Below are 56,569 nucleotides of genomic sequence, written 5' to 3'. Positions count from 1 at the left end.
TGGTGTTCGGCGCCGCTGTGCAGGTCATTGCTCAGTTCCGCCAGGGTTCGACTGCTGCCGGCGACCTGTTCGGCGTTGCGACGAATGGTCCCCACCAGGTCCACCAGGTAGGCGCGCAAGCGGTTCAGCGAGGCTTCGATGTCATGCAGTTCGCGATTGGTGTTACCCAGTTGGATGTCCCGGCTGAAGTCGCCTTCCGCCCAGGTCGACAAGGCTGGTGCGAGGTTGGTCAGGGTCCGGGCCAGGCGTCGTTGCAGGGTGTCGATCAGCAGGGCGATCAACAGGATCAAGCCGATCATTACCCCTTGTATCAATCGCACCTCACTCTGGATCTCCCCATGTTGGGCGCGTACCACCGGCTCCAGCCCGGCGATGGCTTGTTGCACGGCGGCGATTTTCAGGTGCGTCGCGGCACTGAGTTCGGCGCGTTTGTGGATTTGCTCGCGGGTGCGCGAAAGTTCCGCAGGGTAGCGGCCGAGCAGGCTGTTGAGCTCACGCTTGATCCCCACGCCGGCGTCTTCGGCGGCGGCTTTCTCGGTGTTCTCCAGACCCATCATCGCGGCGAAATCATCGGTATTCGATTCACTGCTGGCCGCCACGCCCAATAACGGCAGGGCATCCAGCTGTTCGGCCTGTGCGCGGATGTCGGTGATTTCGCGCTCGACATCGGCGGCCAGTTCGCTGCGGCCGCTGCTGACCAATTTGTCCCGGGCCAGTGACAGTTTGCCCAGGTGCTGGGAGGCGCTGAGCAGCGGAGTCAGGTAGCTCGCGTTGCCACTGGCGTACTGGCTGAGTTGATCAAGGCTGGCCCCCAGCTCGCGTTCGGCTTGCAGGAGCAGGGCCTGTGGGTCAGCGGCGAGCTTGCCGGCGGCCAGCAGATCGGTTTTGCTGAATTCATCCAGGTTCGTCAGGCTCGGCTGCAAGGTTTCAGCCAGGGCCGGTGGAAACTCGCCGAGTTCCTTGTGCAGTTTGTCGATGGCCTGGCTGGCGCTGCTCAAGCGCAGCGCATCGCCACTGGCGAGGTAATCCTCGATGTTGCGCGCCACGTCACTCTGGAATTGCTGGGACAAGCCCAGGTAGCGCTCCATTAATAGATAGGGGCGTTCGAGGGCTTTTTGCGACCACCAGAGTGTGGCGCCAAGCGCTACGCAGACGGCAACTAAAAGAAGGGTATTGAGATTGGTTAGCAGTTTCAGGCGCATCAAGGACTACCAACGGCAGAATGGTAAGTGCCTGAAGTTATTGCGTTTCTGTTACAGGGTTATGACTGTCTCGGTCTGTTCCGATGAAAAGGTGGCACTTTGCTTTGATGTCCGGGAGGCCTGCACCCGGTTGCGCCCCGCGCCTTTGGCACGGTACAGCGCCTCGTCCGCCTGGCTGGCCATCAACAGGCTGTCGGAGTGTTCGCCGAGGTCCACCACGCCGGCGCTGAACGTGCACCAAAGGTCCTGTGGTTGCGCGGGATAATGAATCTCGGCAAAACGCTTGCGGATGTCATCGAGCACTTTGACGGCAGCTTCAAGGTCGGTATCGGGCATGACAATGGCGAACTCTTCGCCACCGTAACGGCCAATGAAGTCGGTCTTGCGCAAGCGCTGTTTGAGGAACAGCGCGAGGCTCTTGATCACCCGATCGCCCATGGGATGGCCGTGGCTGTCGTTGACGCGTTTGAAGTGGTCGATGTCGAGCATCGCAAAGCTCAGCGGCTTGCCCTCGCGGCGAGCGCGAAAGCAGCAGTCTTCGAGCAATTGCAGGATGTGCGTGTGGTTGTACAGGCCGGTGAGGCTGTCGCGCACCATCCGCGCCTTGAGGTTGCGTGCCCGTGCCGCCCGGTTACGCACGGTGGTGATCAGGTGCCGGGGCTTGATGGGTTTGGTCAGGAAGTCGTCGCCGCCCTCGCTCATGGCATCGAGTTGCTTGTCCAGGTCGTCCTCGGCCGACAGGTAAATGATCGGTACGCTGACATAGCGGTCGTTATGGCGGATCACCTTGGCCAGTTCCGTACCGGTGCAGGCCGGCATGTACATGTCGAGGATGATCAGGTCCGGTTGAAAGTCCGCCAGTTCGGCCATGGCCTGGATCGGCTCGATCAGTGTCCGGGTGATGATCCCTGCGCTGTTGAGCAGGCGCTCGGTGTGCAAGGCTTGGGCGCGCGAGTCGTCGATGATCAGCACTTTATAGGGCTCGTACTGGGCGACGCAGGTCAGTACTTCAATTTTTTCCAGCAGGCTCGACGCTTCAAGGGTGCCGGTGAGGAACTCCTGGCCGCCGGCGCGCACAGCGGCGAGGCGGGTCGGGGTGTCGGTTTCATGCAGGCTGAAAAACAGCAGCGGCAAACGCTGGTCGAGACCTTCCTGGGCTTCGGCCGCCAATTTCAGGCCGACGCCAGGGCCGCTGAAGTCAACGTCCATGACGATGGCGGCTGGTAGGCGCTCGACCATTGATGAGCGGAATGCCGGCACGCTCTCCAGGGACTGGGCACTGAGCCCGAAAAACTCCAGCTGCTTGGCCAGTCGCTCGGCACGGTCATGATCCTGCAGCATCACATAGACGGGTTTGCGCAAGGGCGGCAGGAACGTTTGGTCCAGCTGATCACCATGGCGCAGGCCGGTGCGCGACAGGCGTTGCATCAGTCGATTGAGGTCGCTGATCAGGCTGCTGCTGAGGCGACCGCGATTGGCGTCGACAGCCTCCAGCGACAAGCCGATGTGACGCGCCAGTTGCGAATGCTCCGGTTGTTCGAAGCGTTCAGCGAAGCGTAACAGTCGCAGGTTGGCCTCGCTCAGTTCCGCCAGCTCCTGGGTCGACCATTCATTGCGTTGCAGGCGTTGCCATATCTCAAGAATCTGACGTGCTTGATGAATTACCCGCTGGGCAAAGTGATGCTTGAGGCGCTCGCGGCTGGGGTCTTCTGGCTCGGTCATATCCTGACTACTGGTTAGGGGGTACGCTGAGGACGACTGGTGGCTCTATGCTAGCATCTCTTTTCCATTACATGAGTGTTGTACGTTAATAATCTGTGACACCCACCCATTCAGTTTCCGACCAATCAGTCGTCAATTGCCCGCCGGTTCTTGCGAAGGTCCCTGCAATGCGGGGGCTGGCGAGCCTCGAGTCCGATCCTGAGGTCCTTGGGGGGGCCAGCACGCAGGGCTGCAATGATCGATAGTTCGTTGCTGGAAGCCGGACAAATTTCCAGTCTTGGCGAGCTAGGGGATTCCCTTAGTCGTAGTGAGATAAATTTCGCTGTAAAGCCAACGGCGGGTGCCGGGAAAAGGCACGTTGTTGTATGGTTGTGGTCGAATCGATGAACTCAAGTAATTGAAAGGATATCGCCATGCTGGACTGGAAGAACCGTGCCGGTAGCGCGCCTGAACGTGCCGCTGAACCGAAGTCGGCCACCCGCAGTTATTTGGGCGGCCTGGTGTTCAGCCGGGCGCTGGCCACGTTGATTGGCATCTACCTGCTGGTGACGATTGCTCTGGGTTGGTACTGGAGCGCGGAACCTGCCCTGTTTCCGGTGCAGCAGAATGCGCAGTTGGCCGCTGAAAGAGACGGCAAGCAGATGGTGGTCGGCTACACCACGGTGGAAACCCTCAAGAGTGTCGCCGGGACCCTGCTGAACAAACCAGGCGGCTATATTTCCAACGACCGCCTGCCGCCAGGCCTGTGGATGGACAACATGCCAAGCTGGGAATACGGCGTGCTGGTGCAGGTGCGCGATCTGAGCCGGGCGCTGCGCAAAGACTTTGCCCGTTCGCAATCGCAGTCCACCGAAGACGCCGACTTGGCCAAGGCCGAGCCGCGCTTCAACTTCGACAATAAAAGCTGGGTGCTGCCATCCAGTGAGTCTGAGTTCCAGGAAGGCATCAACTCCCTGACTCGCTATCAGACTCGCCTGTCCGATCCGAACCAGAAGAGCGCACTGTTCTATGCCCGTGCCGATAACCTGAACAACTGGCTGGGTGATGTCGGTACCCGCCTGGGTTCGCTGTCGCAACGCCTGTCGGCCAGTGTTGGCCGGGTCAAGCTCAACACTGCGCTGAAGACCGAAGTGGTGGCCCCTGGGCAGGTGCCGCAGGTTGATGAAGAGATCGTCGAAACCCCGTGGCTGCAGATCGACAACGTGTTCTACGAAGCCCGCGGCCAGGCCTGGGCTTTGTCGCATTTGCTGCGTGCCATTGAAGTGGACTTCGCCGATGTGCTGGCCAAGAAGAATGCCACGGTCAGCGTGCGCCAGATCATTCGGGAACTGGAAGCGTCGCAGGAAGCGGTCTGGAGCCCGATGATCCTCAATGGCAGCGGTTTCGGCGTGCTGGCCAACCACTCGCTGGTGATGGCCAACTACATCTCGCGGGCCAACGCGGCGGTCATCGATTTGCGTCAATTGCTGAATCAGGGCTGAGCCATGGCCGATAGCTCCATCGATAACCTGCGCGAAGCCGCCCATCGGGCGGCCTCGGATGCCGAAGAGATCGCCTGGGTCGACGAGCAGGACAATCTGCTCGGCGCCCTGGTCCGGTCCGACTTGCGCGAGCGCGGGCTTATCGGGCGCGGTACCTACATCATGTTGTTCAACTCCGCCGGTGAACTTTGCGTGCACCGGCGCACCCTGAGCAAGGCGATTTATCCCGGTTATTGGGACGTGGCGGCGGGCGGCATGGTACTCGCCAGTGAAACCTATGCCGAGTCGGCCGCCCGGGAACTGGAAGAGGAGCTGGGGGTGAGCGGGGTGGAGTTGACCGTTCATGACCATTTTTTCTTCGAGGACACTGGCAATCGCCTCTGGTGTTCGGCATTTTCGGCAGTGTGGGACGGCCCGCTGATCCTGCAGCCGGAAGAGGTGCTGGAAGCGTGCTTCATGCCCATCGAGCAGGTGCTACGGGATATCGAGCAAAAGCCTTACTGCCCGGACTCTTTGGCGGCGTTGAAACGCTATCTCCGTGCCCGTGGCGAAGACGTCGCAAAAGAGGCATAAATTGGCGCCGATTGGCTCTTAGCAATCGGCGTTTTTGCCGTTACACTGCGCGACCTTTTCAAACTGAACCGGTATTGCTGTTTGTAGGAGCTGCCGCAGGCTGCGATCTTTTGACGTTGCTTTTAATTCAACATCAAAAGATCGCAGCCTCGTTGCACTCGTCAGCTCCTACAAGGAAGCTTACCGTTTCAGTAGCGCTGCCCCTGCCTGAGTGGGGCTTCGCGGTCGATGGCACCTGCCCAGGTTGCCGCGACCAGTCTTTGTCCTCCCAAGAGGATTGCCGGTGGCCAAAAAAGCCGCATCCTTCGCCGCCCTTGGTGGCTTGGTATTTTCCACCGACGCAGGTCGTCATTGCCCGGAATGCAGTAAACCGGTAGACGCCTGCATCTGCAAACAGACCGTTATCCCGGCCGGCGACGGCATTGCTCGCGTGCGCCGCGAAAGCAAGGGCCGTGGCGGCAAGACGGTGACCACCATCACCGGCGTGCCCTTGGCCGAAGACGCACTCAAGGAACTGGCGACCACGTTGAAAAAACGCTGTGGTACCGGTGGAGCGTTGAAAGACGGGATCATTGAAATCCAGGGCGATCATGTCGAGCTACTCTTGGCAGAGCTGATCAAGCACGGATTCAAGGCAAAGAAGTCCGGCGGCTAGCAGCCTCTGTGAAAACCACCCGCGGCTTGATCCAGACCTGCCTGACTGCAGGCCTGGCGTCGTCACCATGGTTTTCACAGAGCCTGTTCATGACCGGTTTCTAAACTCACTGCGGTCGGCGAGGTCTATCCCTTCGTTGACGAACCGTCATTTTCATTCTTTAGACTGCGCCGGCCTGACACCAGGCGACGCACTATGACTTCTTTATAGGGGACTTCAATGTCCGTAAGACGCACACGCAAAGACGATGGCAGCCAATGGACAGTTGCGGACAGCCGCAGTGTTTACGGGATTCGCCATTGGGGGGCCGGGTATTTCGCGATCAATGACGCCGGTCGCGTCGAAGTTCGTCCCAACGGTCCGAGCAGTTCACCAATCGATCTGTTCGAGCAAGTCGACCAGTTGCGCAAGAGCGGCTTGTCCTTGCCATTGCTGGTTCGGTTCCCGGACATCCTGCAAGACCGCGTGCGTCAGCTCACCGGTGCGTTCGACGCCAACATCGAGCGCCTGGAATACCAGAGCAAGTACACCGCGCTGTACCCTATCAAGGTCAACCAGCAGGAAGCGGTGATCGAGAACATCATCGCCACCCAGAACGTCTCCATCGGCCTGGAAGCCGGCTCCAAGCCTGAGCTGTTGGCAGTGCTGGCGCTGGCGCCGAAGGGTGGCACCATCGTTTGCAACGGCTACAAGGACCGCGAGTTCATCCGTCTGGCGCTGATGGGCCAGAAGCTCGGCCACAACGTGTTCATCGTGATCGAGAAAGAATCCGAAGTCGGCCTGGTGATCGAAGAAGCCGCCTCGCTCAAGGTCAAGCCACAGGTTGGCCTGCGCGTGCGCCTGTCGTCCCTGGCCTCGTCCAAGTGGGCAGACACTGGTGGCGAGAAATCCAAGTTCGGCCTGTCGGCGGCGCAATTGCTGTCGGTGGTCGAGCGTTTCCGCGCCGCGGGCCTGGACCAGGGCATCCGCCTGCTGCATTTCCACATGGGCTCGCAGATCGCCAACCTGGCCGACTACCAACATGGTTTCAAGGAAGCGATTCGTTACTACGGCGAATTGCGTAACCTCGGCCTGCCGGTGGATCACATCGACGTGGGTGGTGGCCTGGGCGTGGACTACGACGGTACGCACTCGCGTAACGCCAGCTCGATCAACTACGACATGGACGATTACGCCGGTGTCGTGGTCGGCATGCTCAAGGAATTCTGCGATGCGCAGAGCCTGCCGCACCCGAACATTTTCTCCGAAAGCGGCCGTTCCCTGACTGCCCACCATGCCATGCTGGTGATCCAGGTGACGGACGTCGAGAAGCACAACGACGACGTGCCACAGATCGAGAACAAGGAAGCACTGCCGGAAACCGTGCAGTGGCTGGTGGACCTGCTGGGCCCGACCGACATCGAGATGGTCACCGAAACCTACTGGCGCGCCACGCACTACATGAGCGATGTCGCCGCCCAGTACGCCGACGGCAAGCTGACCCTGGCCGAAAAAGCCCTGGCCGAGCAGTGCTACTTCGCCGTGTGCCGTCGCCTGCACAACTCGTTGAAGGCGCGTCAGCGTTCCCACCGTCAGGTGCTCGACGAGCTCAACGACAAGCTGGCCGACAAGTACATCTGCAACTTCTCGGTGTTCCAGAGCCTGCCGGACACCTGGGCCATCGACCAGGTACTGCCGATCATCCCGCTGCATCGCCTGGACGAAGAGCCACTGCGTCGCGCCGTACTGCAGGACCTGACCTGCGACTCCGACGGCAAGATCAACCAGTACGTCGACGAGCAGAGCATCGAAACCAGCTTGCCGGTGCATGCCCTGAACGAAGGCGAGGACTACCTGCTGGGTGTGTTCCTGGTCGGCGCCTACCAGGAAATCCTCGGCGACATGCACAACCTGTTCGGTGACACCGACTCGGTGAACATCTACCAGAACGCTGACGGCAGCGTGTACCACGCCGGTATCGAGACCCACGACACCATCGAAGACATGCTGCGCTACGTGCACTTGTCGCCAGAAGAACTGATGACCCACTACCGCGACAAGTGCGCCAGTGCCCGCATCAGTGCCAGCGAGCGCACCCAGTTCCTCGATGCCTTGCGTCTGGGCCTGACCCGTTCCTCTTACCTGTCTTCCTGAGGTAAGTACTGCGCTCATCGGGTTGTCTGAAAATTTACCTTTTGCTTAGGAAATTTCAGATAACCCGGTGGGGCATTTCTCTTTTTTCCTGCGAAAAAGATCGCGTATCGGCCGTCCAAGGGATTTCGTCCTCTTTTCGCGTAGGTCTTTTCCTAAGTTGTACTTCGCCTCTCTACTCGGCCATCTCTCTCGGCGAGAATCCCCGGCTGTCCCTCCTGTAGAGAAATGCCCATGGTCGATCCAGCCAACGAATCATCATTTCGTCTGGACGTAGCAGGTCTGTCCAATGCCTTCGAGGTTCTGTCCTTTGCCGGTAGAGAATCCATCAGCGAGCCTTTCGTGTTCGACGTGGACCTGCTGATCGAAGACCCGACGCTCGATCTCGCCGGCTTGCTGTACCGTTCGGCCTCCTTGCTATTCGGGCCGGAGGGAAACGTCATCCATGGGCAGCTGCACGAACTGGTCCAGCGTGAACATGGTTTGGGGGTCAGGCTCTGTCAGGTTCGGCTGGGGCCGAAACTCGCCTGTCTGGCCCGGCGCTACAGCCAGCGCATTTTCAGCGGTCGCTCAGTGCCGCAGATACTTGATCAGGTGCTCAGGGAGCACGGCATTGTCGATCAGGATCGACGCCTCGAATTGGCTGGCGATTACCCGTCCCGTGATTTCTGTACGCAGTACCGGGAATCGGACCTGCAGTTTCTTCAGCGCCTGTGCGCTCAGGAGCGGTTGCACTATCACTTCGAACACCGGGCGGATGGACATTGCGTGGTGATCGGCGAGGGGCCAGGGAATTTTCAGGTCGCTGAGGCGGCGGTCTTCCGTGCGATGGGCGGGCAACCGGCAGTTCGTCGTTTCGAGGTCATGCGCTGTACCGATGGCGCGGCGCAGCGCGTGGAGTGTGGTTCTGACCTGACGACGCTGCGCAGCGGCCAGCTCATGCCGCTGTCCGGGCACCCGGTTCCCGAATGGAATCAACCATGGTTGGTGACCCATATCGAGCATCAAGGCGAACAGGCGGCGAGCCAGACCTATAGCAATACGCTGCGGGCGGAGCAGTGGGTGTTGCCCCTTGAAACGCCACAGGTGGCGCTGAAGCCCAGGATGCACAGCCTGCAACGGGCATGGGTGGTCGATGTCGATGAGCCGCAACCTGATCCATCCAGGCCTGTGGCGGTGCAGTTTGACTGGGTTTACCAGGGGGAGGGCGCGGCATCCAGCCACTGCTGGCTGCCATTGGCTGCGCCACTGAACGTTGCGGCCAGCCCACGGTTGGCTGAAGGCACGGAGGTGGTGGTGAGCTTCACCGAAGGTGATCCGGATCGACCGTTGATCACCGGGTTTCTGCACGGCCCCGCCAGTGTCGAAGTAAACGAGGTGCAGGATCCTGCCACATCTGTTCTCGAAGATTGCCCGCTCGATGGTGTGCAACAGTGGTTGTGTTCGGGCGAGCCCCTGATGTTGCTGTGCCTGTTGCCCGGTGGTGGCAGTTTCAATCATTGCGCCCAGGCGCTCTGCATCTGTCGCACGGCGCCGCGCCTTGGCCAGAGCGGTGCGGCATGAGCGCGGTACAGGCAACCGTTGCGAACCCGCAATGGTTGTTACTGGACATGCCGGGCGCACCGCAGGTGGGCGTGACCCTGCAGGAAACTTTTGCTCAGGCCGGTAGGTTCTGGTTGTTCGAAGACACCGAGTGGCAGGCTCTGCAGGAGCAGGGGCCGGTACTCATCGATCTGCAGAGCTGCCCGGCCCTGGCCGATCTGTACCGCGTCGATGGGCAGCGCTGGCCTGGGTTGCTGATGTTCAGCGAGGCGACGGCGTCGACATTGCTGGCGCATCTGCGGCGCATGCTCAGCGTCTCGTTCAACCTGCATCACCGCGCCTTGTTGAGTTACTTCAACCCGAACACCGCCAGTTATTTTTTTGATGCCTGCGATGCCGAGGAACTCAGTCGCTGGTTAGGGCCTATCAGTAAATTGCGCTGGTTCGGCGGAACCTGGGCAGACCGCGCGCTCGGCTGTCAGGGCTGGCAGCAGTTGCTCAACCCGGGGCTTGATGTGCGCCCTCTGGAGGTCGATGAGGATCTGAGCCCACGGCAGCGGGAAAAACTGCAGACGTGCCTGCTGGAACACCATGCCTGGCGCTGGAATCGGTCCACGGGCGCTGATTTCACGCGTCTGTGGGACCATCTGGAAGAGGGGCTGGCATTGGGCTTCAGCGAGCGCCCGGTGCTCGACGACTGGATATGGCTGCGCCTGCAATACCCCGACGCCTGGCTGGTGCAACCATTATCGGGCGGTACCCAACAGGAGCGCCTCGATAGTGTCCGCAAGCTATGGCAGGACGGCTCAACCTGAGCCGATGCTGTAGATGCCACTGGCTCAGTGAGCGCGGGCGAACCAGCCATCGTTCTGGCGCAGGCGCCAGGCAATCAAGCCGAGCGTCAGGCTGCGCAGCAACATGAACAGCAGAAAGGTTATCCACAAGCCATGGTTGCCATAACCCTGCAGCGCCCAGGCGAACGGCAGCAGCAGTACCACTGTCAGCAGCATGCCGTTGCGCATTTCCCTGGCACGGGTGGCGCCGATGAATAACCCATCGAGCAGGTAGCTCCAGACGGCGATCAGCGGTAGCACTGCAAGATAGGGCAGGTACAGGAAAGCAGTGTCGCGCACGCTGGTTATGTCGGTTTGCATCTGGATGAACAGGTGTCCGGCAAACAGGAACAAGCCGGCAAAGCCCAGGCTCGCCAACAAGGACCAACCGCAGGCCACCACCAGGGAGCGGCGCAGGGCATTGCGGTCGCGCGCGCCGATGGCGTGTCCGCACAGGGCTTCCACGGCATGTGCCAGTCCGTCGAGTGCGTGGGCGGTCAGCAGCAAGCCGTTGAGCAGCAGGGCGTTGGCGGCAACGGTCGCATCGCCCAGCCGGGCGCCTTGCACGGTGATCAGGAAAAACACCGACTGTAGCGCCAGGCTGCGGATGAAAATGTCTCGGTTGACCGCCAACAGCGGTCGCCAACTCTGCCAGAGTGCCAGGGTGGCCCAGACGATATGGCCGGGATAAGCGCGCAGGGCCTGGCGCGTCATCATCAGGCCGATCAGCGCGCCGGTCCATTCGGCGATCACCGAAGCCCGGGCCGCGCCCACCACCCCCCATTCCAGGCCAAGGACAAACCACAGGTTAAGGGCAATGTTGACCAGATTGGTGCTCAACAGGATCGCCAGTGGCGCGCGGGCGTTCTGCGTGCCGAGAAACCAGCCGACCAGCGCATAGCTGGCCAGTGCCGCCGGCAGGCCGAACAAGCGAGTGTGGAAAAACTCGCGGGTCATCTGGTCCAGTTCCGCCGACGGTTGCATGAAGTGCAACGCAACCCCGCTCAACGGCACGCCCAGGGCACCCAGCACCACCGCCAGCCCCATGGCCAGCAGCAGGCCCTGCAACAGAATCTGCCGCAGCGCCGCGCCATCCCCGCGCCCTGCGGCCTGGGCGGCAAACCCGGTGGAGCCCATGCGCAGAAAACCCATCGCCCAAGCGAGGAAGGTATAGAGGCTGGCCCCGACCGCCACGGCCCCGAGTTGATGGGCGTGAGGCAGATGGCCAATGACGGTGCTGTCGACCAGCGCCACCAGCGGTACGGAAATGTTCGAGAGAATCATCGGCGCAGCCAGCGCCCAGACCCGACGATGGGTTGGGCGGTCGCGCCAGTCGGCGATCAGGTTGGACATGCAGGCTCCTTGGGGAGCAGGCATTGTAGCGACACATTTGGAATCTGCCGCGATCCATTGCAGGGGCGAGCCTGCTCGCGAAGGCGGTCTTTGAACTACATCAATGTCGAATGTCGCGCCATCTTCGCGAGCAGGCTCGCTCCCACAGGGGGGGTGGGGTCAGTGCATGATCCAGCTGAGCAACCACAACCCCAGCATCAACCAGATGATCCCCATGATAAACGCGGCGTTCATGAACGCGCGAATGGCCGACCATAACAACACCAACCCGACGACCAGGGTGATGATACTGATGATCGACGTGTCCATGCCCAGTGCCTCGGACAAGCCTTCGACAAAATGGCTGCTCGCGCGACTCACCAGTTGGAACAGACCGCTGAGGCCATCAACGATGAAGCGGATGATTGAGCCGAGGACCTGGCCAAGCCATTCGAAAAAACCTTCTACCTGCATGAAATGAACGTCCTGTCTGTAGGAGCTGCGGAGCGACGGTTCGACTTGCCGCGAATTTTCACAGGCGCCACGAATCACGCCATCGAATGATTATGGTGCAAAGACCGACAATGCTGCCAGGCACTTGCCTTCCCCCGTCATCCCCCCGAAGCTATACGTCTTCAGGAGAGCCCGATGAACCTTGTTGAACTGACCGAACGCCTGCACGCTATCCGTGATCGCAATGACTGGCGGCAATTTCACAGCCCGAAAAACCTGGCCATGGCCGCGAGTGTCGAAATGTCCGAGCTGGTGGAGATTTTCCAGTGGCTGAGCGAAGACCAGTCACGGCAGCTGCCGGCTGACAAGCTGGCCCATGCCGGGCAGGAAATCGGCGATATCGTGCTCTACCTGTTGTTGCTGTGCAGCGAACTGGGGCTGGACATGAATGACGTTGTACGCAGCAAGCTGGCGGACAGCGAGCGGAGGTTCGGCTGATGAGCGACCGTCATTTCGATCAACTGGCGACGCGTTTCGCCGAAAAAATCTACGGCGGCGCCAAAGGCGCGATTCGCCTGGCGGTGCTGCAGGCCGATCTGGCCGAAGCCCTGCCGGATCGGCCACTGCGGGTCCTGGATATTGGCGCGGGTCTCGGCCACATGTCGTTGTGGCTGGCCCAGCGTGGTCATCAGGTGACCCTGGCCGAGCCCGCCGAACCGATGCTCGAGGGCGCCCGCCAGCGCTTTGCCGATGCGGAACAGAATGCGACCTTTATCCAGGCGCCCTGGCAGGAACTGCCCGGTCAGCTCACCGAACGCTACGACCTGGTGTTGTGTCATGCCGTGCTTGAATGGCTGGCCGAACCGCACGCCATCCTGCCGGTACTGCACCAGTTGACCAAGGCCGATGGTTGGCTATCCCTGGCCTTCTACAACCGCGACGCACTGATCTATCGCAACTTGCTCAAGGGCCATTTCCGCAAGATGCGCAAGAATGACATGGCCGGCGAGAAGCAGAGCCTGACTCCGCAACAGCCTCTGGACCCACGAGAGTTGGCAGCGCAACTTGAGGGGCTGTGGCAGGTCGAAAGCCAGAGTGGCGTTCGGGTTTTTCACGATTACATGCCGGTGGAGTTCCAGGCCCGCGCCGAGCTGTCGGACCTGCTCGAAATGGAGCTGGCCCATCGGCGCCATCCAGCCTTTGCCGGGCTAGGGCGTTACTTGCACTGGATCTGTCGGCCGGTCTGATCGGAGTTCGAAATGAAAAGTCGTGCAGGGTTGCTGTTGATCTGTCTGGGCCTGGCGGCCTGCCAGGGCAGCAATCCGTACGTGGCAAGTTCCAGGCCTTTGCCGCCAGCGCCACCTCAGGCGGCCAGTACCTTTGATCGCAGCGCCTACCCGGCGCCACCGCGAGACTACGGGCGTTATCGCAGCTGGGCCTGGCTCAACGGGCAAATGCCGCCGGGCACCGCGTGGGCGGACTCGGCGCAGGTCGCCGATGCCGTCAGCAGTGCGCTGGATCAACGCGGCCTGCGGCCCCTGCGTGACAACCGGCCGGCGGATCTGTTCGTCAGCGCAGACCTGCGTTTGGAAACACGCTTGCGTCAGGTCCAGGACGATTACGGCTACTACGGCGGTTACGGCGGCTATAACCGCTATGGTTATGGCCCGGGTTACGGTATGTACGGCAGCATTCCGATTGTGCGCACTTATGAGGAACAGGTCGTGGTGGTTCACGTTGACCTGTACGACGCGCAAAACGGTGAACCGGTTTGGAGTTCGAGCGCTGAAACCAGCAACCGGGGCAGCGAGGGCGAGCGTGTCGATGCCATACGGGAGGCTGTAGAAAAGGCAATGTCGGCGTATCCTCCTAGTTAGCTTCCTGTAGTCCAGAAGCATTTCGCAGGTTCATGTCTTCTACCGGAGAATCGCCATGTTCCGCCGTCTCGCTTTACTGGCAGTGGCCGTGCTGCTCAGTGCCTGCGCCGCCAACCAGGTCAATCATGACTTCGATGCCAGCCGCGATTTTGCCGCGTATCACAGCTGGAGCTGGAAAGAACCGGCGCTGCAATACCGTCCCGATGACCCCAGGATCAAGAGCGACCTGACCGAACAGCGTGTGCGCGATTCGGTGGCCGATCAGCTCGAGCAACGTGGCCTGCGTCAGGCGGGCGCCGGCGCCAGGGGGGATGTGAATGTGCAGGCTTACCTGATAGTCGAGGATCGCCAGCAACAGGTGACGACCAACTACGGCGGCGGTTGGGGTTACCCTTGGTACGGCTACTATGGCGCACCGATGTACAACGAAACCCGCCTGGTGTCCTACAAGGTCGCGACGATCCAGATCGACCTGCTCGACGGCAAGGACGGCAAGCTGGTCTGGCGCGGCAGTGACGAACAGATGCTCAGCCGCACGCCGAATCCGACAGACCGCAGTAATGCGATACACGAAACGGTCACGAGGATTCTGGCCAACTACCCACCCCGCCGGTGAAAACACCCAATTAACACCCCCTACAGGCGGTGGCGAGTTGCCAGCAGTCACGCCATCCCTTGTCTACACTGCCTTACACCCACGGAGGTTACGTTCGGCCGTGCGCCGGCAAAGGAGTGCGCGATGTCGCCCCGCATGCAGTTTCGCGGCCCTGCCCGACAAACAGGGGCCATTGGCTTGATGGCGGCCGTTACCTTGGCGCTGGCCTTGGCGTTCATGTTGCTGGTGATCGACAGCGGCCGGCTCTACCTGGAAAAGCGCAACCTGCAGCGCATCGCCGACATGGCCGCGCTTGAAGCCGCCACGCGGGGTGGGGATTGTTCCACGGGTGCAACCGCGACCAGCTATGCCACCGCCAGTGCCCAGCGCAATGGCTTCACTGTGCCCAGCGACGGGCGTGCACTGGCGGTTAGCTGCGGTGCGCTGACCCTGGATGCCAACAGCCTGCGGATATTTTCCGTCGACCCTGGCAAAAGTGAAGCGATCCAGGTCATCGCCAGCCACGTCGTGCCGCAAAGTTTTGCGGGCGGCATTGGTGCTCTGTTTGGCGGTGCCCCTGCTGGCTCGACCCTGAACCTGAAGGCCACAGCGGTCGCCGCGCTCCCGCCGCCGCTGGCAGCACTGACCATCCGCAGCACTGTGCTGACATTCGATACCAGCAAGGCAGCCATTACCAGTTTGCTGTTCGGTGGCTTGCTGGGAGGCAACGTGACGATCAATGCCGCAGGCTGGAATGGCTTGGTCAACAGCAACATCAGCCTGCTCAGCTACCTCAATCGCCTGAAAGTCGACCTCGGCCTGACCGCCGTAGGCTACGACCAGGTGCTGTCCAACAGCATCACCGTCAGCCAGTTGATCCAGGCCGCCATCAATGTCCTGGACCCCAATGGCACTCTGGCAGCGAGTGCCACGATCGTCAGCCTGAAGGCGCTGAAACTGGCTGCCGGTGCGACCAGCGTGGTGCTGGGCGACTTGCTGCACGTCGAAAGTGGCAGTGACATCTCGGCCCTGGCAGTGAACCTCAAGGCTTTCGACCTGATTGAAGGCGTCGTGCAGTTGGCCAACAAGCAGAACGGCCTGGTGGCGACCCTGCCGATCAACCTCGCGGGCCTGGCGCAGATCACTGCGCGGGTGCAGGTGATGCAGCCGCCGCAATTGTCGGCCGTGGGCAATCCGAAAAAGGCGGCCCAGGCACCTTTGGGGCCTGACCGCATTTATGTTCGGACGGCCCAGGTCAAGACGTTGTTGTCCATTGACCTGCCGGTACTGGACGCCATCACGCCATTGGTCAATGCCGTACTTGACCTTGCTACGTCGCTAACCGACTTTCTGGAAGACTTGCTGGGCCTGCAACTGCACAAGTTGCTGACGTGCGGCTTGGGTGCACCGTGTGACACGACGGAAGTCAAGCTTCTGTCACCGCCGATACGGCTCGATGTCGCCCTGGAAGCAGGCGGTGCCTGGAGTTATGTCACGGCTTACAGCTGCATGAGCTCGACGAATAAAAGCCTGACCACCAGCACCACGACCAAGCTGATCGGGCTGAAAATCGGACAGATCACCCCGGAGGATGTGTTTGGTTCCGCCACGGTCCCGCCGACCAATATCGTCAACCCGCTACAAGTCATTTATGTCGGCGTGCAAACCTGCAACCGGCTGCTGTTTTTACCGGCGGTCTGCTACAACCCTCGGCCGAGCGGTGGCATCGGCATCCACGTCAATACCGCGGTAGCGCAGAACGCCAACATACCCCACGTGTATTCCGCACCAGCTGCCGCCAACCTGCCGGAAATCAACCAGCCACCGTTTTTCTACGCTTACACCACCAACAACATCGTCAACAGCCTGAGCACCACCGTCAGCGACCTCGGCGTGAACATGTACGGGTTGTCCGGCAGCATCATCGGTGGCCTGGGCAGCCTCTTGAACGACGTCACCACCGCGCTAGTCAATGCGATCAACACCGTGCTCAGCCCGTTGCTGGATACCCTGATCAACACGCTGCTGGCGAGCCTGGGCATCGACTTGAACAAGGTCGAAGTCGGCGCCAACCTCAGCTGTCACGCCGGCCGCGCGTCGCTGGTGATCTGAGCATCGGGCACGATCGGCAGCTCGATGCAAAACCGCGCGCCCTCGGCCGAGTTTCTGACGCTGAGTGTTCCCCCCATGTTCTGCACGATGCCGTAGCTCACAGACAACCCCAGCCCAGTGCCGACGCCCACCGGCTTGGTGGTGAAGAACGGTTCGAAGATGCGTTCCAGCAAGCGCGGATCGATGCCGCCGCCGTTGTCTTCAACCCACAGCCGCACCGCGTGTTCATCGCGTTCTGTATACACCGCTATCCACGGCTTGAATTGACCGTCGGCCTCACGCTTGCCGAGCAGTGCATCCCGGGCGTTGACCATCAAGTTGATCAACACTTGTTCCAGCTGATCGACATACCCGCGTACCTGGACCGCAAAAGCGCACTCGCTGACCCGCAGTTCCACCCCTTTGCCGCGCATCCCCTCGGCCAATAGCGACAAGGTGCCGTCGATAGCCTGGGCCGGGTTGAACGGCTGCTGTTCGATATCCGAGCGGCGGCCGAACACGCGCATGTGATCCACCACCCGCGCTGCGCGCTGGACCTGAGCGTCGATGCGGTTGAGCTTGTCGGTCAGGTAATCGATCTGTAGGTCGCCATTGCCCAGGCGCTTGAGCACATTGATGATCGCCATGCGCATCACGTTCAGCGGCTGGTTGATTTCATGGGCCAGGCCGGTGGCCATCTCGCCCAATGTGGCCATTTTCGCGCTTTGGGTCAGCTGTTGCTGGGCGCGCCGGACTTCGGTGTTGTCGCGACCCACGGCCTGCACTTCCAGCAAGCGGCCTTGCTCGTCGAACACTCCGCGATCCGACCAGACCCACCAGGCGTGTTCCCGGCCGGGTAATTGCAGATTGATTTCCGCCGTGCTCACCGGGAATTCCGGGCTCAATTGGCTCAGGCGCTGGAGGAAGGACTCGCGCTGCTGCGCCGACATCCAGCTGCCCAGGTTAACCCCCGGCAAACCCTCGGGCGAACATTCCAGGTAGGTCGCCAGCGGCCGGTTGCCGAAGGTCAGGGTCAGGTCCGGACGGTAACGGCAGATCATGGCCGGCGAGTCCTCCACCAGCATCCGGTAACGCTCCTCGCTCTGCTTGACGTGTTCGGCCGCCAGCGTCGCATCGGTGACGTCCAGCCACAGGCCGACGGCTTCCACCGGCAAACCCAGGTCATCGCGCAGCAACCTGGCTTCGTCGAGCAGCCAGTGGTAATTGCCGCGACTGTCGCGCAGCCGATAACGTGCACGTACCGAGCCTTCGCGCAACAGCAGGCGGGTGCGTTCGAAATAACGCTCGCGATCCTCGGGGTGAACGCGATCGACCAACGCCGCTCCGGTACAGTCAGCGAGCGTCCAGCCCAGCAAGGGTTGCAGGCTGTCGCTGAAAAAGGTCGGTTGCAGCGCACCTTCGACATAGCGCTGCACATAAATCACCGCAGGTGAACTGGCGATCAGATTGTCCAGCCGGGCATGCGCGGCAGCGGCGAGTTGCTCCTGGTTCTTGATGTCGCTGATGTCGAGCATGAATCCTACCAGGCGCCGTTGGTTGCCGACGCCCAGGGCCTGGCCTTGCAAGCGATACCAGGTCGGTGGAGTGTCGCCGTCGGCACGGTGCAGGCGCACGCACAACAGCAGGGGTGCGCCGTCGAGTCGCAAGTCCTGCAGGCGGCTGTGCAATTCTTCACGATCGGCAGGGTGCACTTGGGCGAGCCAGTCCTGCAGCGGCAGACGTTCCTGGTCAAGATGCAGGGCGCGGGCCAGGGAGGGGGCCAATTGCACCTCGCTGTCGTTGAACATTTCCCACCAGCCGGTGCCGAGCAACGCCTGCAACGACTCCAGGCGCTCCAGCTGCAGGTGATGGCGATGTTCGCGCAAGCGCGCAAGCAAGGGGCCGGCGAGGGCGGCGGCAAACTGCAGCCAGTCGCGCTCGCTGACGTCCGGGGCCTGTTGATGGGCCGTGTAACAGCCACAGAGCAACCAGGCGACCACGCCTTGAGCGTCGTGATAGGGCACGGCGAAACCCTCGGTGTTGCCAAAGGTGCCTTGCAGGCGCGGGTGCTCGGCCAGGTTCAGGTGATGCGGCGTGGAGCCGTCCAGACTGTCGAGGCCGGTGCCCAGGCGCTGGCCGTTGTGCCACAGGCTGGGCGTGTCAAAGCCGGCATAGTGCTGGTGAATCTGCCAGCCCTCCTGCTCATCGAGCAGCGCCAGGGCGATACAGGGGATGTGAAAGCGTTGGGCCAGCGATTGCAGTTGGTCCACCAGCACGTCGGGCAAGCGCATCAGGCTGCACAGGCGCAACTGTTCACCGATTTGCGCCGCGAGCAACTGGCACTGCTCGCGCAGGCGCGCTTGTCGGCGTTCAAGCAGCAAGTCGCCGATGTCCAGCAACTGCAGCAACCAAGTGTCGGCCATTGGCTGGACCCAGCCACGCAGGTGCAGGGGCGAGCCGCTGAGGCTGTAGAAGTCCAGGTCCAGAAGCTGACCCCGCCAATCGGCGGGAGGGCCCTCGATGGCGAGGCTGCAATGGGGCAAGAGAAAATCCAGCAGATGTGCAAGCTGTGCCGCCGGGGCTTGCTGGGCCAGCAGATGCCGCAGTGGGCCGCTCAGGTGCAACACCCGACCCTGGGCGTCGAGCTGTATCTGCAGGCCGACACTGAGTACGCTTGGGGGCTCCACGATTTCCTGGTGTGCCGGCGGGTGGCGATTGAGCAGGCGCCCGAAGAGTTTATCCCCGGCACTCAAAATTGCAGGCTCGAACTGGCGGTGAGCGTCGCCGGCAAATTCGGTATGGGGCCAATCCCCGGCAGGTTCAGAAACGGAATCACCGCGTTTAACTTTTGCGAGGGATAGTGGATGGCCACCTTCAACACGCCGCCCGTATAAGTAGTGGTCGTGTCGGTGGCGACATCGAAATTCAGCCCGGCGGGAATCCAGGCCAACTGCCGGGTCAGTTCCAGCTTGACGACGTTTTTCAGCGCAGCCTCATAGCCGGGCGTGTTCGGGTCCAGGGCCACGCTACGGCGCACGGCTTCGGCGGTCGACTGGTTGAACGACTGCATCAGCAACAGCGGCAGGCTATACGTGACAATCGCGTAGAACACGGCAAAAAAGATCACGAACACCAAGGCAAATTCAATCGCTACGGCACCTTTTTGCTTACGTGGGAGGTTGCTTTTCATGAGTGCGACTACCCTGAAATCACGAGGTAATGTCAGCATAGAATCATTCCGCCATAACGGACGTTTTTTACCGGATGCAGAGCTTTGTCCTACTGATCTGGCTGACGCTATGCGCAGCGCAAGATGCCCGGCAACGGCACATCGCCAACCGCCTGACCCTGGGCGTGGGGGCGCTGGCGCTGGCGTATCTGCTATGGAGCGGAACCACCTGGATCGGCGCCCCAGCCACGCAGGGTGGCTGGGCTGCGTTGCTGGCCATGGCCTTCACCTTGCCCGGCTATGCGATGCGTCGCCTCGGTGGTGGGGACGTCAAGCTCATGACCGCCCTGGGGCTGGCGACCGATGGTCGGCACGTGCTGGGCGTGTTTATCGGTGCCGGCCTGGCCAGTGTGTGTTGGATACTGCTGGCGCCAAGAGTCTGGCTTCATATCAGTCAAGGGCTTAGAAGTCGCCTGTGTTATCTGGAGCCCGGTCTGTCAAGGAAACAGCCCTTTGCCCCTTTCTTGTTGGTGGGGCTGGTGCTGACATTCGCCTGGCTCGGCATGTGATCCGTTTTGTACAGCGGCGAAAGAGCGACTACTTTCATACAGGGGTTTCAGTAATAGGACGGTCAGTCCTTGGCCTTGCAGGGAGTTGCACGTGAACAAGCGTACTTCGGCAATAAAAGTCCTCGTGGTCGACGATCAGTCCTTGATCGTCACAGAACTTTGCGAATTTCTTGAGAGCAACGGCTACCGCTGCGTTCCCTGCGAATCCGGCCATCAGGCGATCGAACGTTTCCAACAAGACATGGACATTGGCCTGGTCCTCTGCGATTTGCACATGCCTGGCCTGGACGGCATTCAAATGGTCCAGGAACTGCAACGCCTGAGTGGTAAACACCGGGCCTTCGAAGCCATCATGCTCACCGGGCAGGCGGACAAGCAGGATGTGATCAAGGCATTGCGCGCCGGCGTTGCCGATTACTACCAGAAGCCGATTGACCTGGGTGAATTGCTCGAAGGCGTACAGCGCCAGGAAGTGGCACTGCAGGAGCGGCATAAGACGCTGCAGTTGGGGCATCTGAACCAGAAGCTGCAATACCTGTCCGAGTCGCTTGATGATCTGTACCAGGACCTGGACCGGGTTCGGCGTACACCGAATGCCTCGGGAGGGGATGCCAGCGATACCGAGCGAACCGAGATCCCGGCCATCTTCAATCAGCTGTCGCCACGCCAACTGGAGGTGGCGCGGTTGGTGGGCAAGGGGAAAACCAATTATCAGATTGCCTGCGAGTTGGGCATTACCGAGAACACGGTGAAGTTGTACGTGTCGCAGGTGCTGCGGTTGACGCATATGCATAACCGCACGCAATTGGCGTTGGCGATGACGCCGAATCATTCAGGGCTGCGGCATCGGGCGTCGACGAGCTGATCTGCGCTTTAGGCTGGTGTACATATCCAGCCCGCCAGCCGACCTGCATCTGGCGGACGTACTGGGTCCACCTGTGGGAGCGAGCCTGCTCGCGAAGACGGCCTGCCAGCCAATCCGATTCTAGCGGATGTACTGGATCCCCTGTGGGAGCGGGCTTGCCCGCGAAAAACCTGAGGGCACCGCGGGGCGTCTGGTTTCCCGCGTCATCGTTATCGACCATCGTCGGAACACCGCCCGGAGCATGCTCGCTCCTACAGGGTTATCCGACACGGTTAGTGCCTTGTTCAAATAGAGAAACGGCCTACACCATTCTTAGAATCGTCCTATTTCCAGCTTCCTTCCAATTCGCCAAAGCTTTCACCCCACAGGACCCGGGTGAACGCCAAACCCTTCCTGACCGCTCCCCCCGCAGACCAGGAAGGACTGACCATGAGCACCCAACCGCGCATTTTCTTCAACCACAGCCGCCATAAACTCTGGGTCCGCAACCTCGAGACCCGCCTCGATGTCCTTGCCTTTCGCGGCGAAGAACGCCTCAGCCAACCCTTCACCTACGAGATAGAGTTCACCAGCGCCGAGCTCGATCTCGAAGCTGAACAGCTGCTGCGCAAGGACGCCTCTTTCAGCTTGCACGCCGCGCCATTGAACGTCGCGCCGATGCCCTGGAAAGTGCCCGAGGTCAAACCGTTGCGCACGCTGCACGGCGTGATCACCGGCCTCAAGCGCCTGTCCGCCTCCCGTGACGAAGCCCGCTACGAACTCACCCTGCAACCGCGTTTGGCCTTGCTTGAACGCGGCCGGCAATACCGCATCTACCAGGATAAGTCAGTACCGGAAATCGTCGAAAGTATCCTGCGCAGCCGTCACGACCTCCGAGGCCAGGACTTCCTGTTCCGCCTGGTGCGTGAATACCCCCGGCGTGAACAGGTGATGCAGTACGGCGAAAGCGACCTGGCCTTCATCAGCCGCCTGCTGGCCGAAGTGGGCATCTGGTACCGCGTCACCAGCGACCAACGCCTGCACATCGACGTCGTGGAGTTCTGCGACGGCCAGCGCGGCTACCAGTTCGACGTCGAGCTGCCGCGCTTCCCGCCCGCCGGGCTCAGCAGCGATGCGGACCGCGTGTGGGACCTGCAAACCCATCACCAGGTGGTGGAAAAACACGTCAACGTCCGCGCCTATCACCCCCTGGACGCCAGGGCCCACCTCGACGCCGACGTCGACCAGACCCGCGGGGCGAAAATCACCTACGGCGAGGCCTACCACTACGCCGAGCCCTACCGCGTACTCGGCGGCGCCTACGATCTGCACGAAGACCTGGCAACCGAAAGCGGCTACTTCTACGCACGTCTGCGCCACGAGCGCTACCTCAACGACCAGACCCGCCTGAGCGGCATCAGCAGCAGCGCCACCCTCGCACCGGGCCAGGTGCTGACCATCACTGGCGGCGGAGCACCGCAGGCCTTTACCCCGCGGTGCGCGATCATCGCCGTGCGTACCCGTGCCGCCCGCGATGCCAGCTTCGAGTGCCGCTTTGAAGCCATGCCCTATTCGGAAACCCTGTGCTTTCGCCCGCCACTGCTGCCCAAACCACAAATCGCCGGCACCGTCCCGGCCCGGGTCACCAGCGGCGAAACCCACGACAAATACGCAGAAATCGATCTGCGAGGTCGCTACAAGGTCAACTTCCTGTTCGACCGCGACCCGTGGAAGCTCGGCGAAGAAAGCATGTGGCTGCGCCAGGCGCGCGCCTACGCCGGCGACACCTTTGGGCTGCACCTGCCGCTGATCTGCGGCACCGAAGTGGCCATCGCCTTCGAACAGGGCGACCCGGACCGTCCCTACATCGCCCACGCCCTGCACGACAGCGAACACCCGGACCACGTGACCCTGCGCAGGCGCGACCACACCCGCAACGTGCTGCGTACACCGGCGAACAACAAGCTGCGCATGGAAGACCTGCGCGGGGAGGAGCACGTCAAGCTCAGCACCGAGTATGGCGGCAAGAGCCAGCTGAACCTGGGGCATTTGGTAGATGCCACGAAGAAAAAACGCGGGGAAGGGTTTGAGCTAAGGACGGATGATTGGGGGAGTATTCGTGGAGGCAAAGGGTTGTTCATCAGCGCCGACGGACAGCCCAAGGCGCAAGGCTCGGTCCTCGACATGAGCCCGGCAGTGGAACGCTTGCAACAAGCCGGCGAACAACTGCAAAAACTCTCGCAAGATGCCCAAGCGGCGAACGCCGATCCCGCCGATGTGCAGGCCCAAATGTCGCTATTGCGTGAACAGATCGACGCGCTCAAGGCGCAGGTGATCCTGCTCAGCGCGCCCCAAGGCATTGCCCTCACCAGCGGCCAGCACCTGCAACTGGCGGCGCAGGAGAACATGATGCTCAACGCTGGCGGCGACGCCAACTTCAGTGTGGTCAAGCGCCTGTTCATGGGTGTGGGTCAGGGTTTGAGCCTGTTCGTGCGCAAGCTGGGGATCAAGCTGATCGCCAATCAGGGCGCCGTAAAAATTCAGGCACAGAACGACACCCTGGAACTGATAGCGCGGCATGGCCTGAACATCACCAGCACCGAAGACGAAGTCCATATCACCGCGAAAAAGAAAATCACCCTGAACGGAGGAGGCAGCTACTACACCCTCGATGCGAACGGCATCGAATCGGGAACATTGGGCGATCACAACGTCAAGGCGGCGTACGTCGAGTACAGCGGCCCGGCCAGCATGACCGCCGTGCATCCGGATTACCCGCAAAGCCTGTCCAGACAAAGGCTGAGATTCAATGTAGGACAAGCCCCCAATGCCATCCGCGAGGGCTGGGCGGGCATGCCCTATACCCTCTACGCCGACGGTGCCGTGCTCCAGCGAGGCGTGCTGGACAAGACCGGGCAACTGTCGATCGATCATCAGGTCGTGACCCGCAGCTACCGGTTAGTCATGGCCAACGGCGTGACCCATCACATCCCAGTGCCTGGCGAATACCGCAATGCCGATCAGGCCCATATGGCCAATCGCGGCTTGCACAACCACACCGCGCAGGCCGATTCAGAGATGAGCCAACCCAGCTCGCACACCGATCATCGCGCGCTGTACGACGCGGCGCTACATGCAATCAACGATCAGACAGGGAAGACGTCATGAGCCGCTATGAGTTCGTCTCACCGGTTGCATTCCAGCACAGCCAAGAGGTGACCTGCACCCCGCCCTGGTATGTACAGGACACCGAATATCCGCCCGCCATGGCGACCTATGAACCGTTGATCAATGGTGAAGACACCTTCAAGGCGGTTTACGAGGCTATTTTCAACGCCACGAAAACGGTCGACATCATCTGCTGGGGCTTCCAGCCGTCGATGTATTTCATTCGCGATCGAGATCGAGATCCCAAGGCGCCGAGCATCGGTGAGCTACTCAAGGCCAAGGCGCAAGCGGACGTCAAGGTGCGGATACTGGGTTGGGAGGCGCCTTTCAATGCTGCCGGCCTGTCGGGTGAAGCCAACTTGCCCGGCAAAGGCACGTTCCCCGTCAACGACCGGGCCTTGCAGAGCTCCACCCAGGCGCAATACGACTATGACCGTCAATGGTTTGCCGAATTTGCGGTCCAGGGTGACCAGGCGGTGGAACGTGGTGGACTCAAGCGGCCAGTGTTTGTCAGTCGTGGTTTCGATGTTAACGAACGAGCGGAAATCGCCCATCAAGTGCGACGCGCGAGTCTCGATCCGCAGGTCAGTGGGGCTACGCGCTTCTTCCTGAAAGCGACCCCCACGCATCATCAAAAAACCGTGCTGGTCGACTTCGAACTGCCGGATTGTGCCGTCGGTTTCGTCATGGGCCACAACATGCTCGATGAGTACTGGGACACCAATGCCCATTCGGCGCTGAACCGTTCCGAGGAGCGCAAACCACTCCCCCATCAAGGCCCGCGCGGCATGACCCCGCGTCAGGACATTTCCAGCCGCGTCAGTGGGCCGATCCTGGAAGCCCTGCACAACAATTTCGCCAAGGCCTGGCGCAAGGAAACCGGCGAGGACCTGATTGCCTCACGGCAGTCCATGCAGGTCGGACCGCAACTGCAATGTATCCCGGACGCCACCCGACAAATCGCGCAGATCCTCCGCACCCAGGCCCAGGAGGGCAAGCGCGACATCGAGCAGCTCTACCTGCAAGCCGTCAACAACGCGACCCAGTTCATCTACATCGAAAACCAGTACTTTCGCTGGCCCCCTCTGGCCGAGCTGATCAAGGCCGTGGCAGCGGGCCAGACCAAAGCCGGGCGCGACCCCGGCATACACGGTCCGTTGCACTTGTTCGTGATCACCAATGCCAGCGAAGACAGCGTTGGGTCTGGCGCGGTTAACACCCAGCGCATGCTCCAGAGCCTCGGCCGGGGTGAGCTCATTCCCGCAGTCACCAAACTACAGCGCATCGAAGCGGTGAAACAAAACGCACCGCCCCGGCCGACCTTCGAACCTCACGACCGCGTCGGGCAGCAGGAACTGGCCAGGTGGGAGGCTGAGCTTGAACGGCAAACCCGGGCGATCAAGGACAGCACGGTTCAACAGGAGGAACGTCCCGGCCTGAAGGTGCACCTGTGCTCGCTGGTCGCCCCCGACTCGCCCGCGGGCCAGCGGTGGATGCCGGTGTACGTCCACTCCAAGTTGATGATCATCGACGATGTGTTCACCACCCAGGGCTCGGCCAATATCAACACCCGCAGCATGCAGGTCGACAGTGAACTGAACATTGCCCATGAGTGGGCGAGTGTGACGCGGGGGTTGAGGCGAAGGCTGTGGGAGATGCATACGGGGGGGATGGGGGTGCAGGATGATCCGGGGGCGGCGTTCAAGGCTTGGCAGGACATCATCGAGAAAAACAGAAAGAGCCAGGAAGATAAGAGAGACGGTGTGCCTTATGCGCCCCTCGTCGAGTTTTATTATGACAAGGCCACGCTGAAGGACATCGACTGATGCGTCTCGCTCTTTTGTTGTCATGCCTGCTGCTGACTGCTTGCGACAGCCGCAGCACTTTTACCTATATGAAGAAGGACCCTCAGGTGAAATCACTTAACGAGATCAAGGCCGATCTGGCGTTTAGCTGTGTGCACGAGCAATTCCCCACGCCCTCCGCCGAGTCCGATGTGCTGTTCCAGTACGCGCGCTGGCTGCAAAAAAACAATCAGCTCAAAGAAGACAAAAGCGTCGATGTGGAAATCGAAAGGCTGTACCGCATTGCCGCCGAAAACGGTCATTACAAGGCCAACATTAACCTGCAGAACGGTGCCATGCGCGGCCATTTCCAGCTTCGGGGGGACGAGCATTTGCGTTTGAGCGAACGATTGATCAGCGAGGGCGTAGCGACGGGTTATTACTTCGTCGGGATCTTCCTGCAACAAGGTTCGGCGGGGCTGAAGCAGGACTCGGAAATGGCCCTGCGCTATTTTCGCAAGGCCGCTGATAACGGGAGTGCTCAAGCCCAGGGGTATGTAGGCCAGAAACTGGCACCCAGCGATATGGCGCCGGATATCGCCCGTCAAATGCGTCGATGCGCCGCTGAGCAGGGGCAAGGTAATGCTGCTTCCATGCTATCGATCTACCTTCGGGATGAAGGGAGATACGCGGATGCAATCGAAGTTCTGCAGATGGGTGTGGCTGCAGGTTACTCGAACGCAGCCGGTCGTCTGGTAGAAGCATTTCGTAATCCTCATCCCTCCAATGAACTTTACTACCTTGGCCAAGAGGAAGACCTGGAACGCGCCGAACGCTACGAAAAAATCTGGCGAATACTCGCCAACTATTCCTACGCTAACCCCAAAGTCCCCGAAATCAACGAAATCCTCCCCCTGCCTCCGGCCAAGTTGCCCGCCTGGGACGGCAAGCTGCAATGGCTCGAAGAACGCCTGGCCAATGTCCCGCCAGAAAAGCCCAGCACTGCTCTGATCAACCAACTGTCCAAGGCCAAACTCCTGGACCCGGCCACCGGTCGTGGTCTTCCGGGATCCCCTGCATTCAGCCAGGCTCACTTATCTGCGCCGTACTGCTATAGCGGGCAAGTCTGCCCGGTGAGTGGGTACTGGAAGATTGGCTGGCTTCCTCGCCTCCATTCAGTAAAGGACGGGAGCGAAACCCGGTACTTCAAGCAGGGCGAGATCTTGCCGATGCAACTGGTCGAGCGTTACCACCTGCGCACCTGGCCCTTCTCCGACAAGATCACGCGATCTGAGCAAGCGGTTGAATGGCGCCTGCTCTGATAAAAAATCAATTTCGTAAATTTATGCCATTGGCTGGCGACGCGCCGTGCATCGGCGAGTTACCGAAGGCCAAGGTGAAACCGGGCATACATGGACCCTTGCATTTGTTCGTGATCACCAATGCCAGCGAAGACAGCGTTGGGTCTGGCGCGGTTAACACCCAGCGCATACAGCGCATCGAAGCGGTGAAACAAAACGCACCGCCCCGGCCGACCTTCGAACCTCACGACCGCGTCGGGCAGCAGGAACTGGCCAGGTGGGAGGCCGAGCTTGAACGGCAAACCCGGGCAATCAAGGACAGCACGGTTCAACAGGAGGAACGTCCCAGCCTGAAGGTGCACCTGTGCTCGCTGGTCGCCCCCGACTCGCCCGCGGGCCAACGGTGGATGCCGGTGTACGTCCACTCCAAGTTGATGATCATCGACGATGTGTTCACCACCCAGGGCTCGGCCAATATCAACACCCGCAGCATGCAGGTCGACAGTGAACTGAACATTGCCCATGAGTGGGCGAGTGTGACGCGGGGGTTGAGGCGAAGGCTGTGGGAGATGCATACGGGGGGGATGGGGGCGCAGGATGATCCGGGGTTAGCGTTCAAGGAGTGGCAAGACATCATGAAAGAAAACAAAGATCGCCAGAAGGAAAAGGGTATGGGTACACCGTACGCCTCCCTCGTCGAGTTTTATTACGACAAAGCCACGCTGAAGGACATCGACTGATGCGTCTCGCTCTTTTGTTGGCATGCCTGCTGCTGACTGCCTGCGACAGCCGCAGCACCTTTACCTATATGAAGAAGGATCCTCATGTGAATCCCCTTAATGAAATCCAGGCCAACCTGGCCTTTACCTGCGTGCATGAGCAATTCCCGGCGACCTCCGCGGAGGCCGACGTGCTGTTCCAGTACGCGCGCTGGCTGCAAAAAAACAATCAGCTCAAAGAAGACAAAAGCGTCGATGTGGAGATCGAAAGGCTGTACCGCATTGCGGCAGAAAACGGTCATTACAAGGCCAACATTAACCTGCAGAACGGTGCCATGCGCGGCCATTTCCAGCTTCGGGGCGACGAGCATTTGCGTTTGAGCGAACGATTGATCAGCGAAGGAGTGGCTACGGGTTATTACTTCGTCGGGATCTTCCTGCAACAAGGTTCGGCGGGGCTGAAGCAGGATCCGGAAATGGCCCTACGCTACTACCGTAAGGCTGCTGATCACGGCAACGCCCAGGCACAATACTATGTGGGAGACAAATTGGCGTCGAGCGATATGGCTCCGGACATTGCACGGCAAATGCGCCGCTGTGCTGCTGAGCAAGGCCATGGCGAAGCGGCGATTGAACTGGGAATAAATCTCAAGAACAAAAAACAATACCACGAAGCGCTTGAAGCCTTTCAACTTGGAGTCGCTGCGGGTGACAGCACTTCTGCTTATAAATTAGGAAAAATCTTTCGTAACCCCCCACCTACTGATGAACTTGATTATCTCGCCCAACAGGAAGATGTAGAGCGGTCCGAACGCTACGAAAAAATTAGCAAAGTGCTGGGCAACTACTCCTACGCCAAACCAAACGTCCCCGAAATCAACGAAATCCTCCCCCTGCCTCCGGCCAAGTTGCCCGCCTGGGACGGCAAGCTGCAATGGCTCGAAGAACGCCTGGCCAATGTCCCGCCAGAAAAGCCCAGCACTGCTCTGATCAACCAACTGTCCAAGGCCAAACTCCTGGACCCGGCCACCGGTCGTGGTCTTCCGGGATCCCCTGCATTCAGCCAGGCTCACTTATCTGCGCCGTACTGCTATAGCGGGCAAGTCTGCCCGCAGACTGGCTACTGGAAAGCCGATATTGGTGGCCAGCTTTTCTCGCGCCTCGAAGGTGCACAGGTTCCCGTTTCGAGAAAGGCGAAATCCTGCCAACCCTGAGAATCGAGAGGCGCCACATCCGCTTCTTGCTCGCCGAAGAGGAAAATATCGAATGTAGACTGTTCGGTGAAGCCTAAATATTTACCCGCAGCAATAGCGCTAACCCTCTTTAGGAGCGAGCATGCTCCGGGTGGTGTTCCGACGAAAAAACTGAGGGCACTGCGGGGCGTCTGGTTTCCCGCGTTATCGTTGAGGACCATCGCGAGCATGCTCGCTCCAACAGGGGAGGATGTGGTTTAGCGCTATTGCTGCGATCCGCTGTTCACCGATCCGCCCGCATCCTGATCAAAGAACTCTGGGATCTCGTGCTGGAAGCTTTTCAACCAGCGCTGCATTGCCAGTTCGCGCTCGGCTGCGCTGGCAGTTTGCGGCTTGGTGGAGGCGGCGGTGTTGCTGCTTTGCAGTTGCAGCCAGCCTTCGGTTTCCTGTTGTTGTGGCGAGGCGGGGCCGGCGTCGATGGCGTGAGCGGCAAGTGGCAAGGCCAGCAAGCCGAGGCAGTACAAGGTGGTCGGTTTCATCAGGGTGCTCCCTACTGAACAGCGGCGACGGTCGGCCCGGACTTGCCGGGTGACTTGAGTTTCTCGGCGCGGGCCTGGGCCTGGGTGACTTGTGCCGGATTCAGGCCAAGGCGGCTGACCAGTTCGGCGGCGCGGTTCCAGTCGTCCTGATAGATCAACAGGGTCACCAGGTTCACGGCGGCCAGTTGGTCGCTTTGCTTGAGCTCGATGGCGGTGAGGAATTCGAATTTGGCGTCTTCGATGCGCAGTTGATTGAGGTAGACCACGCCCAGGTCGTTACGGATTTTTTCGTCGGTGGGCGCCAGTCGGGCGGCCCGTTGCAAGTGCGCCTGGGCCAGGCCATGGTCGCCTTGGGCGGCGGCGAGTTGGCCCAGGCCGTGTTCGGCTTCGGCGGCCAGGCAGCCGCCGAGCAGGCTGCGGTACAGCGGTTCGGCTTCACTGCGGTCCAGCAGTCGATACACCTTGGCCTTGCGCAGGCGCACGTCGGCAACTTTGTCCGGCAGGCTCTGCAGGTTGGCGAGGCTGGCGTGCAACTTGCCGTCGTTGGCCATGTCGTCGGCCAGGTTCAGCGACAGCTGTTGTTCGGCGTTCAATTTGCCGCAACTGACGGGGGTCAGGGCACTCCAGGGTGTCTGTCCGTTGCTCGCGCAACCCCCCAGCATCAGCAGACAAAAACCTGCAAACATTGCTTTCATCACGATTCCCCTAAGAAGCAAAAGCCCGGGCGAGGGCGGTGAAGCCCGGGCCCGCCAGTACGATCAACAACGCCGGGAAGAGGAACAGCATCATCACGACGGACATTTTTGCGGACATCTTGGAGATGTATTCCTGAAGGCGCGCCAGGCGCTTGTCATCGAGCAACAACTTGAGCGCCAGCAGGGATTTCATCGCACCGCCGCCCTGGTGGATCAGCTGTTGCAGGATCACGCAGGTGTCAGTGAACTCGTCGACCGCCAGCAAGCGGGTGACCTTGTGCAGTTCATCGCCCAGCTCCAGGCCCGAATCGACACGGGCCAGCACCAGGCGCAACTCCTGGGTCAATGTGGGCATCAGTTGTTTGCCTTCATTGCTCAAGACTCGCAGCGATTGCTCCACGGCCATGCCTGATTCGAACAGGATGCGCAGCAGCGGAATGAAGGTGGAGATTTCCATCGCCAGTTTTTTCTGCCGATGGTGCGCAGCAGCGGCCAGCAGACGCTTGGGCAGCAGATAACCGATACCCAGGGCGAACGCCGGGACTAGCCATGGGTGAATGACCTGGGGGAAGAACAGACCCTGCACCAATGCACTCAACGCCAGCGCCAGTACCGGGACGCCAACCTGCAAGGCGGCAAATAACGCCCGTTGCCGCGCGGTACGCCAGCCCAGGCAATTGAGCAGGGTCTGGGTTTCGTTGTCGAGCTTGACCGACTGCTGGCCGACCCGGCTGGTGCCCAGCGCCTGCAGCCATTGGCTCAAGCGGCTTTCGCCCGGCGCCTTGCCGTCCAGGCGCTGCACCACCTGGCGAGCACGATGACGCAGTTGCACCATGACGCAGATAAACAATCCCGATGCCAGCAGGAACAATAGCGAGCTCAGCAGCATGGACGCGTTCATAGGCTGCGCAACATCCGCCACAGTGCCAGGCAGCCGAACACCTGCAGGGCGAGCGCTCCCATCAGCATCGATTGCCCTGAACTGTCGTCCCACATGGTCATCAGGTACTTTGGATTGGACACCAGGAGATAGCCGGCGACTGTGACCGGCAGTAGCGCCAGGACAACCGCCGTGACTCGGGTTTCACCGGTCATGGCGCTCAGTTGGCGAGCAGCCTGTTCCCGTTCGCGGATGATCTTGATCAGGTTTTCCAGCAGTTCACTGGCGTTGCCACCGTAGCGGTGGTTGACCTTCAAGCCGAGGGCAAACAGGCGAAGTTCGTCTTTGTCGTAGAGTTCTGCGAAGTCCGAGGTGGCGTCCGGCAGACTGATGCCCATGTGCACCTGGCGCTTCACGCGGCCCAAGGCATCTTTCAGCGGATCTTCGGCGGCGTCGATGGCGCCCAATACCGCGTCGGCCAAGGTGCGCCCGGACTTCAGGCTGCGCACGCTGTGATCGAGCAATGCGGGCAATTGTTCGATCATGCGCTTGAGCCGACGCTGGTAACGCCAGTTGACATACAGGCGCAGGAGCAGGGGAGGCAACAGCAACAGGGCGAGCAACCCCGGCCAGCCGCCGCCGAAAAACCCGAGCAGGATACTCAAGCCCCACAGCGTCAGCCACACACCCAGGCGTTCGGTGGGCCGCCCGAGGCCAGCGCGCAAAAAGGCGCGATCCAGTCCCGTCCAGGATGTTTTGCGCACCACCCGCTCCGGTTGCCCCTGGCTCAGGCGTTCCAGCACGCGCCGGGTGCCGGGCTCGCGTAAGCCGCGAGTGAACAAGTGGGCCGAGAGCCCCAGCAACGCCAGGCAAACAAAGATAAGCAGCAGCGGTTTGAGCATGCCGTGGCCTTCAATACACCGAGGAAGAGAGCGCCGATTCGCGGCGCAGTTTGTCACCCGCGGGGTTGACCGCCTCGCGCATGAAACCGAAACCGCTGCGGCGGTCGAGGCGAAACAGGGTATTGGTGACGTACACGTCTTCACGAATGCCGATCACCTCGACTACTTCGCTGACACAGCGGCGGCCATCGGGCATGCGCGTCAACTGGATCACCACGTCCAGCGCCGCGCAGATCATCTGGCGCAAGGTCCGTTCGGCAATGCTGCGACCGGTCAGGCCGACCAGGGTTTCCAGGCGCAACAACGCATCTTGCGCGTTGTTGGCGTGCACGGTGCTCATGGAGCCGTCGTGGCCGGTGTTCATCGCGGTCAGTACGTCGACCACTTCGACACCGCGGATTTCGCCGAGGATGATCCGGTCCGGGCGCATCCGCAGGGCGTTGCGAATCAGGTCGCTGGCTTTCACCTCGCCATGGCCTTCGGCATTCGGCGGTCGGGTTTCCAGACGCACCACGTGGGGGTGGCCCAGTTGCAATTCGGCGACGTCTTCGATGGTCACCAACCGTTGGTGGGGGTCGATCAACTGGCTGAGAATATTCAGCAGCGTGGTCTTGCCGGTGCCGGTGCCGCCGCTGATCAGGATGTTGCAACGCTTGCCCACGGCCTCCTGGAGGAATTCGTAGATCGCCTGGTCGATGGTTTGCATGGCCATCAGGTCGGTGCTGTTGAGCATGTCCTGGCGGAATTTTCGAATCGACAGGCACGGGCCGTCGAGCGCAATCGGTGGAATGATCGCATTGACCCGGCTGCCGTCGGGCAGGCGCGCGTCGACCATCGGCGAAGACTCGTCGAGCCGCCGGCCCAGGGGCGCGAGGATGCGCTGGATGACGCGCTCGACATGGTGCGCATCGATAAAACGCAAGTCGCTTTGATGCAGGACACCATCGCGCTCGATGAACACGCGGTGCGGGCCGTTGACCAGGATTTCGGTGACGGCCGAATCGCGCAGCAACACTTCCAGCGGGCCGAAGCCTGTGAGTTCGTCGACGATTTCTTCGGCCAGGCGCTCCATCTCGTAGCGCGAAATCGCCAGGTGCAAGCGCGCGATGTATTCGGCCACTTTGTCGATGACGAACTGCGCCAGCACCTGGCGCGAGCCCTCCAGCAGGTTTTTTCCGGACTCCTCGATGGCATCGATGATGTAGCGGTGCAGCACCAGTTTAAGGCCGTCGTGGTCGGTATTGCCGGCCACCCCACGGTGCGTTGCGCCGAACAGTTTTTCGCCGCTCATGGCGTACCTCTCAAACGGCTGAACCAGGACTTGGGCTTGGCCAGGCTTTCGGAGCGTTTGGCCAAGCGTTCGCCGAGGTTGCGCAGGCTTTGGGTGAGCACTTCCCGGGGGGCCAGTTCGAACAGGGTGACGCCCTGGTTCTTGGCGTTCAAACGGACTTCGGGGCTGTAGGCGAGGGTGGCGATGATTTCCATGCCGAAGCTTTTGCTCAAGGCCTCGGAGTCTGGCGCGACGCTACGCAGGTAGCGATCCACCAGCAGCGTGGCGTGATCGAGTTTCATGCCTTTTTCGCGCCACAGATTCAGTACCGCCAGGTTGCGGCGGCAGTCGAGCACGTTCTGGTCGGTGTACCACAGCAGCTTGTCGCAATGGCTGACGAAGGTGCGCAAGGCTTCGCTGTCGGGCTGGCCGGTGAGGTTCACGACGATGTGCTGGAAGTGCTGGCGCAGCGCGCTGAGCAGCATGTACAGCTCGGCGGCGCTGGTGTGTTCCAGCGGTTCATCCTGGGTGGCATAGGCGAGGATCCGCAGCCCGGCTTCGCAACGGGTGAAGGCGCTGTCGATCAGGGTGGCGTCAAGACGACGCAAGTTGCGCAGGGCATCACCGAAATGAAACGAGCTCTCCAGGCCCAGCAAGGCCAGGCTGTCCCCCCGGGGCAGGCCGAGGTCGAGCAGCAGCGTTTGCTGACCGCTTTTTTGCACCACCTGTGCCATGTGGTTGGCCAACAGTGCGCCGTCGGCATTGCTCTGCACGCCGTACAGGACGGTGAGGCCGCCCAGGTGAGTATTGGGCACCACCGGTGGCAGGCGTTTACTCTGGCGCCGCACCAGCCCGGCGACTTCACTGGAGCGCGAGCCATAGGCCACGAAGTCCCGGGCCCCGGCGCGCATGGCATTGAGTACGAGCTGGTTGTCCATGCCGTCGCCCAGCGCGACGATAGCCAGCCTTGGCTTGGCTTCCAGAGCGCCTTCAATCAGTGCGCACTGGGCCACCACATGCTCACGGTCCAGGCCCACGAACACCAGGCTGGCCAGTGTCACGTCCACCAGCGCCAGCAGTTCGTCGAGGCTGCCGCCACCGGCGCTGACCACTTGGCCCAAGGGGGCGAGCGCGCCTTGCAACCATTCAAGGTCGGTGCTGTTACGCGTGATCGCGAGGAAGGTCTGGCTCAGGTTCTGGCTCATTGCGATAGCCCGCTGCGTTTATCGAAGTCGCCGTTTTCGAGGAAGTACAGGCGGTACCAGTTGGGGTCGTAATTGCGGAGTTTTTCCCCCGGCAGCGACGGCAGTTGCGCATTCGCCGCCAACGGCTGCACCAGGTGCGGCGTGACGATCATCAGCAGTTCCCGTTCTTCGCGATTGATCGAGGAGCTGCGAAAGAACGCGCCGAGGATCGGGATATCGCCCAGTCCCGGAAACTTGTCCACCTGCGAGGTGTTTTGTGTACTGATCAGGCCACTGATGACGAAGCTTTCGCCATCGGCCAGGGAGATGCTGGTGTCGGTACGGCGAATGGTGAACGCCGGCACTGTGGTGCCGCCGATGGTCACGGCGTTGTTGTAATCCAGTTCGCTGACTTCCGGAGCGACCTTGAGGGCGATCTGGTCGTTACTGACCACCGTTGGCGTGAGCGTCAGGCGGATGCCGAATTCCTTGTATTCGATGGAGTAGCTGTTGCTGTTGGCGCTGGGAATCGGGATAGGGATTTCACCGCCCGCCAGGAAGCTTGCGCTTTGTCCGCTGATCGCCACCAGGCTCGGTCGCGCCAGGGTGTAGGCAAAACCACTGCTTTCCATGGCATTGATGATGGCCAGGAAGTTGCCGCCGCCGGCGACGATGTTGAACATGTCGTTGGCCAGCGGAATGCTCGGCACGGCAATCCGCGGGTCAAGGTTGCGCAGCGGGAACACCCGCGGTGTCACTGCAGTATTGGGGACGGTACCGGGAGAGCCGAACAGGAAATTCGAATTTTTGCCGTAGATCGAAGTACTGGCTTCCTTCAGCTTGGTACGACTGACTTCGACGAAGCGGATGTCGGTCTGCACTTGCGATGGCAGCAGCGGGTCATCGGAGGGTGACTGTCTGGCGCTGGTCATGGCTGCCGTCGCCCGGCCCTGGACGAACACCATGCTTTGGCGCGGCGCGCTGGCACAGGCGGTCCAGACCATCAGGCTGGTGGCACCGGCGCCCATGCCGGTGAGCAGGAATGCCTGGCTGCCATTGACTCGCACGTCGGCGATTTTCGGGTCACCCACTGCGATCCGGGTGATTGCCACGGGCGATTGCACTTCCTGTTGCAGGCCTTCGCCCACTTCCAGCACCGCTGGCAAGGGGCCCAGCGCTGCACAATTACCGTTGGCAGCCATGACTGCCGTCACCGGCATGCCGCTCAGCAAGGTGGCCCAGATCAAGCCGTTCAAAAACGGCGTACTACGTCTGCGCATTAAAGCGTTTCCTTGCTCGATTCAGGGGGACTTTGGCGTGCTTTCGTTGCCGCGGATGACTTCCACACCCGACCGGCGCGGCGCGACTGCGTTACTGGCAACCAGCGGTTTGGGCGGCGCTGTCATGGCCAGCTGGTTGAACTGAATCAAGTCGCGATTGGCGTTGGCGAGGTTGGCTGCGGAATCGCGTTCACCGGCCCAGTAACGCGCCAGGCGTTTTTCCTCGGCGCTGCGCACCGCCAGGCGCAGCACCCCGGCCTGGGTGGCGAGCATCAAGCGGCTCACCAGTGGTTCGGGAACGGCGAGCAGCACGGTACGGGCACTGGCGCGCTGTTGCTCCTGCCGGAGTTTTTCATCGTTGCCCTGGGCCGGGCTGGAGGGCTGGCCGTCGTTGGTCAGGCCCATTTGCTCGCCCACCGCCAGTACACGCAAGGCCGGGACCGCGAGCTGGGCCGAGGGCTGGAGATTAAGGGTGTCCATGCGCAAGAACAGCAGCACGTCGACATAGTCCCCCGGGGTCAATTGGCCGCCAGCGTTGATCACTTCATCCACGGCAACGGCGAGCGCACGCTCATCGGGCCGAATCATCCGCGCCAACTTACCGCCGCCTTCGAAGCTCTCGTCGTTGAGCCAGCTGCCGGCGGTCAGGGCACGCCAGGGCGTACGGCCGATGGCTTGATCGAGGCGGGTCAGGCTGCCGGCCGGGACGGTTCGCAGTTTTTCCACGGCCACGTCGGCGGCAGTGATTTGCACAAACGGCGCGATGTCATGCAGCAACACCACGATCGGTTGGCGCGTGTCCTCTTCTGGTTGGACAACAGCTGCAGGGTTGCTGAGGGACGTGGGGGCGATGGCGGCTTGCGCAACGGGAGTGGCGGTCGGTTCACGCGTCAAGGTGAAGCCCCAGTAACCGGCAATGACCGCACCCGCCAGGGACAGTCCCGCTAGGCCAAGAATGACACGACTGTTCATGACGGCGCTTCCCTTCTTTCCTGCTGCACCAAGAAGTCGTTTTCCGCAACGAGACAACTTCGCAATCAGGTAGCTATGAACATGGAACTATTTCGCTATTGGAAGGTAGCGCAGCTAGAGCAAAACGCCATTACCCGGGGAAAATTTTCTAACGAAAAATCGACGACCAGCTCAATTCAAAGGTTTTTGACGTCAACAAAGCGATTAATACTTTCGTGTTAATGCGTTTTTACAGTTGTTTGGTGGAGGAATGCCGACAATGCTGATGCTGGCACAGGGGAATCATGTTGCGTCGGTGCAACACTCGGTGTCTTCGAGGAGAACGTCATGTCTTTCGCCAAGCTGTTTCAGAAGGTCAAATCCGAAATCGCTTTTTACAAAGGGCTGGCCAAGGATACCGAGGGAGCGTCGGGTATCGAGTACGCCATCGTCGCTGCCATGGTCGCGGTGGTGATTGCAGGTTTGGGTACGGATATAGGAGACAATGTTAAAGCGGTATTCGAAAAAATCAGGGACACCATGTGAGTGAATACGAGAAGGCACATCGGTAACTTGCTAATGCACGAGGCGGGTTCTAATGTCAGCGCTTAGTCTATTCCAGGTGTTGCCTATGAACGTTTCCGCACTGCCGCGCCAACAGCTTCTCTTGGTCGATGACGAAGAGGATGCGTTGCTTGAGCTGGCGGAATTGCTGGAGGGTGAAGGTTTCAATTGTTTCACCGCGACCTCGGTCAAGCTGGCGCTGCAGCACCTGACGCGCAATCCGGATATAGCGCTGGTCATCACCGACCTGCGCATGCCGGAGGAGAGCGGGATGTCGTTGATCAAGCGCTTGCGCGAGCACACGGCGCGCCAGCATTTGCCGGTGATCGTGATGTCCGGGCATGCCGACATGGAGGATGTCAGTGACATGCTGCGGTTGCAGGTTCTGGACCTGTTTCGCAAGCCGATCTATCACGTGCGGTTGCTGGAGACGCTCAATAACCTGTTCCCGCAGCCGCTGGGGGAGTTTGGCAGGCGCTAAGTAGCTTGGTAAACGCATTGCCCTGTAGGAGCTGCCGAAGGCTGCGATCTTTTGATCTTCCCGGGGGCAAAACAAGATCAAAAGATCGCAGCCTGCGGCAGCTCCTACAGGAGCGAGGTACATTCGCCAGGGTCAGGCAATCGGTCGCCAGTGACCAACCATGTGCTCCAGATCACCAGCCCCGACCAGTTGCAGATCCCCACTGGAACCTGCGGCGCTGGCCAGTAATGTCACCTCGCTGGGCAGGCGCACCGGCTTTTTGAATTGCACCACGATCTCGACGTTCGCGGCCGGCAGATGCTCGGCGAGGGCGGCCAGGGTGCGGGCCTTGTTCCATAAACCATGGGCAATCGCCGATGGAAAACCGAACATTTTGGCGCTGGCAGCACTCAGGTGAATCGGGTTGTAGTCGCCCGATACCTTGGCGTATTGCCGGCCGATGTCCGCGGGCGCTGTCCATTGGGCAACTTGCGTCAGTGCCAGCGTCGAGGCCAGCTCCTCCTCGACGGGCTCGCCTTCAAGCTTCACGCCCCGGCACAGCATCTGGCTTTGCGCCTCCCAGAGCGGTCCCAATTGATCATCCAGCGTCGTCACCAGATCGAAGGTCGCGCCCTTCGCATGGGGTTGCAGGTTCTCCACGCACACGCTGGCCCGCACCCGATGGACCCCGCCCATGGGCCGCAACACGCGGATGCGATTGCTCAGGTGAATCAGCCCCAGCAGCGGGAACGGAAAGTCCCGGGCGGTGAGCAATTGCATCTGCAAGGCGAATGCAAGGATGTGCGGGTAGGTGGGTGGCAGCAGGCTGTTGTCGGCGAAGCCGCAGACCTTGCGATAGGCCGCCAGGCGCTTTGGGTCGACATCGAGCCAGCAGCGCAAACCCGAATGGGGCAGGGTGGTGCCGGTGATTTTGCGCCGCGTCGCCGCCTGTACATACAGCCCCGGCAGGCTGGGTTCGCGGTTGAGTGTGTGCCAGTCGATGATCATGCCTAGGCCCCCAGAACGCTTTGCCCGCAGACACGCAATGCCTGGCCGGTGAATGCGCCCGTGCCCGGTTGCGCGAGCCAGGCCACTGCTTCGGCGACGTCTTGCGGCAGGCCACCCTGGCCCAGTGAGCTCATGCGTCGCCCGGCTTCGCGCAGGCCGAATGGAATGTGCGCGGTCATTTGCGTTTCGATGAAACCCGGGGCCACGGCATTGATGCTGATGCCCCGCCCATGCAACAGCGGCGCCCACGCCTGTGCCAGGCCAATCAGCCCGGCCTTGCTCGCCGCATAGTTGGATTGCCCGCGATTGCCCGCGATGCCGCTGATCGACGCCAGCAGGATCACCCGGCCATTGTCGCGCAGGGTGCCGCTATCGAGCAGGGCCTTGGTCAGCACTTGCGGGGCGTTGAGGTTGACGGCGAGCACTGCGTCCCAGAACTCCGGCGTCATGTTGGCCAGGGTTTTGTCCCGGGTGATGCCGGCGTTGTGCACCACGATGTCGATGCCGTCGGGCAACTGTTCCACCAACTCCGTCGCCGCATTCTCGGCGCAGATGTCCAGCGTGATACCACGCCCGCCGAGGCGTGCGGCGAGGGCGTCGAGATCGGTCCTGGCCGGGGGCACGTCGAGCAGGATGACTTCGGCACCGTCACGGGCCAGGGTTTCGGCGATGGCGGCGCCGATGCCACGCGCAGCGCCGGTGACCAGCGCCTTGCGCCCGGCCAGCGGCCGCGTCCAGTCCGTCACCTGGGTGTCGCAGGCCTGCAGGCCAATCACTTGCCCGGACACGAAGGCGCTTTTCGGTGAGAGGAAAAACCGTAGCGGTCCTTCCAGTTGATCCTCGGCACCCTCGCCAACGTGGATCAGCTGCAAAGTGCCACCGCTGCGCAGTTCCTTGGCCAGCGAGCGACTGAAACCTTCGAGGGCGCGCTGGGTGCTGGCGGCGAATGGGTCGCTCAAGGTCCGCGGGTCACGCCCCAGGATCACCAGGTGTGCACTGTGGTCGAGATTTTTCATCAGTGGCTGGAAGAATTCGCGCAGTTGCTTGAGCTGGTCGGTTTGCACAAGATCACTGGCATCGAATACCACCGCCTTTAGTTTCGGGCCGTGTCCGGGAATCCACGCGGCCGCCATCGAGGGATCGGTGCCGTAGGTGTAGATCGCGTCCGTCAGGCGGTTGGCGAAGGCGCTGACCTTTTCCGCCAATGGGCCGCCGCCAATCAGCAAAGCGCCTTCGACAGGGCGCAATCGGCCCGCTTGCCAGCGTTCCAGGCGTACTGGTGAAGGCAGGCCCATGGCACCGACCAGTCGATGGCCGATGGACGAATTGGCGAAGTCGATATAGCGGTCGGACATGGAACGCGCTCCAGCAGATGAGGTTCAAAGTGTGGACCATGAATGGCAATCAGTCGTTCGATTCACTGGAAAAGGCCTACGCTTGCGGGTAATGGCCTTCACAGAATAGGAAGCTTTTCATGACTCAGCTGCGTCGCGTCGCGATTATCGGCGGTAACCGGATACCCTTCGCTCGGTCCAACGGGCCGTACGCCACCGCCAGTAACCAGGCCATGCTCACGGCCACGCTCGAAGGCCTGATCGAACGCTACAACCTGCATGGCCTGCGCCTTGGCGAAGTGGTCACCGGGGCCGTCCTCAAGTTGCCGCGGGACATGGCCCTGACGCGTGAGTGCGTGCTTGGTTCGCGACTGTCGCCCGCTACTCCGGCCTACGACATCCAGCAAGCTTGTGGCACCGGACTTGAAGCGGCGCTGTTGGTGGCTAACAAAATTGCCTTGGGACAAATCGACAGCGCCATTGCCGGTGGCGTCGATACCACCTCGGACGCGCCGATCAGTGTCAGCGACGGGTTGCGCAAGATTCTGCTGCAAGCCTATCGGGCCAACACGACCATTGAAAAACTCAAGCCCTTCCTGCAGTTGCGCCCCTGGCACCTGATCCCGGAATTCCCGCGCAATGGCGAGCCGCGCACCGGAATGTCCATGGGCGAGCATTGCGAGTTGATGGCGCAGACCTGGAACATTCCTCGCGAAGAGCAGGATAAGCTGACGCTGCTGAGCCATCAGAATCTTGACGCGTCCTATGCCGAAGGTTGGCAAAATGATTTGATGACGCCGTTTCTTGGCCTCACTCGCGACAACAATTTGCGCCCTGACCTGACCCTCGAAAAACTCGCCTCACTCAAGCCCGTTTTCGAAAAAAGCGCAAAAGGCACCCTGACTCCCGGTAACTCCACGCCGCTGACCGATGGCGCCTCGCTAGTGCTGCTAGGCAGTGAGGAATGGGCGCAAGCACGTGGCTTGCCGATCCTGGCCTACCTGCGCGATGGCGAGACAGCGGCAGTGGATTTCGTCAATGGCGCCGAGGGCTTGTTGATGGCGCCGGTGTATGCCGTGCCAAGGTTGCTGGCGCGCAATGGCCTGACCTTGCAGGACTTCGATTACTACGAAATCCATGAAGCGTTCGCCGCGCAAGTGCTCTGCACCTTGAAGGCCTGGGAAGACCCCGAGTACTGCAAGACCCGCCTGGGCCTCGACGCGCCGCTGGGGGCCATCGACCGCAGCAAGCTCAATGTCAAAGGCAGTTCACTGGCGGCCGGGCACCCGTTTGCGGCCACGGGCGGTCGCATCCTCGCCAACCTGGCCAAGTTGCTTGATGCGGCGGGGAAGGGGCGTGGGCTTATCTCGATCTGCGCCGCAGGCGGCCAGGGGGTAACCGCCATCATCGAACGTTAACGATACCTGTAGGAGCCGGCTTGCTGGCGATGGCGATCCCTCGGACGCCATCGCCAGCAAGCCGGCTCCTACAGATAGGTTTAGTGTTGAATAGATCCGAGGCATGGCCTAACGTCGCCCCATCAGCCATCTCGCAACACAAGGCCGTTCAATGCCGACTAACGGACAGGTTTCCCTCGAACGCAGCATTCCACCGCTCATCACACTGCCACGTCCGCTGTATGCCCGGGTGGAGAGCCTCAATGCCGGGTCGTGGACGCCGTCCCATCGACACGACTGGGTGCAGTTTTCCTATGCCATCAGTGGTGTGCTCGGGGTGCACACCGCCGAGGGCAGTTTCTTCGCGCCGCCCCAGTGGGGAATCTGGATTCCGGCGGATCTCGATCATCAGGTCGTGACCTCAATGCGTGCCGAGATGCGCAGCCTGTATGTGCGCCGCGAAGATTGCGAGTGGGCGGACGGGCGTTGCCGGGTACTGGAAGTGACGCCGCTGGCCCGGGAGCTGATCAAGAGTTTTTGCCTGCTGCCAGTGGAATATCCACAGGGCGACAGCCCGCAAGCGCGGCTGGTGAGTGTATTGCTCGATCAGTTGGCGACATTGCCGGAAGTCGGGTTTTCCCTGCCGTTGCCCCGTCATGAAAGGTTGTTGGGCTTGTGCAACGAGCTGATCGAAAATCCCGAGCACAATGTGACCTTGCACGAATGGGCCGAGCGCCTGGGTACATCGGAGAAAACCCTGATGCGCCTGTTCCAGCGGGAAACCGGGTTGAGTTTCCGCGGTTGGCGCCAGCGCATGCGGCTGTTGTCGTCGTTAAGTCTGCTGGAGGAGGGCGACAGCGTGACCAACGCCGCGCTGGCCTGTGGGTATGACTCGACGTCAGCGTTTATTGCGGCGTTCAAGAGCCTGTTCGGATTTACCCCGGGAGAGCTGTTCCGACAGTGAGGGCCGCTTCGCGAGCAGGCTCGCTCCCACAAGGGCAGTGCAAAACCCTGTGGGAGCGAGCCTGCTCGCGAATGGTCGCGAAGCGGGCACCGGGATTTCAATCAGGTACGGAAGCGGCGCACCAACCCATCCAGCTCATTCGACAACCCGGCCAGGCTCTGGGAATCCAGGCGCGCCGAGTTCGCCAGTTCCGCCACCAATTGCGCATCGCCATGGATCTGGCTGATGTGCCGGTTGATGTCTTCGGCCACTTGATGCTGTTGTTCCGCCGCCGTGGCAATCTGGGTGTTCATGTCGCGGATCACATCCACCGACTCGCGGATCTGCCCGAAACTGTTGCGCGCTTCGCCGATGCGCGTCACCGATTGCTGGGACACCTCCAGGCTCGCATGCATCTGCTGGGTCACCTGGCTGGTGCGCTTGGCCAGGTTGCCCAGCAGCCCGTCGATTTCTGCGGTGGAGTCGGCCGTGCGCTTGGCCAGCGCGCGTACTTCGTCGGCTACTACCGCAAAACCACGACCCTGTTCACCGGCCCGCGCCGCTTCGATGGCCGCGTTCAGTGCCAGCAGGTTGGTTTGCTCGGCGATTGAGCGAATGGTCCCCAGGATCGACTGGATATCATTGCTGTCGCGTTCCAGCTGTTGCATCGACTGCGCCGACTGTTCGATTTCCTGGCTCAGGCGATCGACACTGCTGACGGCCGCGTCAATCTGTTGCTGGCCTTCGCGGGCCTGGCGCTGCCCGCTGTCGGCGGACTCGGCCGCCTGGCTGCAGGAGCGCGCCACTTCGTTGGCGGTGGCGACCATTTCATGGAATGCCGTGGACACCATGTCCACCGCTTCACGCTGGCGCCCAGCGGCTTCGGCCATGTCGCTGGAGACCTGGGTCGAGCTCTTGGAGGTGGCCAGGATGCTGGTCGCGGCTCCACCGATGCTCTGGATCAGGTTGCGAATCGCGGTCAGGAACTGGTTGAACCAGTTGGCCAGTTGCGCGGTTTCGTCGCTGCCGCGGATTTGCAGGCTCTTGGTCAGGTCGCCTTCGCCCTGGGCGATGCCTTCCAGACCGTCGGCCACGCTGCGGATCGGTCGCACGATGACGCTGGCGAAACTCGCGCCGACAACGGCAAAAATCACAGCCAGTACCGCGGCGATGATGGCGATCAACCAGGTCAGTTGGGTGGCGGTGCTCATCACATCGCTCTGCTTGATCAAGCCGATGAAGGTCCAGCCCAACTGCTCGGACGGCCAGACGTTGGCCATGTAGCGCTCGCCATTGAGTTCAACCTCGACCAGGCCTTTGCCGGCCTTGGCCAGTTGCGCGTAGCCCTCGCCGAGGCTGCCCAGGGCTTTGAAGTTATGTTCCGGTTGTTTCGGGTCGACCAGCACGGTGCCGGAATTTTCCAGCAGCATCAGGTAGCCGGTCTCGCCGAGCTTGATCTGCTTGACCAGTTCGGTGAGCTGTTTGAGCGACACGTCGATGCTGACGACGCCACCGTTGGTGCCCAGCTTGTTGTCGATGGTGCGCACGGTGCTGACGTAGGACGTATCGTTTTCGGCCCAGTAATAGGCTTCGGTACGGAATGGCTTGCCCGGTTTGGCCTGGGCGGCCTTGTACCAGGGGCGCTGGCGCGGGTCGTAGTTGGCCAGTTTGGCATCGTCCGGCCACGACACGTAACCACCGGCCGCGGTGCCGAGGATGGCGTAGGCGTATGACGGATGGGCGTTGCCCAGGTCCTGCAGGAAGCCGAAGACTTTTTTGTCCATTTCCCCTTGGGGAATGCTGGCGGCGTTGGCGTTCATGTAGGTCTTGAGGCTGTCGTCGGAGTTCGTGATCAGCGGTTGCCTGGCCAGGTATTCGACGTTCTGGCTGATGCCGTCGAAAAACAGTTGCATCGCATTGCTGACCTGACGGATTTCGCGACCGCTGTTGTCGACGAATTCGTCCTTGGCATCGCTGCGCAAGTTCAGCACGACGAGGGTGGCGACCAGCACCACCGGCAAGCAGGCGATGATTGCAAACGCCCAGGTCAGTTTCTGTTTGATGTTCATCCGCGCTCCAGATTTTCTTGTAGGCCCACGCAGTGCAGATGACTCGCGGTTTTTTGGCAGCCGTAAACGTAATGGATCCCTGTTCCCTGAATGCGGCATCGTTATTGTTGTAAAAACGATTGTCGGACAAATCACTTTGTCACTTAGGACTTCGGCTGTTGCCTGCGGAAATTGAGGGCTGTTTTGAAAAATGACACGAACGGTACGTCGGCACCCCCTCCCCCGAATGGATGGATTGCCGTATAACGAAGGACTTTCGCGTGTTTGGTAATAAAGGACCCACAATAAAAGCTGATGAAGACTCCAAAACGCATTGAACCCCTGATCGAGGACGGTCTGGTCGACGAGGTGCTGCGCCCACTCATGAGTGGTAAAGAAGCAGCTGTTTATGTGGTGCGCTGCGGCAACCAGTTACGTTGCGCGAAAGTCTACAAGGAGGCGAATAAACGCAGTTTTCGTCAGGCGGCCGAGTATCAGGAAGGCCGCAAGGTGCGCAACAGCCGACAGGCCCGGGCCATGGCCAAGGGCTCCAAGTTCGGTCGCAAGGAAACCGAAGACGCTTGGCAGAACGCCGAAGTGGCGGCGCTGTTTCGCCTGGCCAATGCCGGTGTGCGGGTACCCAAGCCCTATGACTTCCTTGAGGGCGTGCTGCTCATGGAACTGGTGGCCGACGAGTATGGCGATGCGGCACCGCGCCTGAACGACGTGGTGCTGGAGCCGGATCAGGCGCGCGAGTATCACGCGTTCCTGATTTCGCAGATCGTGCTGATGCTGTGTACCGGCCTGGTGCACGGTGACCTGTCCGAGTTCAACGTGCTGTTGACCCCGACCGGCCCGGTGATCATCGACTTGCCGCAAGCGGTTGACGCGGCGGGCAACAACCACGCGTTCAGCATGCTGGAGCGGGACGTGGGCAACATGGCGTCCTATTTCGGACGGTTTGCGCCAGAGTTGAAAAAGACTCGGTACGCCAAGGAAATGTGGGCTTTGTACGAGGCGGGCACTTTGCACCCGGCCAGCGTCCTGACTGGCGAATTCGACGAGCCGGAAGAGCTGGCCGACGTCGGCGGCATCATGCGCGAGATCGAGGCCGCGCGCCTGGATGAAGAGCGCAAGCAAGCGGCGCGTGCCGCAGACGACACGCCACCGGGCAAAACCGAAGAGCCGCCTCCGCCCTGGATGCAGTGATCGGTTTTTTGTAGGTGCACATGATCGTTCCCACGCTCTGCGTGGGAATGCCGCCAGGGACGCTCCGCGTTCCGCTTCTGAATGTGACGCAGAGCGTCACGGGATGCATTCCCACGCAGAGCGTGGGAACGATCGTGGGCGATACGGTGTGTCACAGGCGCTTAAATATTCGACGGTTCTGCACAACACCCCGACTCCAGGCTCTTGAGAATCGGACAATCCGGCCGATGATCGCCCTGACAATGCTCGACCAGATCCTGCAACGTATCGCGCAGCTGCCCCAACTCGCGGATTTTCTGGTTCAACTCGTCGATATGCTGGCGGGCCAGGGCCTTCACATCGGCACTGGCCCGCTGGCGATCCTGCCAGAGGGTCAGCAGCTTGCCGACTTCTTCCAGGGAAAACCCCAGGTCCCGAGAGCGCTTGATGAACGCCAGCGTATGCAGGTCGTCGTCGCTGTAGACCCGATAACCGCTGTCGGTGCGATGCGCCGCCTTGAGCAAGCCAATGGACTCGTAGTAACGGATCATCTTTGCGCTCAGGCCGCTATGGCGGGCCGCTTGGCCGATGTTCATCGCTTGTCCTCCAGATCCTCGGGTTTCCAGGTTTTCAACAGTAGCGCATTGCTCACCACGCTCACACTCGACAACGCCATTGCCGCACCGGCGAGTACTGGGTTGAGGAATCCGAAGGCCGCCAGCGGAATGCCGATCAGGTTATAGACAAAGGCCCAGAACAGATTCTGGCGGATCTTCGCGTAGGTCTTGCGGCTGATTTCCAGCGCCGCGGGCACCAATCGCGGATCGCCGCGCATCAGGGTGATCCCGGCGGCGTGCATGGCCACGTCGGTACCGCCTCCCATGGCAATGCCGATATCCGCCGCGGCCAATGCCGGCGCATCGTTGATGCCGTCGCCAACCATCGCCACCACACCGGTTTTCTTCAGCATGGCGACTTCGGCGGCTTTGTCTGCCGGCAGCACTTCGGCGTGTACATTCGTGATGCCCAGTGCATCGGCGACCACTTTGGCGCTGCCTCGGTTGTCGCCGGTCAGCAAGTGGCTGCTGATATGGCGTGCGCTGAGTTGTTGCACGGCTTGCAGCGCGCCAGGCTTGAGCATGTCACCGAAAGCGAACAATCCCAGTACTCGCGGTGCCGGGCTTTGCTCGATCAGCCAGGACAGGGTCCGGCCTTCGGCTTCCCAGGCAGTTGCCGAATCGGCCAATTCACCTGCGCGCAATCCGCTTTCTTCCAATAGACGTCGATTACCCAGTGCCAGCCTACGGCCCTCAAGACTGCCGGCAATGCCGCGCCCTGTCAGGGACTGACTGTCGCTGACATCGGCCACGATCAGACCGCGTTGTGCGCACTCATCCAGCACAGCCTTGGCCAGCGGATGCTCACTGCCACGTTGCAAGGCGCCGGCCAGTTGCAGCAGGGCGGTTTCGTCACCGTCGATGGCGCTCAAGTGGGCGATGCGCGGGGTGCCAGAGGTCAGGGTTCCGGTTTTGTCGAACACCACTGCACTGACTTCATGGGCACGTTCCAGCGCTTCGGCGTCCTTGATCAGAATCCCATGCCGCGCCGCCACCCCGGTGCCGGCCATGATCGCCGTCGGCGTGGCCAAGCCCAGGGCACAAGGGCAGGCGATTACCAGCACCGCCACGGCATTGATCAGCGCGGTTTCCAGTGGCGCGCCGTACAGCCACCAGCCAATCAGGGTAGCGAGTGCCAGCAGCAGCACAACCGGCACGAAGATCTGGCTGACTTTATCCACCAATTTCTGGATCGGGGCCTTGGCCGCCTGAGCGTCCTCAACCAGTCGAATGATGCGAGCCAGCACCGTTTCCGCGCCAAGTGCCTGAGTGCGTACCAGCAGGCGACCTTCACCATTGATCGCGCCGCCCGTGACCTTGTCACCCGGTTGCTTGGGCACCGGCAGGCTTTCGCCGCTGATCAGCGCTTCGTCGGCATGGCTCTGGCCGTCGACCACTTCACCGTCCACCGGAAAGCGTTCGCCGGGTTTGACCAGTACCAGGTCATTGAGGCGCAAGGCGCTGATGGCGACTTCCTGCTCACGGCCGTCGACGACCTGGATCGCCCGCTCCGGGCGAAGCGCTTCCAGGGCGCGAATGGCGCTGGCAGTCTGGCGTTTGGCGCGGCTTTCCAGGTACTTGCCCAACAACACCAGGGCAATCACTACAGCCGAGGCTTCGAAATACAGGTGCGGCATGCGCCCGGCGGCGGTGGCCCATTCGTACACGCTCAAGCCATAACCGGCACTGGTGCCCAGCGCGACCAGCAGATCCATGTTGCCAGCGCCGGCACGCACGGCTTTCCAGGCGGCTACATAAAACCGTGCGCCAAAGATGAATTGCACCGGCGTGGCCAAGGCGAACTGCGCCCAGGCCGGAAGCATCCAGTGCACGCCGAACGGTTGCAGCAACATCGGCAAAACCAGGGGCAAGGCGAGGGCGATGGCTGCGATCAAGGCCCAGCGCTCGCGGTACAGTCGGGTTTGCTGCGTGTCGATATGTGGCTGATCGTCTTGCCAGACGCTGGCGACGTAACCGGCCTTGGTCACGGCACCGATCAGGGCTTGCGGATCGACTTGCCCGAACAGTTCCACATGAGCGCGTTCATTGGCCAGGTTAACGCTGACGCTCTTGACCCCCGCCACCTTGCTCAGTGCCCGTTCGACCCGGCCGACACAGGAGGCGCAGGTCATGCCGTCGATGCTCAATTCAAGGCGCTGCTGCGGCACGCTATAACCGGCTTTTTGCACGGCCTCCATCAAGGCCGGGAGACTGTCGACCGGCGCTTGAACCCGGGCCTGCTCGGTGGCCAGGTTGACGCTGACGGCACTGGCGCCGACGACTTTGCTCAAGGCGCGCTCGACACGCCCGGCGCAGCTGGCACAGGTCATGCCGGCAATTGGCAGATCGAAAGTAATGGATTCGGACATCGGTCACGCTCCCTGTAGTAGTTGCCTACAGGATCAACCTTGCCATGCTGGCAAGGTCAAGCACCAAGATCAAAGTGCGATATCAACCTTGTAGGAGCGAGCCTGCTCGCGATGAACCCGAGAGCGCCGCGGGGTGTCAGGTTTCCAGCGTTATCGTTGACGACCTTCGTCGGAACGCCGCCCGGAGCATGCTCGCTCCTACAGGGGGATGTTTCAGTATCCGAGGCCTGCGCGCTTGAGATACATCCCATCCTGTGTCATCGCAATCCGGTATTTCAACATATCACCGGCCCTGAGCTGGATGTCTTGCGAACCCGGCGCCAACATGCCCGGGTTACACCCCGGCGCCTGGCCCGGCAGCAACTTCAAGCGCAGCGACACATTGCCCGGTGGCAAGTTGAACGAGGTGCTCTGCTCCTGGAACAGCCGCGCCGCCAGCTGGTCCTGGATGTACACGCCGATTTCGCAGCTGGTTGCGACTTCCAGGCGCTCGCGGGAAATGATCAGCACGCCATAATCCTCACCGGCGGCATTGACCGGGGCTGTGGCGGTGAAAAGGCTGAGCAGGCCTAACAGGCTGAAAGCTGACCAGCGCATGGCTGAATCTCCTGGGATCAAGTCGTAGATGCACGCAGCTTGGACGAGCGCGAAGCCGATTGCCAGCCCGGCAGGTCACTTCGGAACTTGACCTTGCCATGGGGGCAAGCTCGAGACTGTAGCTCACCTCATTCAAACACCTCAGTAAAGGAGTCATCCATGCAAGTGTTTAACGTTGAAGGCATGTCCTGCGGTCACTGCGTCAAGGCGATCACCCAGGCTGTGCAGGCCAAGGACCCGGCCGCGAGTGTGCGGGTCGACCTGGCGGCCAGGGAAGTCGGCGTCGAGAGTGCATTGAGCGCCGAGCAAGTGATCGAGCTCATCAGTGAAGAAGGCTACCGCGTGAAGCTGGCCTGAATTTTTTAATAGTTAGCGAGCTAACTTAATGTTCAAGGCGTCCATGCGCGGCTAGACTGTCGGGCTGCCGACTTCTGTCCCATTGGATGCCTGATGAATTTTCGCACAATCCTGATTCTTGGCGCCTTGAGCGCTTTCGGTCCTCTGGCGATCGATTTTTATCTGCCGGCGTTCCCGGCAATGGCGCTCGCCTTCGGCACCGACGAAAAACACGTTCAGCTGACATTGGCCGCCTATTTCCTCGGCTTGTCCATTGGTCAGCTGGCTTACGGCCCGGTGGCTGATCGGTTCGGGCGACGCATGCCGTTGCTGATTGGGGTCGGGCTGTTTACCGCCGCTTCGTTGGCGTGCGCGTATGCACCGAGCCTGGAGTGGCTGATCGGTGCGCGGTTCATCCAGGCACTGGGTGGTTGCGCAGGGATGGTGATCTCGAGGGCTGTGGTCAGCGACAAATGCGATGCGGTGGGCTCGGCAAAAGTCTTTTCGCAATTGATGCTGGTGATGGGGTTGGCGCCGATTCTTGCACCGATGCTCGGCGGTTTGCTGGTCAACACCACTGGCTGGCAGTCGATCTTCCTCGCGCTGACTGGTTTCAGTGCCCTGGCAGGGCTGGCCGTGGCACTGGGCCTGCCAGAAAGCATGCCCGCCCATTTGCCACGCCAACCCTTGGCGGGGGCGTTGCGCCAGTACGCACGTTTGCTCAAGGACCCGGTATACCTCGGCCATGCCCTGACGGGCGGTATCGCCATCGCCGGCATGTTCTCCTACATCGCCGGGTCGCCGTTCATCTTCATCAAGCTCTATGGCGTTCCGGCTGAACATTTTGGCTGGTTCTTCGGTGCCAACGCGGCGGGGTTCATCCTCGTGGCCCAAGTCAACGCGCGACTGTTGGCCAAGCGTGGTCCGGCGTTCCTGCTGACACGCACAGTGTGGATCTACCTCGGAGCCGGCTTGGCGTTGCTCGCCGTCAGTGCGCTGCACACCGCACAGCTTTGGCCGCTGCTGATTCCATTATTCGTCTGTATCGCCAGCCTCGGTTGCATTCTTCCCAATGCCTCGGCCTGCGCGATGAACGGCCAGGGTGCCCGCGCCGGCAGTGCTTCGGCCATGCTCGGGTGCCTGCAATTCAGTGTCGCAGCAGGCGCTGCGGCGCTGGTCGGTGTGTTGCACGACGGCACCGCCATGCCGATGGCCATGGTCATCAGCCTGTGCGGGATTCTGGTGGTGAGCGCGGCGCTGCTCACCCGACGTATACAAAATGCCCGGGCGTTGGTGCAAGTCCAGGTTTGAGGACTGACTCAGCCAACAGCGCGCTGTTGGCGGTCGGGTATCTGGTGCGGGGCGTGTAGGCGCGCTTCAAGGGTATTGGTGAAGGCGCGGGCTTCGGCTTCGCTGCGGAAGGTGACGGCATGTTGATCCAGGCGAACCTGCCACTGGGACTTTGCCAATTCTTTTATCAGGATCTTCATTACTGACCTCCTCAAGTAAAAGATTTCTCGCAGAGGCTTCGATTGTAGTCCTGAATACGAGCGCGATTGTGACAAGGCTCAACTCTCGGACTGACGGTTTGTAACAAAAAACATCGCAGTCCGAGAGCAGCCTTCGGCAGCTCCTGCAGTCGCTTAAAACCCTTCCAGCACAATCTTGCCCTTGGATTTTCCGCTTTCCAGCAGTGCATGGGCACGCCGCAGGTTCGCCGCGTTGATGATGCCGAAATGTTCGCCAACCGTGGTTTTCAGAGTGCCGGCGTCGATCAGCTCGGCTACCCGGTTGAGCAATTTGTGCTGTTCAATCATGTCCGCGGTTTCGAACAGTGAGCGGGTGTACATGAACTCCCAGTGCAGTGACAGGCTCTTGCGCTTGAGCTTGGTCACGTCGAGGCTTTTCGGGTCGTCGATCAGTGCCAGCTTGCCTTGTGGTGCCAACGCCTCGACCAGTTGATCCAGGTGATGATCGGTTTGGGTCAGGCTGGCGACATGGGTCACCTGATCGATGCCGGCCTGTTTGAGGGCCTGTGCCAGTGGCTGGCTGTGATCGATCACCTGATCGGCTCCCAGCGCTTTCACCCAGCTTTGGGTCTGCGGGCGCGAAGCGGTACCGATCACATTCAGGCCCGTGAGCTGTTTGGCCAGTTGCGTGAGGATCGAACCGACGCCGCCGGCCGCACCGACGATCAACAGGCTCTGGCCTTCAACGGTCTTGCCTTCGTGCACCTGCAGGCGCTCGAACAGCAACTCCCACGCGGTAATGGCCGTCAACGGCAGGGCGGCGGCCTCGGCGAAACCCAGGGTGTTCGGCATATGGCCGACGATTCGTTCATCCACCACGTGCAGCTCGCTGTTACCGCCGGCACGGGCGATGGAGCCGGCGTAGAAGACCTTGTCGCCGGCCTTGAACAATGTCACTTCGCTGCCGACCGACTTGACCACGCCGGCCACGTCCCACCCCAGCACTTTAGCCGCGCCGGCTTCAGGCTGGACGTTCTGCCGGACCTTGGTGTCCACCGGGTTCACCGAGATGGCCTTGACCTCCACCAGCAGGTCGCGGGGGCCAGCGACTGGCTCCGGCAGTTCGATGTCTTGCAGGGCGTTTTCATCGCTGATCGGCAACGAGGCGTAGTAGGCAACGGCTTTCATTGGAAGGCTCCCAAATAACTATCTGAATTAAGATTCGATGGGATGGATGATTGGCTATTTCTAAGGAAGATAAAACCCGCTAAAAGAGCAGTCTCTTTCAATGTTTTTTTGATAATGAAGGCTCACATGCTGCGGTTCGATGATTTGCAGTTGTTCGTCCGTGCGGCGGACCTGGGCAGCCTGTCCGCGGCCGCACGGGGCATGGACATGTCGGCAGCAGTGGCGAGCGCGGCGTTGAAGCGCATCGAACAGCAACTGGGCGCCCGCCTGCTGGCCCGCTCGACCCGCAGCCTGCGCCTGACCGCAGAAGGCGAAGGTTTTCTGGAGTACGCTCGGGCGGCCTTGAGTCATCTCGACGAAGGCCGGCGTCTGTTGGCCAGCGGACAGGATCAGGTCAGCGGCGTCTTGCAGCTGTCCGCGCCTTCGGACTTTGGGCGCAACCTGCTGCTGCCCTGGCTGGATGAGTTTCAGCGCGAGCACCCGAAGCTAACCGTGCGCTTGCTGCTGGGCGACCGCATCGCCGATCTGTTCCGCCAGCCAGTGGACATCGCCCTGCGCTACGGCGAGCCGGAAGATTCCAGCCTGGTGGCGCTACCCATCGCCCCACACAATCGTCGAGTGCTGTGTGCCGCGCCCGAATACCTCGCCCGGCGTGGCGAGCCACGCCAACTGGAGCAACTGGCCCAGCACAATTGCCTGCTGTTCATGCTGGGCAGCCGGGTTCACGATCACTGGAGTTTTCATGACGGCAAGCGCGAGGTCGGCCTGACCGTCGGTGGCGATCGTTTCAGTGACGATGCCGATGTCGTGCGCCTGTGGGCGCTGGCAGGGGCCGGGATCGCTTACAAATCCTGGCTTGATGTGGCCAACGATGTGTTAGCGGGGCGCTTGAAAGTGCTGATGCCGGAACTGCTCTGTGAGCGCGCACCGCTGAATCTGTTGTGCGCCCATCGCGCACAGTTGAGTAAGCCGGTGAACCTTTTGCGGGAAATGCTTGCCAGCCGATGCGCCCATTTGAGTAGTCATTTTCCGGGATTATCGGGTTTCGATCATTAGTCTCAGGCAAAAAGCGAAATTTCCCTCAGGAACTATCAGCATCGGCGGTTTGCGGGGGGCAGGATCTGGCGGCCAACCGGCCTATACTGATGCTTGCCTGGTGAACGCACCACCGATCGCAAGGGCGAGCCCGGTTTATGGCAGTTTCCACGTTTGGCCGACAGCACATGACGGGTCAAGATATCTCTGAGCAGCAGGACGATACGATTCAACAGGGAGTGAATACATGGAACATGCACCTTGCATCAGCCAGATAGCCACGTTGCTGGCTGACCCGAAGCGCAGCGCAATGATGTGGGCCTTGATGGACGGATCGGCTCGACATACTGAAGAATTGGCATTGATGGCCGGGCTGTCACCGTCTTCGGCGAGTGCGCACCTGGCGCGGTTGTCCGCCGGAGGCCTGTTGAAAGTAGAAACCCGTGGGCGAAAGCGCTTCTTCCGCCTGACAGCACCCGAAATCGGTGCCGCGATCGAAGCCCTGGCCAGCGCCACGCTGGCCAGCACACCGCAGGATATCCCGGACATATTCAAACGCGCCGCCCCCTTGGCCAAACCTCAGCCGAGGGGTTCATCGCTGTTGCGTGCGCGGCTGTGTGAGGACCACTTGGGTGGCACCCTGGCCGCCGATCTGTACCAGCGCCTGCTGGAGGCCGGCTGGATCGAGCAGTTCGACCAGCGGGTCACGATCACCCTCAAGGGCTCGACGCAGCTGGCGTCACGCGGTGTCTTCATTCAGGCGCTGGCCCATCGCAACGGCAAGGTTGCCTGTGCGTGTCCCGACTGGAGCGAAAGACGGCCGCACCTGGGCGGTGCCTTGGGTGCGGCGTTGCTGCAGCTGTTCATGCAGTCCGGTTGGCTGAACTTGCCCGTGGATTCTCGTGCCCTGCAGCTTACCGCCGCCGGGCAGAAAGAAATTCACCGTTTCGCCAGGCAGACCGAGCTGGAAATGGCCTTGTAGGAGACCCGGTAGATATCAGGGTTTGACCAACCGGGCATCCAGGCTGTTCTGCGCCAGGCGTTTGGCCTGGTCCTGGGTCATGCCCAGGTCGGTATACAGGGCATGGAAGTTTTCGGTGACGTAACCGCCGAAGTACGCCGGGTCATCGGAGTTCACGGTCACTTTCACGCCACGCTCGAGCATGTCGAGAATATTGTGCTGCGACATGTGATCAAACACACAGAGCTTGGTGTTGGACAGTGGGCACACGGTCAGCGGGATCTGCTCATCGATGATGCGCTGCATCAAGCGCTCGTCTTCGATGGCGCGCACGCCATGGTCGATGCGCTGGATTTTCAACAGGTCGAGGGCTTCCCAGATGTACTCGGGTGGGCCTTCTTCACCGGCGTGGGCGACCGTCAGGAAACCTTCGCCACGGGCGCGGTCGAACACGCGTTGAAATTTGCTCGGTGGGTGCCCCATCTCGGAGCTGTCCAGGCCCACGGCGACAAACGCATCGCGGAACGGCAGCGCCTGGTCGAGGGTCTTCTGCGCCTGCTCTTCGCTCAAATGGCGCAGGAAGCTCAAAATCAAACCGCTGGTGATTCCCAGTTGTTGCTCACCGTCCTTCAACGCTGCGGCGATGCCATTGAGCACCACTTCGAATGGAATGCCACGGTCGGTGTGGGTCTGCGGGTCGAAGAACGGTTCGGTGTGAATCACGTTCTGCGCCTTGCAGCGCAAGAGATAGGCCCAGGTCAGGTCGTAGAAATCCTGGGAAGTGCGCAGCACGTCGGCACCCTGGTAGTACAGGTCGAGGAATTCTTGCAGGTTATTGAAGGCGTAGGCCTTGCGCAGGGTTTCGACATCGCTCCACGGCAGGGCGATCTTGTTGCGTTCGGCCAGGGCAAACAGCAGTTCGGGTTCCAGCGAACCTTCCAGGTGCAGGTGCAGTTCGGCCTTGGGCAGGGCGTTCAGCCAGTCGTACATAATTCTGTTCTCATCAGGTGCAATGGCGCCATTCTACAGATGCTCGTCGCAACAATTGATAAAACCTGACCAGGCGGTTCATTCCACCGCCTCCTGTTCCCGTCGATAAGCGTAGGTATCGGCGAAACGTGAGAGTAGGAACTGGGCGCAAGTGGTGGCCGGGTATTTCGCCGCCTGCTGTTCATCCTGGCATCCGGGCAGGCATTCGATGCGGGTATCGGGGTGTGGCTCGGCAAAGAATGGCATCGAGTAACGATCCACGCCCAATGGGCTGATCACCCTGTGCGGCGTTGACAGGTAACGGTCGTTGCTCCAGCGCGCCATCATGTCACCGAGATTGACCACGAACGTCCCTTCGATCGGCGGGGCATCGATCCATTCGCCTTTTACGTTCCTGACTTGCAAGCCACCGGCGGCATCCTGGTAGAGCAGGGTGATACAGCCGTAATCGGTGTGAGCGCCGGCGCCTTGTTGCTCCCGGGAAGTGGCGGTGTGTCGCGGCGGGTAGTGAATCATGCGCAATACGCTGACCGGTTCACGAAAGCGCGTGTCGAAAAAATCCCGCTTGATGCCGAGCGCCAACGTCATTGCCCGCAACAAGGTTTGCGCAAGTGCCTGCATGTCGACGTAGTGTTGCTCCATCAGCGTCTCCCAACCTGGCATTGATGGATGGCGGTTGGGGCCGCGCAACGGTTTTTCCGCCAGCACATCGGGATGGTCGAGCGGCAGGTGCAGGCCCATGTCGAAAGTTTCTTTCAGGTCGCTGGGTTTACTCGGGTCCAGTTGTTCGGTGGCAATAGCGCCATAGCCGCGATGGTGGCGGGTCTGGGTGATGTCGATCTTGAGCTTCTCGGCAGTTGGCAGGGCGAAGAAACGCTTGGCGCTGTCGAGCACGGCGTCGATGCGCGCGGCGCTGATCGGGTGACCCTTGATGTAGAAAAAGCCCCATTCGCGGCAGGCGTGGTCGATTTGCTTTGCCACGGTTGCCCAGGCGCTTTGGTCGTCGGTGTAGAGCGGGTCGATGTCGATGATGGGAAGACTGTTCATACACAATCCTGAGAGCGTTGAAAATCCCTGTAGGAGCTGCCGCAGGCTGCGATCTTTTGATCTTGATCTGATAAAAATCAAAAG

The 56,569-nt window shown here is 60.9% G+C and carries 50 protein-coding genes and 1 pseudogene; 27 read left to right on the top strand and 24 right to left on the bottom strand.

What is annotated here, in order from left to right; translation table 11 throughout:
* Positions 1–1,253: 1,253 nt before the first annotated feature.
* Positions 1,254–2,924, bottom strand: a complete 1,671-nt coding sequence (locus AC3WWR_RS15425) for a response regulator (protein WP_033039401.1) — start codon at positions 2,922–2,924, stop codon at positions 1,254–1,256.
* A 413-nt stretch (positions 2,925–3,337) separates the two neighbouring features.
* Here AC3WWR_RS15425 and AC3WWR_RS15420 point away from each other — a divergent pair, with 413 nt between their 5' ends.
* The 6 genes from AC3WWR_RS15420 (at position 3,338) to AC3WWR_RS15395 (ending at position 10,120) form a co-directional block, all read left to right on the top strand.
* A complete protein-coding gene (locus tag AC3WWR_RS15420; RefSeq protein WP_020797552.1) occupies positions 3,338–4,405 on the top strand; it encodes a DUF2333 family protein in 1,068 nt (355 codons plus the stop codon).
* A gap of 3 nt (positions 4,406–4,408) precedes the next feature.
* Positions 4,409–4,978: an NUDIX hydrolase gene (locus AC3WWR_RS15415; protein WP_020797550.1), complete on the top strand. Its 570-nt coding sequence runs from the start codon at positions 4,409–4,411 to the stop codon at positions 4,976–4,978.
* Positions 4,979–5,261: 283 nt separating this feature from the next.
* Complete coding sequence (locus AC3WWR_RS15410) at positions 5,262–5,633, top strand: translation initiation factor Sui1 (protein WP_007914613.1); 372 nt, start codon at positions 5,262–5,264, stop codon at positions 5,631–5,633.
* Positions 5,634–5,852: 219 nt separating this feature from the next.
* Positions 5,853–7,766, top strand: coding sequence for an arginine decarboxylase (gene speA, locus AC3WWR_RS15405; RefSeq protein ID WP_020797549.1), 1,914 nt, complete (start codon positions 5,853–5,855; stop codon positions 7,764–7,766).
* 231 nt (positions 7,767–7,997) lie between these two features.
* Positions 7,998–9,326 (top strand): type VI secretion system Vgr family protein, encoded by a 1,329-nt coding sequence (locus AC3WWR_RS15400; protein ID WP_492598852.1) that lies wholly within the window; start codon positions 7,998–8,000, stop codon positions 9,324–9,326.
* Complete coding sequence (locus tag AC3WWR_RS15395) at positions 9,323–10,120, top strand: DUF4123 domain-containing protein (protein WP_492598851.1); 798 nt, start codon at positions 9,323–9,325, stop codon at positions 10,118–10,120. Before AC3WWR_RS15400 ends, AC3WWR_RS15395 begins: the two co-directional genes overlap by 4 nt.
* 24 nt (positions 10,121–10,144) lie before the next feature.
* Here the strand turns inward: AC3WWR_RS15395 and AC3WWR_RS15390 are convergent, their stop codons facing one another.
* A complete protein-coding gene (locus AC3WWR_RS15390; RefSeq protein WP_020797546.1) occupies positions 10,145–11,491 on the bottom strand; it encodes an MATE family efflux transporter in 1,347 nt (448 codons plus the stop codon).
* 159 nt (positions 11,492–11,650) lie between these two features.
* Positions 11,651–11,944, bottom strand: a complete 294-nt coding sequence (locus tag AC3WWR_RS15385) for a hypothetical protein (RefSeq protein WP_033044798.1) — start codon at positions 11,942–11,944, stop codon at positions 11,651–11,653.
* Between the two features lie 174 nt (positions 11,945–12,118).
* On the opposite strand from AC3WWR_RS15385, the gene AC3WWR_RS15380 reads away from it, so the two are divergent.
* From AC3WWR_RS15380 to AC3WWR_RS15360, 5 genes are all read left to right on the top strand, one after another.
* Positions 12,119–12,421, top strand: coding sequence for a MazG-like family protein (locus AC3WWR_RS15380; RefSeq protein ID WP_020797544.1), 303 nt, complete (start codon positions 12,119–12,121; stop codon positions 12,419–12,421).
* Entirely contained in the window at positions 12,421–13,170 is a 750-nt protein-coding gene (locus AC3WWR_RS15375; RefSeq protein ID WP_020797543.1) for a methyltransferase domain-containing protein, read from the top strand. The genes AC3WWR_RS15380 and AC3WWR_RS15375 overlap by 1 nt, the downstream gene beginning before the upstream one ends.
* A gap of 12 nt (positions 13,171–13,182) precedes the next feature.
* Complete coding sequence (locus tag AC3WWR_RS15370; protein WP_033044797.1) at positions 13,183–13,800, top strand: DUF4136 domain-containing protein; 618 nt, start codon at positions 13,183–13,185, stop codon at positions 13,798–13,800.
* Positions 13,801–13,855: 55 nt separating this feature from the next.
* Positions 13,856–14,416, top strand: a complete 561-nt coding sequence (locus AC3WWR_RS15365) for a DUF4136 domain-containing protein (RefSeq protein ID WP_020797541.1) — start codon at positions 13,856–13,858, stop codon at positions 14,414–14,416.
* 123 nt (positions 14,417–14,539) lie between these two features.
* Complete coding sequence (locus tag AC3WWR_RS15360) at positions 14,540–16,507, top strand: pilus assembly protein TadG-related protein (RefSeq protein ID WP_432668962.1); 1,968 nt, start codon at positions 14,540–14,542, stop codon at positions 16,505–16,507.
* Here the strand turns inward: AC3WWR_RS15360 and AC3WWR_RS15355 are convergent.
* Positions 16,477–19,239 (bottom strand): PAS domain-containing sensor histidine kinase, encoded by a 2,763-nt coding sequence (locus AC3WWR_RS15355; RefSeq protein WP_432668963.1) that lies wholly within the window; start codon positions 19,237–19,239, stop codon positions 16,477–16,479. The two genes, AC3WWR_RS15360 and AC3WWR_RS15355, sit on opposite strands and share 31 nt — an antisense overlap.
* Positions 19,236–19,676, bottom strand: coding sequence for a TadE/TadG family type IV pilus assembly protein (locus AC3WWR_RS15350; RefSeq protein ID WP_020797537.1), 441 nt, complete (start codon positions 19,674–19,676; stop codon positions 19,236–19,238). The genes AC3WWR_RS15355 and AC3WWR_RS15350 overlap by 4 nt, the downstream gene beginning before the upstream one ends.
* Before the next feature lie 74 nt (positions 19,677–19,750).
* Between AC3WWR_RS15350 and AC3WWR_RS15345 the strand changes: the two genes are divergently transcribed.
* The 7 genes from AC3WWR_RS15345 to AC3WWR_RS15315 all read left to right on the top strand — a co-directional run bounded on the left by AC3WWR_RS15345 (position 19,751) and on the right by AC3WWR_RS15315 (position 29,254).
* Entirely contained in the window at positions 19,751–20,224 is a 474-nt protein-coding gene (locus AC3WWR_RS15345) for an A24 family peptidase (RefSeq protein WP_033044794.1), read from the top strand.
* A gap of 91 nt (positions 20,225–20,315) precedes the next feature.
* Positions 20,316–21,089, top strand: a complete 774-nt coding sequence (locus AC3WWR_RS15340) for a response regulator transcription factor (protein ID WP_020797535.1) — start codon at positions 20,316–20,318, stop codon at positions 21,087–21,089.
* Between the two features lie 429 nt (positions 21,090–21,518).
* A complete protein-coding gene (locus tag AC3WWR_RS15335) occupies positions 21,519–24,236 on the top strand; it encodes a type VI secretion system Vgr family protein (protein ID WP_492598850.1) in 2,718 nt (905 codons plus the stop codon).
* Entirely contained in the window at positions 24,233–26,062 is a 1,830-nt protein-coding gene (locus AC3WWR_RS15330; protein WP_492598849.1) for a phospholipase D-like domain-containing protein, read from the top strand. Before AC3WWR_RS15335 ends, AC3WWR_RS15330 begins: the two co-directional genes overlap by 4 nt.
* The gene (locus tag AC3WWR_RS15325) at positions 26,062–27,342 is read left to right on the top strand and encodes an SEL1-like repeat protein (RefSeq protein ID WP_492598848.1); all 1,281 of its coding nucleotides are present in this window, start codon (positions 26,062–26,064) and stop codon (positions 27,340–27,342) included. The genes AC3WWR_RS15330 and AC3WWR_RS15325 overlap by 1 nt, the downstream gene beginning before the upstream one ends.
* A 23-nt stretch (positions 27,343–27,365) precedes the next feature.
* Positions 27,366–28,061 (top strand): phospholipase D-like domain-containing protein, encoded by a 696-nt coding sequence (locus tag AC3WWR_RS15320; RefSeq protein WP_492598847.1) that lies wholly within the window; start codon positions 27,366–27,368, stop codon positions 28,059–28,061.
* Complete coding sequence (locus AC3WWR_RS15315; RefSeq protein WP_492598846.1) at positions 28,061–29,254, top strand: SEL1-like repeat protein; 1,194 nt, start codon at positions 28,061–28,063, stop codon at positions 29,252–29,254. The genes AC3WWR_RS15320 and AC3WWR_RS15315 overlap by 1 nt, the downstream gene beginning before the upstream one ends.
* A 242-nt stretch (positions 29,255–29,496) precedes the next feature.
* Here AC3WWR_RS15315 and AC3WWR_RS15310 read toward each other — a convergent pair whose 3' ends face one another.
* The 8 genes from AC3WWR_RS15310 to cpaB are packed head-to-tail and all read right to left on the bottom strand — an operon-like array spanning position 29,497 to position 36,955.
* Positions 29,497–29,772 (bottom strand): DUF3613 domain-containing protein, encoded by a 276-nt coding sequence (locus AC3WWR_RS15310; RefSeq protein WP_020799222.1) that lies wholly within the window; start codon positions 29,770–29,772, stop codon positions 29,497–29,499.
* Between the two features lie 11 nt (positions 29,773–29,783).
* Positions 29,784–30,467 (bottom strand): hypothetical protein, encoded by a 684-nt coding sequence (locus AC3WWR_RS15305; RefSeq protein WP_492598845.1) that lies wholly within the window; start codon positions 30,465–30,467, stop codon positions 29,784–29,786.
* Between the two features lie 10 nt (positions 30,468–30,477).
* Positions 30,478–31,368 carry a type II secretion system F family protein gene (locus AC3WWR_RS15300; protein ID WP_033044767.1) on the bottom strand — a complete coding sequence of 297 codons (891 nt, stop codon included), beginning with the start codon at positions 31,366–31,368 and terminating at the stop codon, positions 30,478–30,480.
* Entirely contained in the window at positions 31,365–32,249 is an 885-nt protein-coding gene (locus AC3WWR_RS15295) for a type II secretion system F family protein (protein WP_020799219.1), read from the bottom strand. Before AC3WWR_RS15295 ends, AC3WWR_RS15300 begins: the two co-directional genes overlap by 4 nt.
* A 10-nt stretch (positions 32,250–32,259) precedes the next feature.
* Positions 32,260–33,540 (bottom strand): TadA family conjugal transfer-associated ATPase, encoded by a 1,281-nt coding sequence (locus tag AC3WWR_RS15290; RefSeq protein WP_020799218.1) that lies wholly within the window; start codon positions 33,538–33,540, stop codon positions 32,260–32,262.
* Entirely contained in the window at positions 33,537–34,724 is a 1,188-nt protein-coding gene (locus AC3WWR_RS15285) for a CpaE/TadZ family protein (protein ID WP_020799217.1), read from the bottom strand. Before AC3WWR_RS15285 ends, AC3WWR_RS15290 begins: the two co-directional genes overlap by 4 nt.
* Positions 34,721–35,983 (bottom strand): type II and III secretion system protein family protein, encoded by a 1,263-nt coding sequence (locus AC3WWR_RS15280; protein ID WP_033044768.1) that lies wholly within the window; start codon positions 35,981–35,983, stop codon positions 34,721–34,723. Before AC3WWR_RS15280 ends, AC3WWR_RS15285 begins: the two co-directional genes overlap by 4 nt.
* Positions 35,984–36,004: 21 nt before the next feature.
* Positions 36,005–36,955, bottom strand: a complete 951-nt coding sequence (gene cpaB / locus AC3WWR_RS15275) for a Flp pilus assembly protein CpaB (RefSeq protein WP_033044769.1) — start codon at positions 36,953–36,955, stop codon at positions 36,005–36,007.
* 327 nt (positions 36,956–37,282) lie between these two features.
* On the opposite strand from cpaB, the gene AC3WWR_RS15270 reads away from it, so the two are divergent.
* Both AC3WWR_RS15270 and AC3WWR_RS15265 read left to right on the top strand, forming a co-directional pair.
* Entirely contained in the window at positions 37,283–37,480 is a 198-nt protein-coding gene (locus AC3WWR_RS15270) for a Flp family type IVb pilin (RefSeq protein WP_492598844.1), read from the top strand.
* 85 nt (positions 37,481–37,565) lie between these two features.
* The gene (locus AC3WWR_RS15265; protein WP_020799212.1) at positions 37,566–37,979 is read left to right on the top strand and encodes a response regulator; all 414 of its coding nucleotides are present in this window, start codon (positions 37,566–37,568) and stop codon (positions 37,977–37,979) included.
* A 132-nt stretch (positions 37,980–38,111) separates the two neighbouring features.
* Here the strand turns inward: AC3WWR_RS15265 and AC3WWR_RS15260 are convergent, their stop codons facing one another.
* The gene (locus AC3WWR_RS15260) at positions 38,112–38,966 is read right to left on the bottom strand and encodes a MaoC family dehydratase (protein ID WP_020799211.1); all 855 of its coding nucleotides are present in this window, start codon (positions 38,964–38,966) and stop codon (positions 38,112–38,114) included.
* A 2-nt stretch (positions 38,967–38,968) separates the two neighbouring features.
* The gene (locus tag AC3WWR_RS15255; RefSeq protein WP_492598843.1) at positions 38,969–40,321 is read right to left on the bottom strand and encodes a 3-oxoacyl-ACP reductase; all 1,353 of its coding nucleotides are present in this window, start codon (positions 40,319–40,321) and stop codon (positions 38,969–38,971) included.
* 119 nt (positions 40,322–40,440) lie between these two features.
* Here AC3WWR_RS15255 and AC3WWR_RS15250 point away from each other — a divergent pair, with 119 nt between their 5' ends.
* Positions 40,441–41,718: an acetyl-CoA C-acetyltransferase gene (locus AC3WWR_RS15250; protein ID WP_492598842.1), complete on the top strand. Its 1,278-nt coding sequence runs from the start codon at positions 40,441–40,443 to the stop codon at positions 41,716–41,718.
* Between the two features lie 151 nt (positions 41,719–41,869).
* Positions 41,870–42,661: an AraC family transcriptional regulator gene (locus tag AC3WWR_RS15245; protein WP_083350089.1), complete on the top strand. Its 792-nt coding sequence runs from the start codon at positions 41,870–41,872 to the stop codon at positions 42,659–42,661.
* A 101-nt stretch (positions 42,662–42,762) separates the two neighbouring features.
* Here AC3WWR_RS15245 and AC3WWR_RS15240 read toward each other — a convergent pair whose 3' ends face one another.
* On the bottom strand, positions 42,763–43,491 hold the full coding sequence (locus AC3WWR_RS15240; protein WP_370628334.1) for a methyl-accepting chemotaxis protein: 729 nt from the start codon (positions 43,489–43,491) through the stop codon (positions 42,763–42,765).
* Positions 43,492–43,620: 129 nt separating this feature from the next.
* A pseudogene (locus AC3WWR_RS15235) lies at positions 43,621–44,553 on the bottom strand (cache domain-containing protein); the annotation flags it as partial.
* Between the two features lie 450 nt (positions 44,554–45,003).
* Between AC3WWR_RS15235 and AC3WWR_RS15230 the strand changes: the two are divergent.
* Complete coding sequence (locus AC3WWR_RS15230) at positions 45,004–45,897, top strand: PA4780 family RIO1-like protein kinase (RefSeq protein WP_020796349.1); 894 nt, start codon at positions 45,004–45,006, stop codon at positions 45,895–45,897.
* A gap of 161 nt (positions 45,898–46,058) precedes the next feature.
* Here AC3WWR_RS15230 and cueR read toward each other — a convergent pair whose 3' ends face one another.
* The 3 genes from cueR to AC3WWR_RS15215 all read right to left on the bottom strand — a co-directional run bounded on the left by cueR (position 46,059) and on the right by AC3WWR_RS15215 (position 49,459).
* On the bottom strand, positions 46,059–46,472 hold the full coding sequence (gene cueR / locus AC3WWR_RS15225; RefSeq protein ID WP_020796348.1) for a Cu(I)-responsive transcriptional regulator: 414 nt from the start codon (positions 46,470–46,472) through the stop codon (positions 46,059–46,061).
* Entirely contained in the window at positions 46,469–48,862 is a 2,394-nt protein-coding gene (locus tag AC3WWR_RS15220; protein WP_151143975.1) for a heavy metal translocating P-type ATPase, read from the bottom strand. The genes cueR and AC3WWR_RS15220 overlap by 4 nt, the downstream gene beginning before the upstream one ends.
* A 213-nt stretch (positions 48,863–49,075) precedes the next feature.
* Positions 49,076–49,459 carry a hypothetical protein gene (locus tag AC3WWR_RS15215; RefSeq protein WP_020796346.1) on the bottom strand — a complete coding sequence of 128 codons (384 nt, stop codon included), beginning with the start codon at positions 49,457–49,459 and terminating at the stop codon, positions 49,076–49,078.
* A 159-nt stretch (positions 49,460–49,618) separates the two neighbouring features.
* On the opposite strand from AC3WWR_RS15215, the gene AC3WWR_RS15210 reads away from it, so the two are divergent.
* Positions 49,619–49,816: a heavy-metal-associated domain-containing protein gene (locus AC3WWR_RS15210; protein ID WP_020796345.1), complete on the top strand. Its 198-nt coding sequence runs from the start codon at positions 49,619–49,621 to the stop codon at positions 49,814–49,816.
* Between the two features lie 93 nt (positions 49,817–49,909).
* A complete protein-coding gene (locus AC3WWR_RS15205; protein ID WP_020796344.1) occupies positions 49,910–51,106 on the top strand; it encodes a multidrug effflux MFS transporter in 1,197 nt (398 codons plus the stop codon).
* Between the two features lie 8 nt (positions 51,107–51,114).
* Here the strand turns inward: AC3WWR_RS15205 and AC3WWR_RS15200 are convergent, their stop codons facing one another.
* Positions 51,115–51,285 carry a hypothetical protein gene (locus AC3WWR_RS15200; RefSeq protein ID WP_008066222.1) on the bottom strand — a complete coding sequence of 57 codons (171 nt, stop codon included), beginning with the start codon at positions 51,283–51,285 and terminating at the stop codon, positions 51,115–51,117.
* A 153-nt stretch (positions 51,286–51,438) separates the two neighbouring features.
* Entirely contained in the window at positions 51,439–52,452 is a 1,014-nt protein-coding gene (locus AC3WWR_RS15195) for a zinc-binding alcohol dehydrogenase family protein (RefSeq protein WP_020796343.1), read from the bottom strand.
* A 126-nt stretch (positions 52,453–52,578) separates the two neighbouring features.
* Between AC3WWR_RS15195 and vimR the strand changes: the two genes are divergently transcribed.
* Both vimR and AC3WWR_RS15185 read left to right on the top strand, forming a co-directional pair.
* The gene (gene vimR / locus AC3WWR_RS15190) at positions 52,579–53,508 is read left to right on the top strand and encodes a transcription regulator VimR (protein ID WP_020796342.1); all 930 of its coding nucleotides are present in this window, start codon (positions 52,579–52,581) and stop codon (positions 53,506–53,508) included.
* Positions 53,509–53,734: 226 nt separating this feature from the next.
* On the top strand, positions 53,735–54,469 hold the full coding sequence (locus tag AC3WWR_RS15185) for an ArsR/SmtB family transcription factor (RefSeq protein WP_020796341.1): 735 nt from the start codon (positions 53,735–53,737) through the stop codon (positions 54,467–54,469).
* A gap of 15 nt (positions 54,470–54,484) precedes the next feature.
* Here AC3WWR_RS15185 and AC3WWR_RS15180 read toward each other — a convergent pair whose 3' ends face one another.
* Positions 54,485–55,438, bottom strand: coding sequence for an adenosine deaminase (locus AC3WWR_RS15180; protein WP_020796340.1), 954 nt, complete (start codon positions 55,436–55,438; stop codon positions 54,485–54,487).
* A 78-nt stretch (positions 55,439–55,516) separates the two neighbouring features.
* Entirely contained in the window at positions 55,517–56,485 is a 969-nt protein-coding gene (locus AC3WWR_RS15175; RefSeq protein ID WP_151143977.1) for a 2-oxoglutarate and iron-dependent oxygenase domain-containing protein, read from the bottom strand.
* Positions 56,486–56,569 lie beyond the last annotated feature (84 nt).

It is taken from the genome of Pseudomonas sp. EB271-G4-1, from assembly GCF_058791355.1.
This window is presented reverse-complemented; position numbering and strand designations above follow the sequence as displayed.

What these genes read in the sequence shown, in the direction of transcription:
- AC3WWR_RS15425 (WP_033039401.1), bottom strand. Translation starts at nt 2,924, where the DNA reads ATGACCGAGCCAGAAGACCCCAGCCGCGAGCGCCTCAAGCATCACTTT.
- AC3WWR_RS15420 (WP_020797552.1), top strand. Translation starts at nt 3,338, where the DNA reads ATGCTGGACTGGAAGAACCGTGCCGGTAGCGCGCCTGAACGTGCCGCT.
- AC3WWR_RS15415 (WP_020797550.1), top strand. Translation starts at nt 4,409, where the DNA reads ATGGCCGATAGCTCCATCGATAACCTGCGCGAAGCCGCCCATCGGGCG.
- speA (WP_020797549.1), top strand. Translation starts at nt 5,853, where the DNA reads ATGTCCGTAAGACGCACACGCAAAGACGATGGCAGCCAATGGACAGTT.
- AC3WWR_RS15400 (WP_492598852.1), top strand. Translation starts at nt 7,998, where the DNA reads ATGGTCGATCCAGCCAACGAATCATCATTTCGTCTGGACGTAGCAGGT.
- AC3WWR_RS15395 (WP_492598851.1), top strand. Translation starts at nt 9,323, where the DNA reads ATGAGCGCGGTACAGGCAACCGTTGCGAACCCGCAATGGTTGTTACTG.
- AC3WWR_RS15390 (WP_020797546.1), bottom strand. Translation starts at nt 11,491, where the DNA reads ATGTCCAACCTGATCGCCGACTGGCGCGACCGCCCAACCCATCGTCGG.
- AC3WWR_RS15385 (WP_033044798.1), bottom strand. Translation starts at nt 11,944, where the DNA reads ATGCAGGTAGAAGGTTTTTTCGAATGGCTTGGCCAGGTCCTCGGCTCA.
- AC3WWR_RS15380 (WP_020797544.1), top strand. Translation starts at nt 12,119, where the DNA reads ATGAACCTTGTTGAACTGACCGAACGCCTGCACGCTATCCGTGATCGC.
- AC3WWR_RS15375 (WP_020797543.1), top strand. Translation starts at nt 12,421, where the DNA reads ATGAGCGACCGTCATTTCGATCAACTGGCGACGCGTTTCGCCGAAAAA.
- AC3WWR_RS15370 (WP_033044797.1), top strand. Translation starts at nt 13,183, where the DNA reads ATGAAAAGTCGTGCAGGGTTGCTGTTGATCTGTCTGGGCCTGGCGGCC.
- AC3WWR_RS15365 (WP_020797541.1), top strand. Translation starts at nt 13,856, where the DNA reads ATGTTCCGCCGTCTCGCTTTACTGGCAGTGGCCGTGCTGCTCAGTGCC.
- AC3WWR_RS15360 (WP_432668962.1), top strand. Translation starts at nt 14,540, where the DNA reads ATGTCGCCCCGCATGCAGTTTCGCGGCCCTGCCCGACAAACAGGGGCC.
- AC3WWR_RS15350 (WP_020797537.1), bottom strand. Translation starts at nt 19,676, where the DNA reads ATGAAAAGCAACCTCCCACGTAAGCAAAAAGGTGCCGTAGCGATTGAA.
- AC3WWR_RS15345 (WP_033044794.1), top strand. Translation starts at nt 19,751, where the DNA reads ATGCAGAGCTTTGTCCTACTGATCTGGCTGACGCTATGCGCAGCGCAA.
- AC3WWR_RS15335 (WP_492598850.1), top strand. Translation starts at nt 21,519, where the DNA reads ATGAGCACCCAACCGCGCATTTTCTTCAACCACAGCCGCCATAAACTC.
- AC3WWR_RS15330 (WP_492598849.1), top strand. Translation starts at nt 24,233, where the DNA reads ATGAGCCGCTATGAGTTCGTCTCACCGGTTGCATTCCAGCACAGCCAA.
- AC3WWR_RS15325 (WP_492598848.1), top strand. Translation starts at nt 26,062, where the DNA reads ATGCGTCTCGCTCTTTTGTTGTCATGCCTGCTGCTGACTGCTTGCGAC.
- AC3WWR_RS15320 (WP_492598847.1), top strand. Translation starts at nt 27,366, where the DNA reads ATGCCATTGGCTGGCGACGCGCCGTGCATCGGCGAGTTACCGAAGGCC.
- AC3WWR_RS15315 (WP_492598846.1), top strand. Translation starts at nt 28,061, where the DNA reads ATGCGTCTCGCTCTTTTGTTGGCATGCCTGCTGCTGACTGCCTGCGAC.
- AC3WWR_RS15310 (WP_020799222.1), bottom strand. Translation starts at nt 29,772, where the DNA reads ATGAAACCGACCACCTTGTACTGCCTCGGCTTGCTGGCCTTGCCACTT.
- AC3WWR_RS15305 (WP_492598845.1), bottom strand. Translation starts at nt 30,467, where the DNA reads ATGAAAGCAATGTTTGCAGGTTTTTGTCTGCTGATGCTGGGGGGTTGC.
- AC3WWR_RS15300 (WP_033044767.1), bottom strand. Translation starts at nt 31,368, where the DNA reads ATGAACGCGTCCATGCTGCTGAGCTCGCTATTGTTCCTGCTGGCATCG.
- AC3WWR_RS15295 (WP_020799219.1), bottom strand. Translation starts at nt 32,249, where the DNA reads ATGCTCAAACCGCTGCTGCTTATCTTTGTTTGCCTGGCGTTGCTGGGG.
- AC3WWR_RS15290 (WP_020799218.1), bottom strand. Translation starts at nt 33,540, where the DNA reads ATGAGCGGCGAAAAACTGTTCGGCGCAACGCACCGTGGGGTGGCCGGC.
- AC3WWR_RS15285 (WP_020799217.1), bottom strand. Translation starts at nt 34,724, where the DNA reads ATGAGCCAGAACCTGAGCCAGACCTTCCTCGCGATCACGCGTAACAGC.
- AC3WWR_RS15280 (WP_033044768.1), bottom strand. Translation starts at nt 35,983, where the DNA reads ATGCGCAGACGTAGTACGCCGTTTTTGAACGGCTTGATCTGGGCCACC.
- cpaB (WP_033044769.1), bottom strand. Translation starts at nt 36,955, where the DNA reads ATGAACAGTCGTGTCATTCTTGGCCTAGCGGGACTGTCCCTGGCGGGT.
- AC3WWR_RS15270 (WP_492598844.1), top strand. Translation starts at nt 37,283, where the DNA reads ATGTCTTTCGCCAAGCTGTTTCAGAAGGTCAAATCCGAAATCGCTTTT.
- AC3WWR_RS15265 (WP_020799212.1), top strand. Translation starts at nt 37,566, where the DNA reads ATGAACGTTTCCGCACTGCCGCGCCAACAGCTTCTCTTGGTCGATGAC.
- AC3WWR_RS15260 (WP_020799211.1), bottom strand. Translation starts at nt 38,966, where the DNA reads ATGATCATCGACTGGCACACACTCAACCGCGAACCCAGCCTGCCGGGG.
- AC3WWR_RS15255 (WP_492598843.1), bottom strand. Translation starts at nt 40,321, where the DNA reads ATGTCCGACCGCTATATCGACTTCGCCAATTCGTCCATCGGCCATCGA.
- AC3WWR_RS15250 (WP_492598842.1), top strand. Translation starts at nt 40,441, where the DNA reads ATGACTCAGCTGCGTCGCGTCGCGATTATCGGCGGTAACCGGATACCC.
- AC3WWR_RS15245 (WP_083350089.1), top strand. Translation starts at nt 41,870, where the DNA reads ATGCCGACTAACGGACAGGTTTCCCTCGAACGCAGCATTCCACCGCTC.
- AC3WWR_RS15240 (WP_370628334.1), bottom strand. Translation starts at nt 43,491, where the DNA reads ATGGTGTCCACGGCATTCCATGAAATGGTCGCCACCGCCAACGAAGTG.
- AC3WWR_RS15230 (WP_020796349.1), top strand. Translation starts at nt 45,004, where the DNA reads ATGAAGACTCCAAAACGCATTGAACCCCTGATCGAGGACGGTCTGGTC.
- cueR (WP_020796348.1), bottom strand. Translation starts at nt 46,472, where the DNA reads ATGAACATCGGCCAAGCGGCCCGCCATAGCGGCCTGAGCGCAAAGATG.
- AC3WWR_RS15220 (WP_151143975.1), bottom strand. Translation starts at nt 48,862, where the DNA reads ATGTCCGAATCCATTACTTTCGATCTGCCAATTGCCGGCATGACCTGT.
- AC3WWR_RS15215 (WP_020796346.1), bottom strand. Translation starts at nt 49,459, where the DNA reads ATGCGCTGGTCAGCTTTCAGCCTGTTAGGCCTGCTCAGCCTTTTCACC.
- AC3WWR_RS15210 (WP_020796345.1), top strand. Translation starts at nt 49,619, where the DNA reads ATGCAAGTGTTTAACGTTGAAGGCATGTCCTGCGGTCACTGCGTCAAG.
- AC3WWR_RS15205 (WP_020796344.1), top strand. Translation starts at nt 49,910, where the DNA reads ATGAATTTTCGCACAATCCTGATTCTTGGCGCCTTGAGCGCTTTCGGT.
- AC3WWR_RS15200 (WP_008066222.1), bottom strand. Translation starts at nt 51,285, where the DNA reads ATGAAGATCCTGATAAAAGAATTGGCAAAGTCCCAGTGGCAGGTTCGC.
- AC3WWR_RS15195 (WP_020796343.1), bottom strand. Translation starts at nt 52,452, where the DNA reads ATGAAAGCCGTTGCCTACTACGCCTCGTTGCCGATCAGCGATGAAAAC.
- vimR (WP_020796342.1), top strand. Translation starts at nt 52,579, where the DNA reads ATGCTGCGGTTCGATGATTTGCAGTTGTTCGTCCGTGCGGCGGACCTG.
- AC3WWR_RS15185 (WP_020796341.1), top strand. Translation starts at nt 53,735, where the DNA reads ATGGAACATGCACCTTGCATCAGCCAGATAGCCACGTTGCTGGCTGAC.
- AC3WWR_RS15180 (WP_020796340.1), bottom strand. Translation starts at nt 55,438, where the DNA reads ATGTACGACTGGCTGAACGCCCTGCCCAAGGCCGAACTGCACCTGCAC.
- AC3WWR_RS15175 (WP_151143977.1), bottom strand. Translation starts at nt 56,485, where the DNA reads ATGAACAGTCTTCCCATCATCGACATCGACCCGCTCTACACCGACGAC.